The organism is Kitasatospora sp. NPDC001664 (assembly GCF_053596675.1).
Window position 1 is genome coordinate 225,943 of the sequence record NZ_JBSFGS010000008.1, and the last position, 56,055, is coordinate 281,997.

General features: G+C 73.0%; 50 protein-coding genes and 4 tRNA genes. 26 read left to right on the top strand and 28 right to left on the bottom strand.

Annotated elements, in window-relative coordinates; genetic code table 11:
• The coding region (locus ACWCYY_RS14200; protein ID WP_449796202.1) for a DEAD/DEAH box helicase at window positions 1–1,699 on the bottom strand (1,699 nt) is incomplete at its 3' end.
• 288 nt (window positions 1,700–1,987) lie between these two features.
• Between ACWCYY_RS14200 and ACWCYY_RS14205 the strand changes: the two genes are divergently transcribed.
• The gene (locus ACWCYY_RS14205) at window positions 1,988–2,329 is read left to right on the top strand and encodes a hypothetical protein (protein WP_345290669.1); all 342 of its coding nucleotides are present in this window, start codon (window positions 1,988–1,990) and stop codon (window positions 2,327–2,329) included.
• Window positions 2,330–2,767: 438 nt separating this feature from the next.
• Here the strand turns inward: ACWCYY_RS14205 and crcB (ACWCYY_RS14210) are convergent, their stop codons facing one another.
• Together crcB (ACWCYY_RS14210) and crcB (ACWCYY_RS14215) are read right to left on the bottom strand one after the other, a co-directional pair.
• Complete coding sequence (gene crcB, locus ACWCYY_RS14210; RefSeq protein ID WP_345290668.1) at window positions 2,768–3,121, bottom strand: fluoride efflux transporter CrcB; 354 nt, start codon at window positions 3,119–3,121, stop codon at window positions 2,768–2,770.
• Entirely contained in the window at window positions 3,118–3,597 is a 480-nt protein-coding gene (gene crcB, locus ACWCYY_RS14215; protein WP_449796163.1) for a fluoride efflux transporter CrcB, read from the bottom strand. The genes crcB (ACWCYY_RS14210) and crcB (ACWCYY_RS14215) overlap by 4 nt, the downstream gene beginning before the upstream one ends.
• 98 nt (window positions 3,598–3,695) lie before the next feature.
• Between crcB (ACWCYY_RS14215) and ACWCYY_RS14220 the strand changes: the two genes are divergently transcribed.
• From ACWCYY_RS14220 to ACWCYY_RS14235, 4 genes are all read left to right on the top strand, one after another.
• A complete protein-coding gene (locus ACWCYY_RS14220) occupies window positions 3,696–4,037 on the top strand; it encodes a metallopeptidase family protein (protein WP_345290676.1) in 342 nt (113 codons plus the stop codon).
• Window positions 4,038–4,143: 106 nt separating this feature from the next.
• Window positions 4,144–4,216 (top strand) — tRNA-Glu (locus tag ACWCYY_RS14225).
• A 52-nt stretch (window positions 4,217–4,268) separates the two neighbouring features.
• Window positions 4,269–4,342: transfer RNA gene (locus ACWCYY_RS14230), tRNA-Asp, on the top strand.
• Window positions 4,343–4,369: 27 nt separating this feature from the next.
• A tRNA-Phe gene (locus ACWCYY_RS14235) sits at window positions 4,370–4,443 on the top strand.
• A gap of 125 nt (window positions 4,444–4,568) precedes the next feature.
• Here the strand turns inward: ACWCYY_RS14235 and ACWCYY_RS14240 are convergent.
• The 3 genes from ACWCYY_RS14240 to ACWCYY_RS14250 form a co-directional block, all read right to left on the bottom strand.
• The gene (locus ACWCYY_RS14240) at window positions 4,569–5,630 is read right to left on the bottom strand and encodes an NlpC/P60 family protein (RefSeq protein ID WP_345290666.1); all 1,062 of its coding nucleotides are present in this window, start codon (window positions 5,628–5,630) and stop codon (window positions 4,569–4,571) included.
• A gap of 41 nt (window positions 5,631–5,671) precedes the next feature.
• The gene (locus tag ACWCYY_RS14245) at window positions 5,672–6,025 is read right to left on the bottom strand and encodes a WXG100 family type VII secretion target (protein ID WP_345290665.1); all 354 of its coding nucleotides are present in this window, start codon (window positions 6,023–6,025) and stop codon (window positions 5,672–5,674) included.
• A 115-nt stretch (window positions 6,026–6,140) separates the two neighbouring features.
• The gene (locus ACWCYY_RS14250; RefSeq protein ID WP_345290664.1) at window positions 6,141–6,950 is read right to left on the bottom strand and encodes a class I SAM-dependent methyltransferase; all 810 of its coding nucleotides are present in this window, start codon (window positions 6,948–6,950) and stop codon (window positions 6,141–6,143) included.
• A gap of 535 nt (window positions 6,951–7,485) precedes the next feature.
• Here ACWCYY_RS14250 and hrpA point away from each other — a divergent pair.
• Window positions 7,486–11,460, top strand: a complete 3,975-nt coding sequence (gene hrpA / locus ACWCYY_RS14255) for an ATP-dependent RNA helicase HrpA (RefSeq protein ID WP_380149503.1) — start codon at window positions 7,486–7,488, stop codon at window positions 11,458–11,460.
• Between the two features lie 94 nt (window positions 11,461–11,554).
• Window positions 11,555–11,628 (top strand) — tRNA-Asp (locus ACWCYY_RS14260).
• 343 nt (window positions 11,629–11,971) lie between these two features.
• Here ACWCYY_RS14260 and bldC read toward each other — a convergent pair.
• Together bldC and ACWCYY_RS14270 are read right to left on the bottom strand one after the other, a co-directional pair.
• A complete protein-coding gene (bldC, locus tag ACWCYY_RS14265; protein WP_014137253.1) occupies window positions 11,972–12,178 on the bottom strand; it encodes a developmental transcriptional regulator BldC in 207 nt (68 codons plus the stop codon).
• A 515-nt stretch (window positions 12,179–12,693) separates the two neighbouring features.
• A complete protein-coding gene (locus tag ACWCYY_RS14270) occupies window positions 12,694–13,581 on the bottom strand; it encodes a hypothetical protein (protein ID WP_345290662.1) in 888 nt (295 codons plus the stop codon).
• Between the two features lie 110 nt (window positions 13,582–13,691).
• Here ACWCYY_RS14270 and ACWCYY_RS14275 point away from each other — a divergent pair, with 110 nt between their 5' ends.
• Together ACWCYY_RS14275 and ACWCYY_RS14280 are read left to right on the top strand one after the other, a co-directional pair.
• Window positions 13,692–14,867 carry a Glu/Leu/Phe/Val dehydrogenase dimerization domain-containing protein gene (locus ACWCYY_RS14275; RefSeq protein ID WP_380149504.1) on the top strand — a complete coding sequence of 392 codons (1,176 nt, stop codon included), beginning with the start codon at window positions 13,692–13,694 and terminating at the stop codon, window positions 14,865–14,867.
• 345 nt (window positions 14,868–15,212) lie between these two features.
• Window positions 15,213–15,452: a DUF3073 domain-containing protein gene (locus tag ACWCYY_RS14280; RefSeq protein ID WP_345290661.1), complete on the top strand. Its 240-nt coding sequence runs from the start codon at window positions 15,213–15,215 to the stop codon at window positions 15,450–15,452.
• A 123-nt stretch (window positions 15,453–15,575) separates the two neighbouring features.
• Here ACWCYY_RS14280 and purM read toward each other — a convergent pair whose 3' ends face one another.
• From purM to ACWCYY_RS14295, 3 genes are all read right to left on the bottom strand, one after another.
• Complete coding sequence (gene purM, locus ACWCYY_RS14285; protein WP_345290660.1) at window positions 15,576–16,661, bottom strand: phosphoribosylformylglycinamidine cyclo-ligase; 1,086 nt, start codon at window positions 16,659–16,661, stop codon at window positions 15,576–15,578.
• 82 nt (window positions 16,662–16,743) lie between these two features.
• Entirely contained in the window at window positions 16,744–18,324 is a 1,581-nt protein-coding gene (gene purF, locus ACWCYY_RS14290) for an amidophosphoribosyltransferase (protein ID WP_345290659.1), read from the bottom strand.
• 219 nt (window positions 18,325–18,543) lie between these two features.
• Entirely contained in the window at window positions 18,544–19,368 is an 825-nt protein-coding gene (locus tag ACWCYY_RS14295) for a diacylglycerol kinase family protein (RefSeq protein WP_345290658.1), read from the bottom strand.
• A gap of 126 nt (window positions 19,369–19,494) precedes the next feature.
• Here ACWCYY_RS14295 and ACWCYY_RS14300 point away from each other — a divergent pair, with 126 nt between their 5' ends.
• Window positions 19,495–20,778, top strand: a complete 1,284-nt coding sequence (locus tag ACWCYY_RS14300; protein ID WP_449796164.1) for an adenylosuccinate synthase — start codon at window positions 19,495–19,497, stop codon at window positions 20,776–20,778.
• A gap of 106 nt (window positions 20,779–20,884) precedes the next feature.
• Window positions 20,885–21,478: a GNAT family N-acetyltransferase gene (locus ACWCYY_RS14305; protein WP_345290656.1), complete on the top strand. Its 594-nt coding sequence runs from the start codon at window positions 20,885–20,887 to the stop codon at window positions 21,476–21,478.
• A gap of 3 nt (window positions 21,479–21,481) precedes the next feature.
• Here the strand turns inward: ACWCYY_RS14305 and ACWCYY_RS14310 are convergent, their stop codons facing one another.
• From ACWCYY_RS14310 to ACWCYY_RS14335, 6 genes are all read right to left on the bottom strand, one after another.
• On the bottom strand, window positions 21,482–23,296 hold the full coding sequence (locus ACWCYY_RS14310) for an NHL domain-containing thioredoxin family protein (RefSeq protein WP_345290655.1): 1,815 nt from the start codon (window positions 23,294–23,296) through the stop codon (window positions 21,482–21,484).
• Window positions 23,297–23,348: 52 nt separating this feature from the next.
• Entirely contained in the window at window positions 23,349–24,170 is an 822-nt protein-coding gene (locus tag ACWCYY_RS14315; protein WP_449796165.1) for a hypothetical protein, read from the bottom strand.
• Window positions 24,171–24,265: 95 nt separating this feature from the next.
• Entirely contained in the window at window positions 24,266–25,066 is an 801-nt protein-coding gene (locus ACWCYY_RS14320) for a hypothetical protein (protein WP_449796166.1), read from the bottom strand.
• 32 nt (window positions 25,067–25,098) lie between these two features.
• Window positions 25,099–25,902 carry a hypothetical protein gene (locus tag ACWCYY_RS14325; protein ID WP_449796167.1) on the bottom strand — a complete coding sequence of 268 codons (804 nt, stop codon included), beginning with the start codon at window positions 25,900–25,902 and terminating at the stop codon, window positions 25,099–25,101.
• A gap of 80 nt (window positions 25,903–25,982) precedes the next feature.
• Window positions 25,983–27,203, bottom strand: a complete 1,221-nt coding sequence (locus ACWCYY_RS14330; protein ID WP_345290651.1) for a glutathionylspermidine synthase family protein — start codon at window positions 27,201–27,203, stop codon at window positions 25,983–25,985.
• A 7-nt stretch (window positions 27,204–27,210) separates the two neighbouring features.
• Window positions 27,211–27,516: a hypothetical protein gene (locus ACWCYY_RS14335; protein WP_345290650.1), complete on the bottom strand. Its 306-nt coding sequence runs from the start codon at window positions 27,514–27,516 to the stop codon at window positions 27,211–27,213.
• 106 nt (window positions 27,517–27,622) lie between these two features.
• Here ACWCYY_RS14335 and ACWCYY_RS14340 point away from each other — a divergent pair, with 106 nt between their 5' ends.
• On the top strand, window positions 27,623–28,045 hold the full coding sequence (locus tag ACWCYY_RS14340) for a DUF350 domain-containing protein (RefSeq protein WP_345290649.1): 423 nt from the start codon (window positions 27,623–27,625) through the stop codon (window positions 28,043–28,045).
• Between the two features lie 82 nt (window positions 28,046–28,127).
• On the opposite strand, the gene ACWCYY_RS14345 is transcribed toward ACWCYY_RS14340, so the two are convergent.
• A complete protein-coding gene (locus tag ACWCYY_RS14345) occupies window positions 28,128–29,429 on the bottom strand; it encodes a M18 family aminopeptidase (protein ID WP_345290648.1) in 1,302 nt (433 codons plus the stop codon).
• A 364-nt stretch (window positions 29,430–29,793) separates the two neighbouring features.
• Between ACWCYY_RS14345 and ACWCYY_RS14350 the strand changes: the two genes are divergently transcribed.
• The 3 genes from ACWCYY_RS14350 to ACWCYY_RS14360 are packed head-to-tail and all read left to right on the top strand — an operon-like array spanning window position 29,794 to window position 33,304.
• Window positions 29,794–31,275 (top strand): peptidoglycan-binding protein, encoded by a 1,482-nt coding sequence (locus ACWCYY_RS14350; RefSeq protein ID WP_449796168.1) that lies wholly within the window; start codon window positions 29,794–29,796, stop codon window positions 31,273–31,275.
• Window positions 31,272–32,051, top strand: coding sequence for an ABC transporter ATP-binding protein (locus tag ACWCYY_RS14355; RefSeq protein WP_449796169.1), 780 nt, complete (start codon window positions 31,272–31,274; stop codon window positions 32,049–32,051). Before ACWCYY_RS14350 ends, ACWCYY_RS14355 begins: the two co-directional genes overlap by 4 nt.
• A complete protein-coding gene (locus ACWCYY_RS14360; RefSeq protein WP_345290645.1) occupies window positions 32,051–33,304 on the top strand; it encodes an ABC transporter permease in 1,254 nt (417 codons plus the stop codon). Before ACWCYY_RS14355 ends, ACWCYY_RS14360 begins: the two co-directional genes overlap by 1 nt.
• A gap of 97 nt (window positions 33,305–33,401) precedes the next feature.
• Here ACWCYY_RS14360 and ACWCYY_RS14365 read toward each other — a convergent pair whose 3' ends face one another.
• Window positions 33,402–35,231, bottom strand: coding sequence for an acyl-CoA dehydrogenase (locus ACWCYY_RS14365; protein ID WP_345290644.1), 1,830 nt, complete (start codon window positions 35,229–35,231; stop codon window positions 33,402–33,404).
• A gap of 159 nt (window positions 35,232–35,390) precedes the next feature.
• Between ACWCYY_RS14365 and ACWCYY_RS14370 the strand changes: the two genes are divergently transcribed.
• Both ACWCYY_RS14370 and ACWCYY_RS14375 read left to right on the top strand, forming a co-directional pair.
• Window positions 35,391–35,912 carry an SseB family protein gene (locus ACWCYY_RS14370; protein WP_380149505.1) on the top strand — a complete coding sequence of 174 codons (522 nt, stop codon included), beginning with the start codon at window positions 35,391–35,393 and terminating at the stop codon, window positions 35,910–35,912.
• 124 nt (window positions 35,913–36,036) lie between these two features.
• Entirely contained in the window at window positions 36,037–36,987 is a 951-nt protein-coding gene (locus ACWCYY_RS14375) for a pirin family protein (protein WP_449796170.1), read from the top strand.
• Between the two features lie 68 nt (window positions 36,988–37,055).
• On the opposite strand, the gene ACWCYY_RS14380 is transcribed toward ACWCYY_RS14375, so the two are convergent.
• Complete coding sequence (locus ACWCYY_RS14380; protein ID WP_345290629.1) at window positions 37,056–37,877, bottom strand: integrase; 822 nt, start codon at window positions 37,875–37,877, stop codon at window positions 37,056–37,058.
• A gap of 298 nt (window positions 37,878–38,175) precedes the next feature.
• On the opposite strand from ACWCYY_RS14380, the gene ACWCYY_RS14385 reads away from it, so the two are divergent.
• On the top strand, window positions 38,176–38,388 hold the full coding sequence (locus tag ACWCYY_RS14385) for a DUF5302 domain-containing protein (protein WP_345290628.1): 213 nt from the start codon (window positions 38,176–38,178) through the stop codon (window positions 38,386–38,388).
• 57 nt (window positions 38,389–38,445) lie between these two features.
• Here ACWCYY_RS14385 and ACWCYY_RS14390 read toward each other — a convergent pair whose 3' ends face one another.
• From ACWCYY_RS14390 to ACWCYY_RS14405, 4 genes are all read right to left on the bottom strand, one after another.
• Window positions 38,446–39,315 (bottom strand): alpha/beta fold hydrolase, encoded by an 870-nt coding sequence (locus ACWCYY_RS14390; protein ID WP_449796171.1) that lies wholly within the window; start codon window positions 39,313–39,315, stop codon window positions 38,446–38,448.
• Between the two features lie 130 nt (window positions 39,316–39,445).
• On the bottom strand, window positions 39,446–40,063 hold the full coding sequence (locus tag ACWCYY_RS14395) for a TetR/AcrR family transcriptional regulator (RefSeq protein ID WP_449796172.1): 618 nt from the start codon (window positions 40,061–40,063) through the stop codon (window positions 39,446–39,448).
• Between the two features lie 232 nt (window positions 40,064–40,295).
• Window positions 40,296–41,534: an amidase gene (locus ACWCYY_RS14400; RefSeq protein WP_449796173.1), complete on the bottom strand. Its 1,239-nt coding sequence runs from the start codon at window positions 41,532–41,534 to the stop codon at window positions 40,296–40,298.
• 51 nt (window positions 41,535–41,585) lie between these two features.
• Window positions 41,586–41,831: a hypothetical protein gene (locus tag ACWCYY_RS14405; protein WP_345290624.1), complete on the bottom strand. Its 246-nt coding sequence runs from the start codon at window positions 41,829–41,831 to the stop codon at window positions 41,586–41,588.
• A gap of 138 nt (window positions 41,832–41,969) precedes the next feature.
• Between ACWCYY_RS14405 and ACWCYY_RS14410 the strand changes: the two genes are divergently transcribed.
• Window positions 41,970–42,752 carry a thioesterase II family protein gene (locus ACWCYY_RS14410; RefSeq protein WP_449796174.1) on the top strand — a complete coding sequence of 261 codons (783 nt, stop codon included), beginning with the start codon at window positions 41,970–41,972 and terminating at the stop codon, window positions 42,750–42,752.
• Window positions 42,753–42,756: 4 nt separating this feature from the next.
• On the opposite strand, the gene ACWCYY_RS14415 is transcribed toward ACWCYY_RS14410, so the two are convergent.
• The gene (locus tag ACWCYY_RS14415; protein ID WP_449796175.1) at window positions 42,757–43,608 is read right to left on the bottom strand and encodes a nucleotidyltransferase domain-containing protein; all 852 of its coding nucleotides are present in this window, start codon (window positions 43,606–43,608) and stop codon (window positions 42,757–42,759) included.
• 59 nt (window positions 43,609–43,667) lie between these two features.
• Window positions 43,668–44,318 carry an ATP-binding protein gene (locus ACWCYY_RS14420; protein ID WP_449796176.1) on the bottom strand — a complete coding sequence of 217 codons (651 nt, stop codon included), beginning with the start codon at window positions 44,316–44,318 and terminating at the stop codon, window positions 43,668–43,670.
• A gap of 230 nt (window positions 44,319–44,548) precedes the next feature.
• Here ACWCYY_RS14420 and ACWCYY_RS14425 point away from each other — a divergent pair, with 230 nt between their 5' ends.
• The 6 genes from ACWCYY_RS14425 (at window position 44,549) to efeB (ending at window position 50,823) form a co-directional block, all read left to right on the top strand.
• A complete protein-coding gene (locus ACWCYY_RS14425) occupies window positions 44,549–45,367 on the top strand; it encodes a hypothetical protein (RefSeq protein ID WP_345290620.1) in 819 nt (272 codons plus the stop codon).
• Window positions 45,368–45,507: 140 nt separating this feature from the next.
• Window positions 45,508–46,254 (top strand): YcnI family copper-binding membrane protein, encoded by a 747-nt coding sequence (locus tag ACWCYY_RS14430; protein WP_449796177.1) that lies wholly within the window; start codon window positions 45,508–45,510, stop codon window positions 46,252–46,254.
• Window positions 46,255–46,334: 80 nt separating this feature from the next.
• Window positions 46,335–47,015 (top strand): SCO family protein, encoded by a 681-nt coding sequence (locus tag ACWCYY_RS14435; protein ID WP_449796178.1) that lies wholly within the window; start codon window positions 46,335–46,337, stop codon window positions 47,013–47,015.
• Window positions 47,012–47,515 carry a copper chaperone PCu(A)C gene (locus ACWCYY_RS14440; protein WP_449796179.1) on the top strand — a complete coding sequence of 168 codons (504 nt, stop codon included), beginning with the start codon at window positions 47,012–47,014 and terminating at the stop codon, window positions 47,513–47,515. Before ACWCYY_RS14435 ends, ACWCYY_RS14440 begins: the two co-directional genes overlap by 4 nt.
• 6 nt (window positions 47,516–47,521) lie before the next feature.
• Window positions 47,522–49,603, top strand: a complete 2,082-nt coding sequence (locus ACWCYY_RS14445; protein WP_449796180.1) for a FixH family protein — start codon at window positions 47,522–47,524, stop codon at window positions 49,601–49,603.
• Between the two features lie 5 nt (window positions 49,604–49,608).
• Entirely contained in the window at window positions 49,609–50,823 is a 1,215-nt protein-coding gene (gene efeB, locus ACWCYY_RS14450; protein ID WP_345290615.1) for an iron uptake transporter deferrochelatase/peroxidase subunit, read from the top strand.
• Window positions 50,824–50,964: 141 nt separating this feature from the next.
• On the opposite strand, the gene ACWCYY_RS14455 is transcribed toward efeB, so the two are convergent.
• Together ACWCYY_RS14455 and ACWCYY_RS14460 are read right to left on the bottom strand one after the other, a co-directional pair.
• Window positions 50,965–53,418, bottom strand: a complete 2,454-nt coding sequence (locus ACWCYY_RS14455) for an FtsX-like permease family protein (protein ID WP_449796181.1) — start codon at window positions 53,416–53,418, stop codon at window positions 50,965–50,967.
• Complete coding sequence (locus ACWCYY_RS14460; RefSeq protein WP_449796182.1) at window positions 53,415–54,179, bottom strand: ABC transporter ATP-binding protein; 765 nt, start codon at window positions 54,177–54,179, stop codon at window positions 53,415–53,417. The genes ACWCYY_RS14455 and ACWCYY_RS14460 overlap by 4 nt, the downstream gene beginning before the upstream one ends.
• A gap of 323 nt (window positions 54,180–54,502) precedes the next feature.
• On the opposite strand from ACWCYY_RS14460, the gene pheA reads away from it, so the two are divergent.
• Complete coding sequence (gene pheA / locus ACWCYY_RS14465; RefSeq protein WP_345290613.1) at window positions 54,503–55,438, top strand: prephenate dehydratase; 936 nt, start codon at window positions 54,503–54,505, stop codon at window positions 55,436–55,438.
• Window positions 55,439–56,055 lie beyond the last annotated feature (617 nt).

The following is a 56,055-nucleotide window of genomic DNA, read 5'->3' on the forward strand; positions in this document are numbered from 1 at the left end:
AGCCACCCGAGCGGTTGTCACGGTCACCGAAGGAGCGGCCACCACGGTCGTCACGGTCGCGGTCCCGGCCGAAGCCACGGTCACGGTCACGGTCGCCGTAGGACGGACGCTCGTTGCGCGCCTCGCGGTACGACGGGGTCCGCTCGGCGGCCTCGGCGGCCACCGGGGCGGCGGTCTCGACGGCCGCGCCCTCGGACGCCTCGTCGGCGGCCTCGACGGCCGGCTCGTCCTCGATGCCCAGCTCGGCCCGCTCGCGCGCCGCACGGGCGGCCAGACGGTCGGCCTCCTCGCGCAGCTCGGTGGCGCGGCGCTGCGCGCGCTCCAGCTGACGGGTCATCTCGGCGACCTCGCGCTCGGCGGCACCGGCGATGCCGGAGGCCGACTCGGCCTGCACCTCGACGAGCGAGCGGGCGCCGGTGATCTTGGCGACCTCGGCGTCGAAGGCGTGGTCGAGGATGTGGCGCGAGGCGTCGACGCCCGCGTCCTCCATCAGGCGGAAGACGCCGCGGCGCTGGTGCGGGAGCACCAGGGTGACGACGGTGCCGGAGCGGCCGGCGCGGGCGGTGCGGCCGGAGCGGTGCAGGTAGTCCTTGTGGTCACCGGCCGGGTCCACGTTCAGCACCAGGTCGATGCCGTCGACGTGGATGCCGCGGGCGGCGACGTCGGTGGCGACGACCACGTTGACGTAGCCGTCCTTGAAGTCGCCGAGGACGCGGGTACGGGCGCCCTGGGTCATCCCGCCGTGCAGCGCGTCGGCCTTCACGCCGGCCTCGATGAGCTGCTCGGCCACGCGGTCGGCGCCCATCTGGGTGCGGACGAAGATGATCGTGCGGCCCTTGCGGGCGGCGATCGCGTTGGTGATCGGCGCCTTGTCCTTCGGCTTCACCACGAGGATGTGGTGGGTCATGGTGGTGACCGCACCGGCCGAGGGGTCGACCTCGTGGGTGACCGGGCTGTTCAGGTAGCGCTTGACCAGGGTGTCGATCTCGTTCTCCAGGGTGGCGGAGAACAGCAGGCGCTGGCCGCCGGCCGGCACCTGGTCGAGGATCTCGGTGACCTCGGGCAGGAAGCCCATGTCGGCCATCTGGTCGGCCTCGTCGAGCACCGCGACCTGGACGTCGTCGAGCTTGGCGGAGTTGCGGTTGATCAGGTCGCGCAGACGGCCGGGGGTGGCCACCAGCACGTCGACGCCGCGCTCCAGCGCGTAGATCTGGTTCGACATCGAGGTGCCGCCGCAGACGACCTTGAGCTTGAGGCCGAGCACCGAGCCGAAGGGCTCCAGGGCGTCGGCGACCTGCATGGCCAGCTCGCGGGTCGGGACCAGGATCAGGCCGCGCGGGTGCTTGGGCCGGGTGCGCTCGCCGCCCGCCAGGCGGGTCAGCAGCGGGAGGCCGAAGCTCAGGGTCTTGCCGGAGCCGGTGCGGCCGCGGCCGAGGACGTCCTTGCCGGCCAGCGCGTCCGGGATGGTCGCGGCCTGGATCGGGAACGGGGTGGTGACGTCGCGCTTGGCCAGCGCCCGGACGATCTCGTCCGGCAGGCCCAGGTCACCGAAGGTGATGGTGGGCTCGGCGGCCTCGGTCTCGTCGGCCTCGACGGAGGCGGACTCGACGGCGGCGTCGGTGGTGTCGATGGAGTCGGTGGCCTCGACCTCGGTCTCGAGGGAGGCGGTGTCGGCGGCGTCCGAACCGTTCGCGGGCATGCTGAAGCGGTCGTCGTCAACGAGAGACATGCAAAACCTTCCGGAAGTGGCACGCGCCAAAGTCCGGGGTTCTGTTCACAACCGCCTCTATGCGGTCAGCCACGGATCGCCGGAACGCGCCAAGGGCGCCAGATGGGAGTAGGGCGCCAATCAAATGGATCAAACTAACGATCTACCACCATACGGGAACCTCCGGATCAAAGGCAAACGTGCTGGCCAGGCCGGTATCAGCCAGCCGGACTGGCGCTCGGGGCAGTGGTTCCGGGGTCGGTCGGGGTGGGGTCCGGGGTGGGCGAGGCCGCCGGCGGCGGGCTGGAGCTGGGCTCGGCGGTCGGGGAGGAGGCCGCCGTGGGCGAGGAGCTGGGCAGCCCGTGCTCGCCGCCGGCACCCCTGGACGGCGAGGGGGAGGCCGAGGCCGCCGGGGCGCCGGGGCTGGGCGGGGCGCTCCCCACCATGGCCGGCACGGGCACCGGCTGGCCGGCACCGGGCGCCTCCGCGCCGGGCGTGGCCCCGGGCGCTCCGGCCTGCGCCGAGGCGCTCGCGCCCCCCGCGCGCTCCACTCGCTGGCCGCTCACCGCCTTCCCGGGGGCGTGCGTCCCGCTCCCGCCCTTCCCCGGCGCGCCGGTCTGACCCACCGGCCGGCCGCTCACCTGCGCGTCCGAGGAGGCCGATCCGCCGACCGACATGCAGCCGGCCATGCTCGCCCCGGCCAGCGCCAGCACCGCCCCCGCGCGGGCCACCCGGACGACCCGCGCCACTCGCGCCGCCCGCGCCACCCGCGCACCCTGGACCGCCATCTGATCCGCCGTCACCTGGGCACCTCCCCTGCTCGGCGGCACGCGCCGGCGCGGCACCCGCCGCGCCCGGTCCACCTGCGGTGACCAACGCGCGCCCGACGGCCAGGACACGGTCCTCCCCCGAACGTCCCACCAGGGCACCGGCATCCGACCGACCGTCAGAACACCCGTGCGCCAAGGGGGCCGCGCCGGCACACCGGGCGAACGCCCGTCCGCACCGGGCCCCGGGCACCCGCCCGGACCGGCCTCCGCGCGACCCCGCGACCGGGCCTCAGAACACCCCTGCCAGCGCCGCCCCGGCCCAGACCGCCGCCAGCCCGGCCACCAGCGTGCCGAGCACGTTCACCACCGCCGCCCGCCGGGGGCCGGCCTCGGCCAGCCGGAGCGTCTCCCAGGAGAAGGTCGAGTACGTGGTGAGCGCCCCGCAGAGCCCGGTGCCGAGCAGCAGCTGTCCGCGGCTCCCGCAGACCCCCGCCACCAGCCCGAGCAGCAGCGAGCCGGCCACGTTCACGGCGAAGGTGCCCCAGGGCAGCGCCGCCCCGTACCGGGCCCGCAGCGCACGGTCCGTCAGGTAGCGCAGCGGAGCGCCGGCCAGCGCACCCGCCGTCACCAGCAGCCAGTTCACGAGGCCTCCCCCCGTCCGGCCCCGCCCCGTCCGGACGCCCGCCGCCCGGACGTCCACCGCCCGGCCAGCCACCTGGTCGCCCCGGCCGCCGCCCACACCGCCGCCAGCGCCCCCAGCAGGGTGGCCGCCGCGTACGCCGCCGCGAGCGGCAGCCGGCCGGCGTCGGCCAGCCGGTGGACGTCCAGCGCGTAGGCGGAGAAGGTGGTGAAACCGCCGAGCACCCCGGTGCCGAGGAACGGCCGGATCAGCCGGTGCGGCTGCCGCACCTCGGTGACCAGCACCATCAGCACGCCCATCGCGGCGCAGCCCAGCACGTTGACGGTCCAGGTGATCCAGGGGAAGCCCCCCTCCGCCACCGGCCGGACCAGCCCCGCCCCGTACCGGGCGAGCGCCCCGAGCGCCCCGCCGAGCGCAACCACCAGGACGACCGGGCCCTCGCCCGACCACCGCTCCCGTCGCTCCGTCCCCGTCCGCACCGCCCCAGTCAACCACCGGCACGCCGGAGACCCGGTGAACTGCCGTCGCGGATGATCTGGCACACCGTCACCCCACGCCCGACAATGGACCGGTGGACATGACCCGGGACGAGTTCGAGACGCTGGTCGCCGATGCCCTGGACCAGATCCCGCCGCAGCTCGCGGCGATGATGGACAACGTGGCGGTCTTCGTCGAGGACGAGCCCGACCCCTCCGACCCCGACCTGCTCGGGCTCTACGAGGGGACGCCGCTGACCGAGCGCGGCGAGTGGTACGCCGGGGTGCTGCCCGACCGGATCCTCGTCTACATGGGCCCGACCCTCCGGATGTGCGACACCCGGGAGGAGATGGTCGCCGAGGTCCGCACCACCGTGATCCACGAGGTGGCCCACCACTTCGGCTTCGACGACCACGAGCTGCACGAACTCGGCTGGTCCTGAGCCCGCGACCCTCCCGCCCCGCCCGGAACCGTTTTGGCGTTCACGACCGGCATCCCATATGCTTCTCACGTCCCCGACCGGTGCGAGTCACCCGGACGGGCCGCAAGCCCTCATCGTCTAGTGGCCCAGGACGTCGCCCTTTCAAGGCGGTAGCACGGGTTCGAATCCCGTTGGGGGCACGCAGTACCCGTAGTACAGTCGGTGCAGCAAGACCGGACGTCAGTCCGACAAGGTCCTGTGGAGCAGTTGGTTAGCTCGCCACCCTGTCAAGGTGGAGGTCGCGGGTTCAAGTCCCGTCAGGATCGCTCGTCCCGCAAGGGACGGTGCAGTACGGCCAGGTAGCTCAGTTGGTACGAGCGTCCGCCTGAAAAGCGGAAGGTCGCCGGTTCGACCCCGGCCCTGGCCACAGCGTGAGCCCCGGAGCGGAAGCTTCGGGGCTCTTCTGTTTCCCCGCCCTGGCGCCCCGTCACCCCGCTCCGACCCGGGGCCCCGTGGGGCCCCGGCCGGGGTGCCGGGGGCGCTGAGGGTGCGTCAGAGGTCCTTGCGGCGGTAGAAGCCGTACTCGGTCCCCATGGTGGCCACCCGCGAGACGGTGCCGGAGCGGCTGGCGTTCTCGATCGCGATGTACTTGGTGTGGGACTCGTCCACCCAGCCCCCGAAGAGGATGGTGTGGCCGCTGTTGATCAGCGCGTCGCCCGGCTTGAGGTCGTTCTTGGAGATCTTCTCCGAGACGCTCGGGTCCATCAGGGCGGTGGTGTTGAGCCCGCCGTAGGAGCCCGGGTCGAGGCCCCAGGCGGCGCTGACGAAGCCGGAGCAGTCGACCCGGTACTTGTCGGTGATGGCGCCCTGGCTGTAGCCGAGCTTCATGTCGACGCGCTTCATGGCGCGCTCCAGGATGTCGTGCCGCTCGTCCGAGAGGCCGTCCAGCTTGGGGCGGACCAGGGCGCCCTTGCCCTCGCCGTTGTGCGGGTGCTTGCCGTAGGAGTCCTTGCCGCGGGCCCAGTCCTCCCAGCTGTCACCGTTGATGTAGCGGACGTTCTTGTCCCCGGTGGTGTGGTCCTTGTACTTGCTGTGGTCGCCGTTGCCGTCGGGGCGGGTGCTGCCGCCGCCACCGCCGTCACCGCCGCCGGTCCCGTGGCCCCCGCCACCACCGGTGCCGTGACCGCCGCCACCGCCGTTGCCCTTGCCGTCGCCCTTGCCGGCTATCTCGGTGGAGGCGGGGGGCTGCTTCTTCTCCTTGTCCTTCATCTCGTCGTGCACCTTCCGCTCCGCTTCGGTGTACTCCTTGATGACCGACTTGATCCGCTCGGCGTCCTGGGCGATGCCCTGGGTGAGCTTCTCCTTGGTCTCCATCAGGTGCCGAGCCCGCTTCTCCACCTCCTTCGCGTCACTCAGCACGTCGTACGCGACGGCGAAGCCGGCTATGCCGGCCAGCGGGCTGACCGACAGGTCGACGGCGACCGCCTTGGCCAGGGTGGACTGGATCTTCCCGAGCTTCGCCTGGAGCTCCGCCATCCTCCGACTGGTCTCCTGCCAGTCCTTCTGGATCTTGCCGAGCTCCTGCAACTGGACGCCGAACTGCTCACCGGCCATGGTCCCCGTACCCCTTGTCGTCCTGGTGAATGCGCTGTCGGTCAGAAGCTGGCGAGCCGCTTGACCGCCTGGCTGAGCCCCTCGAGCTCGTCGGCGACCCCGGAGATCTCGCGGACCCGGCCCTGGGCGTGGTTGACGAAGGCGTCGGCCGCCGGGCCGTGCCAGGTCAGGTGGCCGAGCGCGGTGTTGACGTCCTTGCCGAGCTTGTCGAACTCCTTGCCCAGTTCGGCCAGTTCGGCGGCGATCTGGTTCAGTTCGTCCTCGCCGCCGCCGAACATCTCGCCGAGCGCCCAGCGGGCGATCTCGGCCGGGGCCATCACGATGTCCTTGACCAGCTTGGCGCCCGAGGTCACCAGACCAACGGCGTCGTCCCATGCCGCACTGAAGAAGTTCAAAGCCGCTCCCCCGGAACCTCACGTCGAAAAGAAAAGGATGACAATCCGTCAAAAGGCTATCGGACCACCCTGCCACCGCGGAGCCCGCAGGGGTGCGCGGCGCCGCACGGCACTGCTACAACGAGCGGACCCCGGAGGCCAGCACGGCGACCGCCTCCAGCGCGAGCCGCCCGTCCGGCCCGGCCTGCGCCGCGGCCAGCCGGTCGTACTCCCGCTTGAGCCCGGCCACCCGCGGGGCCGGCAGCCCCGTCACCACCAGACCGACGTTGGCCACCCCGCCGGCCGGGCCGGCCCACCAGTCCTCCGGGTCCGCCCGGTGGGTCCAGGCCAGCTCCCGGCCGTGCGGCTCGGCCCAGCCCGCCTCCGCGAGCAGCCCGGCCAGACCCTCCGGGGTGCGCTCGAAGGCGACCGGGACGGGCGGGAAGGAGGGGCGCTCCACCCCCTCCTCGTCCAGCACCTGGTTGAACAGGTCCATCGCGCGGTTCCCGGCCGTGTGCCAGAGCGTGACCGCCACCCGGCCGCCGGGTCGCACGACCCGGCGCAGCTCGGTCAGCGCGGCCACCGGATCGGCCACGTGGTTGACCACGAAGTTGGCCACCACCGCGTCGAACCCACCGTCCGCGAAGGGGAGTTCCGGCAGCTGGGCGAGCGAGACCGGCACCTCGGGCAGTCGCTCGGCGGCCGCCTTCACCATCTGCGGCTCGGCGTCCACCGCCGTCACCTCGGCGCCCAGCGCCAGGGCGGCCGCCGCCGCGTTGCCCGTGCCGGTGCCGACGTCCAGCAGCCGCACCCCGGGGCCGGCCCCGGCCGCCGCCAGCAGCGCGGGCAGCGCTCCGGCACAGAGCCCGGCGAACCCCCGCGCGTACGCCTGCGCCACCCCGTCGCCGCCCCACATCCGCCGCTCGTGCACGTCGAAGTCCTGCACACCCGCTCCTGTCGTCGTTCGGTGCTCCACCGGAAGAGGACGCGGCCGGAGCCGGTTCGGCTCCACCGGCCCGGCCTGGGGTGCCCTGCGGGCGGCAGAGGGGGGAGGAGAAGGGGGGCCGGAAGAAGTCAGGACCGGAGCCGGTTCGGCTCCACCAGCCCCGGGCCCGGGTGCCCTGCGGGCGGCAGAGAGGGGAGGAGAAGGGGGGCCGGAAGAAGTCAGGACCGGAGCCGGTTCGGCTCCACCAGCCCCGGGCCCGGGTGCCCTGCGGGCAGCGGAGAGGGACGGCAGGGGAGGGGGACGGCGGAAGCGCACGCGGCCTCACCGGCGGGCCAGGTGCCCCGTGGGCGTCGGGGCGGGAACAGGAACCGCCCCGGCCGCGCTTCACCCGCGGTGGCCCCCGCCGGAGGCCCGTTCGGCTCCACCCCGGTGCCGCAGGCCCGTGCGCGCGGAGGGCGAGGGGGCCCGTCTGTGACACTGGAGGGGCTCGAAAACCGAGGTGCGCCCGCGCGCTCCTCCTTGCGAACCTAGAGGGATGTCCGCAGTGAGTTCTCCCGTAGCCCAGCCCGCCGAGGCCCCGAAGGCGCCCAGCATCGGGGAGCTGGCCGCCCGGCTGCCCGAGCTGACGCTGCGTGACCAGCAGCGGATCGGCCGCCGCCTGGACGGCGCCCGCCGGGTCCGCAAACCCGAGGCCCGGGAGGCCATCGCGGCCGAGCTGGTCACCGAGATCGACCGGGCCGAGCAGCGGATGGCCCAGCGCCGCGCCTCCGTCCCGGTCATCCGCTACCCCGCCGAACTGCCGGTCAGTCAGAAGAAGGACGACATCCTGGCGGCCGTCCGGGACCACCAGGTGGTGATCGTCGCGGGCGAGACCGGCTCCGGCAAGACCACCCAGATCCCGAAGATCTGCCTGGAGCTCGGCCGCGGCGTGAAGGGCCTGATCGGCCACACCCAGCCGCGCCGGATCGCCGCCCGCACGGTGGCCGAGCGAGTGGCCGAGGAGCTGGACACCCCGCTCGGCGAGGCGGTCGGCTGGAAGGTCAGGTTCACCGACCAGGCCGGTCCGAACACCCTGGTCAAGCTGATGACGGACGGCATCCTGCTGGCCGAGATCCAGACCGACCGGGACCTGCGCCAGTACGACACCCTGATCATCGACGAGGCCCACGAGCGCAGCCTCAACATCGACTTCCTGCTCGGCTACCTCAAGCAGCTGCTCCCCCGCCGCCCCGACCTCAAGGTCGTGATCACCTCCGCGACCATCGACCCGGAGCGCTTCGCCGAGCACTTCGACGACGCCCCGATCATCGAGGTCTCCGGCCGCACCTATCCGGTCGAGGTCCGCTACCAGCCGGTCCTGGAGGAGGACGAGGACGGTGAGGAGATCGACCGCGACCGGGACCAGGTCCAGGCGATCTGCGACGCGGCCCAGGAGCTCCAGGCCGAGGGCCCGGGCGACATCCTGGTCTTCCTCTCCGGCGAGCGCGAGATCCGCGACACCGCGGACGCCCTCAACAAGCTGAAACTCAAGTTCACCGAGGTCCTCCCGCTCTACGCCCGGCTGAGCTCCGCCGAGCAGCACCGGGTCTTCCAGCGCTCCAACTCCCGCCGGATCGTGCTGGCCACCAACGTCGCCGAGACCTCGCTGACCGTCCCCGGCATCAAGTACGTGATCGACCCGGGCACCGCCCGGATCTCCCGCTACAGCCACCGCACCAAGGTCCAGCGCCTCCCCATCGAGGCGATCAGCCAGGCCAGCGCCAACCAGCGCAAGGGCCGCTGCGGCCGCACCTCGGACGGCATCTGCATCCGGCTCTACTCGGAGGAGGACTTCCTCTCCCGCCCCGAGTTCACCGACGCCGAGATCCTGCGCACCAACCTCGCCTCGGTCATCCTCCAGATGACCGCCGCCGGCCTCGGCGACATCGCCGCCTTCCCCTTCCTCGACCCGCCGGACTCGCGCAACATCAAGGACGGCGTCAACCTGCTCCACGAGCTGGGCGCCCTCGACCCGGCCGAGAAGGACCACCGCAAGCGCCTCACCCCGCTCGGCCGCAAGCTGGCCCAGCTCCCGGTGGACCCGCGGATGGCCCGCATGGTGCTGGAGGCCGACCGCCTGGGCGTGGTCCGGGACGTCATGGTGATCGCCGCCGCGCTCTCCATCCAGGACCCGCGCGAACGCCCCGCCGAGAAGCGCCAGGCCGCCGACGACCGGCACCGCCGGTTCAACTCGGAGACCTCCGACTTCCTGGCCTACCTGGCGATGTGGCGCTACGTCAGGGAGCAGCAGAAGGAGCTCTCCTCCTCCGCCTTCCGCCGGATGTGCAAGACCGAGTTCCTCAACTACCTGCGGATACGGGAGTGGCAGGACCTCTACACCCAGCTGCGCACCGTCGCCAAGCAGCTCGGCGTCACCTTCGAGGAGCCGCACGAGGACGCGGAGCCGGACGCCGACCGGATCCACCAGGCACTGCTCACCGGCCTGCTCTCGCACCTCGGCCTGTACGACGTGGAGAAGCGCGAGTACGGCGGCGCCCGCGGCGCCCGGTTCGCGATCTTCCCGGGCTCGGGCCTGTTCAAGAAGCCCCCGCGCTGGGTGATGTCCGCCGAGCTGGTGGAGACCTCGCGCCTGTGGGCCCGGATGAACGCCAAGATCGAACCCGAGTGGGTCGAGCCGCTGGCCGAGCACCTGATCAAGCGCAGCTACAGCGAGCCGCACTGGGAGAAGAAGGCCGGCGCGGTGCTGGCGTACGAGAAGGTCACCCTCTACGGGATGCCGATCGTCGCCCAACGCAAGATCAACTACGGTCGGATCGACCCCGAGCTCTGCCGCGAACTGTTCATCCGCAACGCCCTGGTCGAGGGCGACTGGGAGACCCACCACCGCTTCTGGGGCGAGAACCGCAAGCTGCTCAGCGAGGTCGAGGAGCTGGAGAACCGGGCCCGCCGCCGCGACATCATGGTGGACGACCAGACCCTGTTCGACTTCTACGACGCCCGGCTGCCGGAGGAGATCGTCTCCACCCGGCACTTCGACGCCTGGTGGAAGAAGGCCCGGCACGACCAGCCGGACCTCCTCAACTTCGAGAAGTCGATGCTCATCAACGACTCGGCGGACGGCGTCACCGAGGCGGACTACCCGGACTACTGGCAGCAGGGGAAGCTGAAGTTCAAGCTGACCTACCAGTTCGAGCCGGGCAGCGACGCCGACGGCGTCACCGTCCACATCCCGCTCCCGGTGCTCAACCAGGTCACCGCCGAGGGCTTCGACTGGCAGATCCCGGGCCTGCGGGCCGAGCTGGTCACCGCGTACATCCGGGCCCTGCCCAAGGCGATCCGGCGCAACTTCGTGCCCGCCCCGGACTTCGCCGCCGCCGCGCTGCGGCAGGTGAAGGACCGTCAGGAGCCCCTGCTGCCCACCCTGGAGCGCATCCTCAAGCGGATGACCGCCATCACCGTCCCCCCGGAGGCCTGGGACGACGAGCGCGTCCCGGACCACCTGCGGATCACCTTCCGGGTGGTGGACGGCAAGAAGAAGCTGGCCGAGTCCAAGGACCTGGAGGACCTGCGCCTGCAGCTCAAGCCCAAGCTCAAGGAGACCCTCTCCTCGGCCGCCTCCGGCCAGGGCATCGAGCGCACCGGCCTCACCTCCTGGCCGGAGGGCCTGCCGGTGCTCCAGCGCACCTTCGAGCAGCGCTCCCGGGGCCACTCGCTGCGCGCCTACCCCGCGCTGGTGGACGAGAAGGACTCGGTGGCGATCCGGCTCTTCGACACGCCCGAGGCCCAGCGCCAGTCGATGTGGGCCGGCACCCGGCGGCTGCTCATGCTGACCGTCAACTCCCCCGCCAAGTCCATCCAGGGCCGCCTGGGCAACCAGGCCAAGCTGGCGCTCTCGCACAGCCCGCACGGCTCGATCCCGGCGCTGTTCGAGGACATCGTCTCGGCCGCCACCGACCGCCTGATGACCCTGCACGGCGGCCCGGCCTGGGACGAGGCGGCCTTCACCAAGCTCTACGACAAGGTCCGCGCCGACCTGTACGAGCTGTCCGCCGACACCACCCTGAAGACCGCCACCGCCCTGATCGCCTTCCACAAGGCCTCCACCCGGCTCAAGACGGTCTCCAGCCCGGTCCTGCTCACCGCCGTCAACGACGTCCGCCTGCACCTGGCCTCGCTGGTCCACCCCGGCTTCGTCACCGACACCGGCTGGCAGCGCCTTCCCGACCTCAAGCGCTACCTGCTGGCCGTCGAACGCCGCCTGGAGGCCCTGCCCAACCACCCCCAGCGCGACCTCCAGCACCTCGCCAAGGTGCAGCAGCTCCAGGACGCCTACGGCGAGCTGCTCGCCAAGGTCCCGGCCGGCCAGGAACCCTCGGCCGAACTGCGGGCGGTCCGTTGGATGATCGAGGAGCTCCGGGTCAGCTTCTTCGCCCAGGGCCTGGGCACCCCGACGCCCGTCTCGGAGAAGCGGATCCTCAAGGCGATGGAGGCCGCGGCGGCGACCCTCTGAGGCCGGTTTTACCTGGACCCCAGGCATGCAGTACGATCTGTCTTGTTCGCAAGCGGGAGCAGGCGAACAAGACAGATCGACCAAGCAACATCCTGGTCCTGTGGAGCAGTTGGTTAGCTCGCCACCCTGTCAAGGTGGAGGTCGCGGGTTCAAGTCCCGTCAGGATCGCAGTGCCGAAGAGGCCCGGAACCGTCAGGTTCCGGGCCTCTTCGCGTTGTCCCTGACCCGGCGTCATCCGCTACGTCAGGCAGGTCTAGACCACAAGGTAACGGTCCTGTGACCGTCGTCACTTATCTTTTCTTGAGACCGGACACTCGGACCCCCCTCCGAGGGACGTCTAATTTAATATGTAAAATTGCACATGTAATTACCCCCAATTCCCCCCACCCCCACACGCCCCAATAGGAACTCTGCATTCCGGACATGCCGAAGGGGCCGCATCCCTGACCCGGCGGAGTCAGGCACACGGCCCCTTGCGGTGAACGTCTTAAAAGGCCCCTGAGGGCCCCTCTCAGGCCTCGGTACGCTGCGCCGGAATACCGGCCAGCAGGGCACGCACCTCCGCCTCGCGGTACCGGCGGTGGCCGCCGAGGGTGCGGATGGACGTGAGCTTGCCCGCCTTGGCCCAGCGGGTGACCGTCTTCGGGTCCACGCGGAACATGGTGGCGACCTCTGCCGGCGTCAGCAGGGGCTCGGCGTCAGGGGTACGAGCGGTCATGAGCGGCCTCCTCGGGAGAACCGAACCAGGGCGGTTCTATCCTTCAAATTCTGCACCTTGGCCCGCGATGCCCGAAATGGCATAGACGGGCCGAGTCGGTAATAGGACGAACGGCTTGTCCTGGTGTCTACAACTACACCATTCGTCCAGCCCCATCGGCCAAACCGCCAAAATTGACCCCTCACGGGTTCAAGGGAGACGGATGGCCATGGACCACCCCATAACGGACAGTCACCAATCGGTGACAAGCGGTTATGGAGGACCAGACCCAACTGATTCCCCGCAAAGAGCGCACTGCCGTCAGATCCACCCAAAAGTGGACACACCCGAGTGAACTTGGGCTGGTTGTCCCATTTTTACACATAGGCGTAAGTAAGCGTCAACGGTGAGTAGTGTCACGTTCGAGGGGTATTGACCCGAACCGGGACCTTGGTCCCGACCATCGACACCAAAGGTCCCAACCATCATCACCCGTCCTGCTGACACCCCTGCCCACTCCGGGGCCTGACCTACCGTCAGCTGGCGTACCGAAGTGCGTGGACCCGCCGCCAGCGCTCCGTCACCGACTCGTACATCCGGGCCGCCTCGCGCCCGTCCCCGGCCCGCAGCGCGGCCACCCCGGCCTCGATCTCCCCCACCGAGTCCTCCTCGGCCAGCGCGGCCGCCCCGATCAGGTGCACCAGGCCGCCGTAGTCCAGCTCCACCAGCGAGCGCGGGTGGAACTCCTCCAGCCAGCGGCCCAGCTCCTCCACCCCGCCCGCCAGCGCCGCGCTCGGCACCCGCTCGCGCAGCGCCCGGTACCCCCGGGCCACCCGGCGCCGGGCCTGCGCCATCGGCGTCAGGTAGAAGAGGGCGGCCGGCGCCCCGCCCGGCTCGGCCGGCAGGTGGCAGCGGTCCTCGGTGCCGAACGGCAGGAACCAGCGCACCGGCACCTCCCACCGGCTGGTCAGGATCCACGGCCGGGCGTCCGGGTGGCCGGCCCGCCAGCGCTCCCGGTCGGCCTGGGCCGCGGCCCGCACGGCGGGCGGCAGCACGGTGTCCAGCAGCGAGGCCGGCAGCTGCTCGGTGAGCTCCTCCAGCGCCTGCCAGCTGCGCAGCCGGGTGGCCCACGGGCAGACGTACGTCACCCCGTCCACCACCCGGACGAAGGCCCGCTCGCTCTCCCGCTCCGGCAGCGGCCGGGGCGTCCGGGAGAGCAGCTCGGCCAGTGCCCCGCGCTGCTCGGCCAGCACCGCCGGGGCCACCGCCTGGCCCGGCTCCGCCGCGTCCGGCCCGTAGCGGGCCGCGTAGGACTGCCAGCGGGCCCGCTCCGGCCCCGCGTAGGCGGCCAGCGGCTCGTACACGCGCAGGTGCGCGGCGTAGGGCGGGAGCACTGATGTGCGCACGGCGGTCACGCCTCGCATCGTCGCACGGCGGACCGCTGCAGGGGGGCAGCTCGGGCACCTCGCCGGAGCTAGCATTCCGGCAGGCGCCCACACCACAGCAGTGGGCCACAGATACTGGAGTCACCACAGTGACCGACGTACAGATCGCGTCCGCCCCGCACCCCGCACCCGGCGTGCTGAGCAGGATCTTCCGCACCGAGCAGGACGGCGTCCCCGGCGACGGCCACGAGCAGGTCGTCCTCTGCCACGACCGCTCCTCCGGCCTGAAGGCCATCATCGCCATCCACTCCACCGCCCTGGGCCCGGCCCTCGGCGGCACCCGCTTCTACCCGTACGCCTCCGAGGAGGCGGCGCTCGAGGACGCGCTCAACCTCTCGCGCGGGATGAGCTACAAGAACGCGCTGGCCGGGCTCGACCTCGGCGGCGGCAAGGCCGTCATCATCGGCGACCCGAACAAGGTCAAGAACGAGGCGATGCTGCGCGCCTACGGCCGCTTCGTCGAGTCGCTGCGCGGCCGCTACGTCACCGCCTGCGACGTCGGCACCTACGTCCAGGACATGGACGTGATCGCCCGCGAGACCGAGTTCGTCACCGGCCGCTCGCCCGAGAACGGCGGCGCCGGCGACTCCTCCGTCCTCACCGCCTTCGGCGTCTTCCAGGGCATGCGCGCCTCCGCCCAGGCCCGCTGGGGCCAGCCGACCCTGCGCGGCCGCCGGGTCGGCGTCTCGGGCGTCGGCAAGGTCGGCCACCACCTGGTCGGCCACCTGGTCGCGGACGGCGCCACCGTGGTCGTCACGGACGTCTCCGAGGCCGCCGTGAACCGGGTCCGGGCCGCCCACCCGGACGTCGAGGTGGTCGCGGACACCGCGGCCCTGCTCGCCGCGCGGCTGGACGTCTACGCCCCCTGCGCGCTCGGCGGCGCGCTGGACGACCACACCGTCGCCGCCCTCGGCGAGGCCGGCACCTCGGTGGTCTGCGGCGCGGCCAACAACCAGCTCGCCCACCCCGGCGTGGAGAAGGACCTGGCCGGCCGCGGCATCCTCTACGCGCCCGACTACCTGGTGAACTCCGGCGGCGTGATCCAGGTGGCCGACGAGTTCGAGTCCGCGCACAAGGGCGGCTACAACTTCGAGCGCGCCAAGAACAAGGCCACGAAGATCTTCGACACCACCCTGGAGATCTTCACCCGGGCCGCCGCCGACGGCGTCCCGCCGGCCGTCGCGGCCGACCGCCTGGCCGAGAAGCGGATGCGCGAGATCAGCGCGCTCCGCTCGGTGCTGCTGCCCGGCGCGCGCCGGGGCTGAGCCCCCGCGGGCCCAGGGTCACGATGTGGAACCGGATTCTCGTTCGGTAGCCCGATCGGGCGATCCTGGGCCCCCCGCCGGGGGATAATCGGTCACGGAACAACGGACCTGGGCAGGCTCTGAACGGCCTGCGAAAGCCCGAAAACCCCCACGTGACCTGGAAGGACCTGGTTTCGGGGGGCGTCGGTGCGCGCCACGTCACACGGGCGACGTACCGTTCGGCGACGGAAACAGGTACCGTTAATGCTCCAAGGGACGGTTCTCCCACTTCGGGTAGGACCGCACCTGATCATGGATACGTGTCAGACTCGGGGCCGTGAGCCCCATCGTTGAGGGGGTCGACCCATGGGGCGCGGCCGGGCCAAGGCCAAGCAGACGAAGGTCGCCCGCGAGCTGAAGTACAACAGCGGCGGGTTCGACGCCAACCGTCTGTCCAGCGAGTTGGGCGTATCAACACCGCCTCCCGTTCCGGTCAAGCCGGAGCCCATCGAGGAGGACGACGACCCGTACGCTGCGTACGCGGATCGTTACAACGACTACGACGACGAGGAAGCGGACTCGGGCAGTCAGCCCGGTCGTCGCTGACCACGCCTTCGGAAGACCGGCTCGACCACCCCTCGGGGTGACGAGCCGGTCTTCGTCGTTCCCCGGGACGCACTGCGGCCGGACAGGCCGAAGGGCCCCCGGAGGGGCCCTTCGGACCTGCGGTCAGAGCAGCTCGAAGCCGTCGTAGGAGTTGTACAGCGCCGCGCCGTCCGCGTGCTCGTCGGTGCGGTCCACCACGTCGCCCAGCAGCCAGGCCTCGACGCCCCGGTCCTCCAGGATCGAGAGCACCACGTCGACCGACTCCGGCGGGACCACGGCCACCATGCCGACGCCCATGTTCAGGGTCTTCTCGATCTCCAGGGCGGCCATGTTGCCGACCTTCGCCACGGTCTGGAAGACCGGGAGCGGGGACCAGGTGCCGCGGTCCAGGCGGGCGTGCAGGCCGGCCGGGATCACCCGGGCCAGGTTGGCCGCCAGGCCCCCGCCGGTGACGTGCGAGAAGGCGTGGACCTCGGTCGCCCGGGTGAGCGCCAGGCAGTCCAGCGAGTAGATCCGGGTCGGCTCCAGCAGCTCCTCGCCGAGGGTGCGGCCGAACTCCTCGACCTGGCGGTCCAGCGACCACTTGGCCTGGTTCAGCAGCACGTGGCGGACCAGCGAGTAGCCGTTGGAGTGCAGGCCCGAGGCGGCCATCGCGATGACCACGTCACCGGCCCGGACGCGCTCGGCGCCGAGCAGCTTGTCGGCCTCCACCACACCGGTGCCGGCGCCCGCGACGTCGTAGTCGTCCGGCCCGAGCAGGCCCGGGTGCTCGGCGGTCTCGCCGCCGACCAGCGCGCAGCCGGCCAGCGTGCAGCCCTCGGCGATGCCCTTGACGATCGCCGCGACGCGCTCCGGGACGACCTTGCCCACGCAGATGTAGTCGGTCATGAAGAGCGGCTCGGCGCCGCAGACCACCAGGTCGTCGACGACCATGCCGACCAGGTCGTGGCCGATCGTGTCGTGCTTGTCCATCGCCTGGGCGATGGCCACCTTGGTCCCGACCCCGTCGGTCGCCGAGGCCAGCAGCGGGCGCTCGTAGCGCTTGAAGGCGGAGGCGTCGAAGAGCCCGGCGAAGCCGCCGAGACCGCCGACCACCTCGGGGCGGTCGGCCTTCTTCACCCACTGCTTCATCAGCTCGACCGCGCGGTCGCCGGCCTCGATGTCGACACCTGCGGCGGCGTAGGTGGCACCGCTCTGGTTGCTGGTCACGTGCTGTGGCCCTTTCGGGTCAGGGGTGGGGGTGTACGAGAACTGCACCGCCCCGGCCTGGGAGGACCGGGGCGGCGGTGGATCAGGGCCTGCGGAGCGCGTCGGCCGCGCCGTGCCCGCCCAGCAGCGACTGGACGCCGTCCAGGTCGGAGCCGGTGGACTTGCCCCGGACGGCCGGCTGCTGCTTGCTGCCGGCGATCTCGGCCTCCAGCAGCAGCTTGCCGAGCAGCGCCGGATCCGGCAGCTCCATCGGGTACTCGCCGTCGAAGCAGGCCCGGCAGAGCTTGTCCTTGGGCTGGGTGGTGGCCTCGATCATGGCGTCGATCGAGATGTAGGCGAGCGAGTCCGCACCGAGGGTGCGGCCGATCTCCTCCACCGTCATGCCGTTGGCGATCAGCTCCGCGCGGGTGGCGAAGTCGATGCCGAAGAAGCACGGCCACTTGACCGGAGGCGAGGAGATCCGGATGTGGACCTCGGCCGCGCCGGCCTCGCGGAGCATCCGGACCAGCGCGCGCTGGGTGTTGCCGCGGACGATCGAGTCGTCCACGACCACCAGGCGCTTGCCCTGGATGACCTCGCGCAGCGGGTTGAGCTTGAGGCGGATGCCGAGCTGGCGGATGGTCTGGCTGGGCTGGATGAAGGTGCGGCCCACGTAGGCGTTCTTCACCAGGCCGGAGCCGTACGGGATGCCGCTGGCCTCCGCGTACCCGATCGCGGCGGGGGTGCCGGACTCGGGGGTGGCTATCACCAGGTCGGCCTCGACGGGCGCCTCCTTGGCCAGCCGACGGCCCATCTCCACGCGGGAGAGGTGCACGTTGCGGCCGGCGATGGTGGTGTCCGGGCGGGCCAGGTAGACGTACTCGAAGACGCAGCCCTTGGGCTTGGCCTCGGCGAAGCGGGAGGTCCGCATGCCGTTCTCGTCGATGGCGATCAGCTCGCCGGGCTCCACCTCGCGGATGAAGGAGGCGCCGCAGATGTCGAGCGCCGCCGTCTCGGAGGCGACCACCCAGCCGCGCTCCAGGCGCCCGAGCACCAGCGGGCGGATGCCCTGCGGGTCGCGCGCCGCGTAGAGGGTGTGCTCGTCCATGAAGACCAGCGAGAAGGCGCCCTTGACCTTGGGCAGCACCTGCTTGGCGGTCTCCTCGATGGAGAGGTCCGGGTAGCCCGCGAGCAGCGCCGTCACCAGGTCGGTGTCGTTGGTCGCGGCGGACCGGCCGGAGCGCGAGACGTGCTCCTCACCGGGCAGCTCGGCGACCATCGCGGCGAGCTCCGCGGTGTTGACCAGGTTCCCGTTGTGACCGAGCGCGAGCGAGCCGTGCACGGTCGCCCGGAAGGTCGGCTGGGCGTTCTCCCAGACCGAGGACCCGGTGGTCGAGTAGCGGGCATGTCCGACGGCGATATGCCCGTGCAACGACCCCAGGGAGGTCTCGTCGAAGACCTGGGAGACGAGCCCCATGTCCTTGAAGACGAGAATCTGGGAGCCGTTGCTCACTGCGATGCCCGCGGATTCCTGACCGCGGTGCTGCAGGGCATAGAGGCCGAAGTACGTGAGCTTGGCGACCTCCTCGCCGGGAGCCCAGACCCCGAAGACGCCGCAAGCGTCCTGGGGGCCTTTCTCGCCGGGAAGAAGATCGTGGTTGAGTCTTCCGTCACCACGTGGCACGTCAACGAGTCTAGGGCAGTTCCGTACGCCTTCCCGAACGGGGGACGGCGCGGTTATTGGGCGATCGGATAGCAACGCGCGTAGACAAAACCCCTTACCGGGGTGGGGCTTTTCCCGGACACAATTCGTTGAATGCGCGGCTCGCCTTGGCGTACGCGGACTCCGGCCTTTCCCGATCATCCGCGCGGCCCCCGGCGGGGGGCGCGGACGTGACGCTGCTCACGCGGCCGGGACGAGGAGCTGCCAGACGCCCGGATGGAGGGTCCAGACCCGGGTGCGGACCGGACCGACCCGGCAGCCGTCGGCCTCGTAGCCGAAGCCGCGGCCGGCCACCGCGAGGCGGGCGGCGCGCAGGGTGCGGGGGCCCTCGGGGGTGTGCAGGCGCAGCTCCATCTCGCCGGCCCCGGCAGGCAGGCTGACCTGGAGGCGGTGCACGGCGTGCGGGAGGTCGGCGAGCAGGCGGCCGTCGGCCTCGATCCGCAGGCGGTGGGCGTCCGGGACGGGGGAGGTCCCCTGCTCGGCCGCAGCCAGTTTCGCCCATAGCGAACGCAGTGCCCCCGGGCGGCCGGTCCAGTCGCCGTGCACCCGGACCTCGCCGAGCACCACCCCGCCGCCGTCGTCCACCAGCAGGTCGAGCTTGCGGGCGCTGCCGCAGAGCACCGCCCGGGCGGCCGCCACCGGCTGGGCGGGGACGCCGAGCGCGCGGGCCGAGGCCACCGCCTCGGGGCGGCCGACCGGGACCACGCCCAGCGGGTCGGAGCCCAGGTCGCGCTGGCGGTGCAGGGCCTGGAGCACCCGTTGCAGAGCCAGATCGGAACCGATCACCACCGGTCGCCGTCGGCCCCGGTGCGCCAGCATCCGGTCGAGTTCGGACGGGCTCTCGGGCAGCGCCAGCTTCACGTCGGCTCCGCCGGCGAGCACGTCCCGGGCGATCCGGACCGACTCGCCGTCGGCCCGCCGGGCGGCCGGGTCGAGGAGGAGCAGCAGCTGGCCCGGCGCGCCCGGGTCGGCGGCACGGCCCTCGGGCGTGGACACAGACGACACGACCCGTCCTTCCTCAGGTAATCTCTCGGTGCAAGAGCCCCTTGCGCTATTGCGCCAGGGGCTTCGTCTATCTCGGGGCAGACTGCGGCCTACGCAGGATGCCCCAACCCGAAGGGGTGTACGCCTGTGCCGGCACTCGTGATCGTTGGTGCCCAGTGGGGAGACGAGGGCAAGGGGAAGGCGACGGACCTGCTCGGCGGCTCCGTCGACTACGTCGTCCGCTACCAGGGCGGTAACAACGCCGGTCACACGGTGATCATCGGCGATCAGAAGTACGCCCTGCACCTGCTGCCCTCCGGCATCCTCAGCCCGAACGTCGTCCCGGTGATCGGCAACGGCGTCGTGATCGACCCCGGCGTGCTGCTCTCCGAGCTCAACGGCCTGAACGAGCGCGGCATCGACACCTCGAAGCTGCTGATCTCGGGCAACGCGCACCTGATCACGCCGTACCACCGGACCCTGGACAAGGTCACCGAGCGCTTCCTCGGCAAGCGCCGGATCGGCACCACCGGCCGCGGCATCGGCCCGACCTACGCGGACAAGATCAACCGCGTCGGCATCCGGGTCCAGGACCTCTTCGACGAGTCGATCCTGATCCAGAAGGTCGAAGCGGCGCTGCACGACAAGAACCAGCTGCTGGTCAAGCTCTACAACCGCCGTGCCATCCCGGCCGACCTGGTGGTGCAGGAGTACCTGGGCTACGCCGACAAGCTCAAGCCCTTCCTGGCCGACACCACGCTGGTGCTCGACGAGGCGCTGAAGGCGAACAAGGTGGTCCTGCTGGAGGGCGGCCAGGGCACCCTGCTCGACGTCGACCACGGCACGTACCCCTTCGTCACCTCCTCGAACCCGACCGCCGGCGGCGCCTGCACCGGGTCCGGCATCGGCCCGACCAAGATCGACCGGGTCATCGGCATCCTGAAGGCGTACACCACCCGGGTCGGCTCCGGCCCGTTCCCGACCGAGCTGCTGGACGCGGACGGCGAGGCGCTGCGCCGGATCGGCGGCGAGCGTGGTGTCACCACCGGCCGTGACCGCCGCTGCGGCTGGTTCGACGCGGTGATCGCGCGCTACGCGACCCGGGTGAACGGCATGACCGACTTCTTCCTCACCAAGCTGGACGTGCTGACCGGCTGGGAGCAGATCCCGGTCTGCGTCGCGTACGAGATCGACGGCAAGCGCGTCGAGGAACTCCCGTACAACCAGAGCGACTTCCACCACGCCAAGCCGATCTACGAGAACTTCCCCGGCTGGACCGAGGACATCTCGAAGGCGAAGACCTTCGCCGACCTGCCGAAGAACGCGCAGGCCTACGTGAAGGCGCTGGAGGAGATGTCGGGCGCCCCGATCTCCGCGATCGGCGTCGGCCCCGGCCGGACCGAGACGATCCAGATCAACTCCTTCATCTGATCCGGTAGTTGAGCGCAGGGCCCCACCTTCGGGTGGGGCCCTTTGCTTTTGCACTAGTGCATAGTGCCCTTGCTGCTAGTGCAAAGCGCGGCTAACGTACCGGGACATGACCGCGAAGCTGCCCTCCCCCACCGTCCTGACCGGCCGTCACGTCCGGCTGGAGCCGCTCACCACCGCGCACGCGGCCGACCTGTTCGAGGCGGCCGGGGGCGACGAGGAGGTGTTCCGCTGGATCCTGGGGCCGGTGCCGGGCACGCCCGGGGAGATGGTGGCGGCGGTCGAGGCGCGCACCGGGGACGCGGACTGCGTCCCGTTCGCGGTGGTCCCGGTGGAGACCGGGCGGGCGATCGGCATGACCTGCTACTTCGACGCCTCGGCCGAGCACGAGCAGCTGGAGATCGGCGGCACCTGGTACGCCCGGTCGGCCTGGCGGACGGCGGTGAACACCGAGTCCAAGCTGCTGCTGCTCACCCACGCCTTCGAGGAGCTCGGCATGGGCCGGGTCTTCTGGAAGACCGACCACCTCAACCAGCGCTCGCAGGACGCCATCCGGCGCCTGGGCGCGCAGTACGAGGGGACCCTGCGCCGGTCCCGCCAGCGCCGGGACGGCAGCTGGCGGGACAGCGTGTACTTCTCGATGCTCGCGGACGAGTGGCCGCTCGCGAAGAACGTCCTGACGGGCCGTCTGGCCCGGGGCTGATCCCTACTCCATGCCCGCCAGCACCAGCGGCAGGCGGTCGGCCCCGCCCGCGACCAGCTTCACCGGGACGCCCCAGTCCTGCTGGTGCACGTGGCAGGCCGGGTACTCGATCTCCGGGTCGTCGTCGCAGGAGGCGGCCATCGCGGAGACGTGCAGCACGCCCTCGGTGAGCTCGCCGTTGAGCACCAGCTCGCGGGTGAGGTCGCTCTCCGCGCCGGCGCCGGAGAGCAGCAGCTCGGGCGGGGTGGAGGAGACCAGCAGCCGGGTGGACGGGCCGTAGCGCTCGTCCAGCTTCTGGCCGGTGGGGGCCTGGAAGACCACGTCCAGCCGGAGCGGGCCCGGGGCCACCTCGGTGGCGGCGCGCTGGGTGCGGTGGGCCACCGCCTCGACCCGGACGGCCTCCTCGGGGAGCCGGAGCCGGGTGAGCCGGTGCCGGGCCGACTCGACCACCACGATGTCGCCGCCGACCAGCACCGCGCCGGAGGGCTCGCGCAGGTCGGTGGCGAGGGTGGTGACCTCGCCCGTGGAGGGGTCGAAGCGGCGCAGCGCGTGGTTGTAGGTGTCGGCGATCGCCACCGAGCCGTCCGGGAGGACGGTCACCCCGAGCGGGTGCTGGAGCAGGGCCTGGCCGGCCTCGCCGTCGCGGTGGCCGAAGTCGAACAGGCCGGTGCCGACGGCCGTGTGCACGGTCTGGGTTTCACGTGAAACCCAACGGACCGCCGAGGTCTCGGAGTCGGCGACCCAGAGCTTCTCGCCGTCCGCGGAGACCGCCAGACCGGAGGGCTGGGCGAACCAGGCCTCCGCCACCGGGCCGTCCACCAGGCCCTCGTTGGTGGTGCCCGCCGCCACCGCGACCTCACCGGACGCCGGGTCGTAGGCCCAGAGCTGGTGCACGCCGGCCATCGCGATCCAGACCCGGCCGTCGAAGAAGGCCACGTCCCAGGGCGAGGAGAGGTCGACCTCGCGGCCGGGGCCCGAGGTGGGCGAGCCCTGCCACCACTGCTTGCCGGTGCCGGCCAGCGTGGTCACCGAGCCGTCGGCCAGACTCACCCCGCGCAGCGCGTGGTTGACCGTGTCGGCCACCACCACGTCGTAGCCGAGGCCCTCCGGGGCCAGCGCCAGGCCCGAGGGCTCGCTGAACCGGGGCGCGGTGCCGTCGGTGAAGCCGCGCTCGCCGTCGCCGATCCGGCGCACCACCGTCTCGCCGTCCTCGGCCAGCTCGACCAGCGAGTGGTGGCCCGAGTCGGCGACCAGGTAGTGCCCGTTCGGCAGCAGGACCGCCTTGCCCGGGAACTTCAGGTCCCCGGCGACCGGCTCCGGCGCGACGTACGGGCCGTCGCCGCGGCGCAGGGTGCCCTTGGCGGCGTGCTCCTGCTCCAGCTCCTCGACCAGCTTGGCGATCGCGTGCGCGTGCCCCTCGCCGGCGTGCTGGGCGACCACGTACCCCTCCGGGTCGATCACCACCAGCGTCGGCCAGGCCCGGACGGCGTACTGCTTCCAGGTGACCAGCTCCGGGTCGTCCAGCACCGGGTGGTGCACCTCGTACCGGGCCACCGCGTCCACCACGGCCTGGTGCTCGGCCTCGTGGACGAACTTGGGCGAGTGCACGCCGACGATCACCAGGGTGTCGCGGTGCTTCTCCTCCAACTCCCGGAGTTCGTCCAGGACGTGGAGGCAGTTGATGCAGCAGAAGGTCCAGAAGTCCAGGACCAGGATCTTGCCGCGGAAGTCAGCCAGCGACAGGTCCTTGCCGCCGGTGTTCAGCCAGCCGCCCTTCCCCACGAGTTCGGGGGCGCGGACACGAGCACGAGTAGCCATGCCCCCATCCAACCGCATGGGGGCACGGCCGCATTCCTCGTGCGGGCGGTGGCTACCAGTTGCCCCAGGTGCCGGTGGACCAGAGCGGCTGGCCGGTCTGGGAGTAGAGGACGAAGTTGCCGTCGTCCTGGACCTTGGCGTAGGCGTTGGGCTGGTTCCTGGTCGGCAGGGTCCAGCTGATGTTGTGGGTGTTCATGTCCCGCAGGTACAGGTTGCCGTGGATGTTGTTCACCGTGAGGCCCTGGCCCGGCCGGTTCCAGGTCCCGGTGGACCAGAGCGCGGCGCCGTCCCGCTTGCGGTAGAGCACCACGTTGCCGTCCTGCTGGTTGAGCAGCCAGACCGAGTTCGACCGGACCCACTGCCCGGGCTCCAGGACCCGGCTCTGGTTGACGACGCCCTCCCGGGGCGTGCCGTTGCCCTGGACCGCCGCGCCGAGACCCGTCCCGGGGTTCCAGTAGGTGGAGTTGTCGCCGACCCGCAGCCAGCCGCCGAGCATGGTCAGGGTGGCCCCCGGGTGGCCCCAGCTGCGGGTGCTCCAGAGCGCGCCGGCGCCGTTCTGGCGGTAGACCACGAAGTTGCCGTCCTCCTGCATGACGGCGTACGCGGACCGGTTGCCGTAGGTGCCGCTGGCCCAGACCGCCGGGCCGAGGTCGCCCTGGTCGTTGACCAGCCGGAGCACCAGGTTGCCGTCCTCCTGCATCACCAGCGCGGCCTCGCCGCTGACCAGGGCCTCGCCCGGCTCCAGCCGCTCGCCGGACCCGAGGGTGGCGAACTCGGCCTCGGCCGCCGAGGCGGTCACGGCCGGAGCCGCGACGGCCAGCAGGACGGCGCTGAGCAGGGCGGCCGCGGCGCGGCCGAGAGTGTTCGTCCGCATGGTGCGGAGCCCCCAAGGAGATCGTGGGTCCACGGAACCTCCGTGGACCCACGATTTCTACACTGCGGCCCGGACGGGCCGTCAGGCGGGGGTGATCACCAGTTGCCGTAGGTGCCGCTGGCCCAGATGGGCCGGCCCTGGCCGTTGTACAGCACGAAGTTGCCGTCGTCCTGGACCTTGGGGGTCGCGCCGCTCGGGTCGGTGACGTGGTTGGACCAGAGCGTCCCCGCCGGTCCCTGCATGCGCCACACCGAGAGCTCGCCGGTGTTGTAGCTGACCGTCGTCACCGCGCCCGGGTACCTCCACGTGCCGGTGGACCAGAGGCCCGCGCCGTCCCGCTTGCGGTAGAGCACCAGGTTCCCGTCCAGCTGCATCACCAGCCAGACCGAGTTGGAGGCCACGTACTGGCCGGAGGCCAGCCCGCCCATGCGGTCGAACACGGCCCGGTGGCCGGTCCCGCTCTCCCACCGCCGGGGCGACCCGTTGACGTAGAACGAGCCGTCCAGCAGCTGGACGTACGCGCCCTGCGATCCCCAGGTGCCGCTGGACCAGAGCGCGTCGCCCGGGCCGCTGCCGTTCTGACGGTAGATCACGAAATTGCCGTCCGCCTGCATGACGGCGTACGCACCCCAGTTGTTGTACGTCCCGCTCGCCCACAGCGGGACGGCGTTCTGGCCGTACGAACCGACCAGGTACAGCACCAGGTTCCCGTCCCCCTGCATCACCAGGCGGGACTCCCCGCTGCTGATGCTCGCGCCGGGATCCAGCCGCTGGCCGGCCCGCAGGTAGGCGGAGTCCGCGGCCGCGGCCGGGGTGGCCGACAGCGCGGGCACCGCGGCGGCGAACACGGCCGCGCCGATCAGGGCGGCGGCCCTTCTGAGCATGGTCTTGCGCATTTCCTCGGACTCCCCGATGTCGGTCTGACGGTCTACCAGTTGCCCCAGGTCCCGGTGGACCAGAGGGCCCGGCCCGCGGCGTCGTAGACCACGAAGTTGCCGTCGTCCTGGAGCTTGGCCCTGGCCTGGGTCCGGACGTCGACGCCGTTGGACCAGATCCGGCCCTGCCGGGGGTCGCTGACCAGGAACTCGCCGGTGCCGTAGGGCAGGCCCGCCGTGGCACCCGGGTGGTTCCAGGTACCGGTGGCCCACAGCGCCTGGCCGTCCCGCTTGCGGTAGAGCACCAGGTTCCCGTCCGACTGCATCACCAGCCAGACGGACTTCGAGTCGGTGCGGGAGCCGGAGCCGAGGCCGGTCACGTTGTCGGGCGTGCCGTAGCGGCTGGTACCGCTCTGCCAGCTCCGGTGGCCGATGGTGGCGCTGGTGACGTAGACCGTCCCGTCCAGCAGTTGGAGGCGTGCCCCCGGGCTGTTCCAGGTGCCGCTGGACCAGAGCGCGTCGCCCGGGCCGCTGCCGTTCTGACGGTAGATCACGAAATTGCCGTCCGCCTGCATGACGGCGTACGCACCCCAGTTGTTGTACGTCCCGCTCGCCCACAGCGGGACGGCGTTCTGCCCGGACGGACCGACCAGGTACAGCACCAGGTTCCCGTCCCCCTGCATCACCAGACGGGACTCGCCGTCGGCCAGGCTCTCCCCCGGGCCCAGCCGCTTGCCGGCCTCCAGGTACACCGGGCCGGCCGCGGCGGCCGGGGTCGTGGTCAGGGCCGGGACGGCCGTGGCCAGCAGGGCGGCTCCGAGCAGCGCGGCCGCCCGTCCGCGCAGCGTCTTCCTCATGGTCGTGATCCCCCTCGTGTGTCGGCCCCTTTCCTACACCGGGCACGGACGGACGCCGACACCGGGGGGCCGACGACGCGTCAGCGGATCAGGTGGGGGAGGAAGCGGGCGCCCTGGTGGGTGATGGGGGAGTCGTCGGTCTCGCGGATGCCGAGGCCGGCGGCCTCGCCGTCGACGACCCAGGTCCCGAGGACCGGGCGGTTGCCGTCGAAGTCGGGGAGGGGGCAGAGCTGCTGGTAGCAGAAGCCCTCCTTGCCGTAGCGGTCCGGGTCGCCGGCCCACTCGGCCAGCCTGGTCTCGTGGCCGTCGGGTTCGACGATCCGCACGCCCGCGCCCTCCCGGCCGAGCAGCGGCTTCATCGCGTAGCCGGTGGCGGCGAGTTCGCGGGGGCCGTCCAGGTAGGCGGGGAGCAGGTTGGGGTGGCCGGGGTTGAGCTCCCAGAGGACCGCGAGCAGCGCCTTGTTGGAGAGCAGCATCTTCCACGGCGGTTCGATCCACAGGGTGTTGCCGGTGGAACCGCCCAGGTCGACGCCGGAGAGCAGGGCGGGGGTGAACTCCTCCTCGGTGAGCCACTCCCAGGGGTAGAGCTTGAAGAGCGAGCGGATGTAGCGCTGCTCCAGGTCGACGAAGCGGCCGGTCAGGCCGTCCAGGCCGATGTCCTCGACGGCGATGCCGATGGTCTCCAGGCCGGCCTGCTCCGCGGTCTCCTGGAGGTAGAGGGTGGTCATCCAGTCCTCGCCCTCGGTGTCGCCGCGGGAGTGGGCGAAGTGCACGGGGCCGGGCGGCAGCAGGTGCTTCTGCCGCTCCCAGGAGGCGACCAGGCGCTCGTGCAGCGAGTTCCACTGGTCGGCGCCGGGGAAGAGCTGCTCCATCCAGAACCACTGCGGACCGGCCGCCTCGATCAGCGAGGTCGGGGTGTCCGCGTTGTACTCGAACAGCTTGGCCGGGCCGGTGCCGTCGTAGGCCAGGTCGAACCGGCCGTAGACGGAGGGCTGCTCGTCGCGGCGCCGCCAGGACTCGGCGATCATCGCCGTCACCCGGGGATCGGTCAGGCCGTAGTCGGCGTACCGCTCCGTCCGCACCACGTGGTCGGCGGCCTCCAGGCAGAGCTCGTGCAGCTCCTCGACCACCTCCTCCAGTGCCTCCACCTCGGGCAGCGAGAACTCGTAGTAGGCGCTCTCGTCCCAGTAGGCGTGCGGGCCGCCCTGGTTGCAGGGGTCCTGGCAGACGGCGTAGATCAGGCCCTGGGACTCGACGGTGGGCTGCCAGTCGGGGCGCGGGGTGATGGTGTGACGGCGCATCGGCTGCTCAGCCCCCGCCGGAGCCGGAGGAGCCGGACGGGCAGCCGAAGCCGCCGCGCTTGGTGTCGGCCTTGACGAAGGTGCCGCCGGTGGCGCTGAGCGAGCCGGAGCCGCAGTAGTACCAGCGGCCGGCCGAGGTCTTGCTGTCGGTGCAGGAGTGGTTGTCCAGCACCTTGAGGCTGCCCGGGTCGACGCAGCGGCGCGGGGCGCTGCTGTTCGAGGAGCAGCTCGTCAGTGCGAGGGCCAGCGTGCCGACCATGCCCAGCGCGACGAAGCCCGATCTGCGGCGGTCGGGGACGGGAGTGGAGGTCATGGCGGGAGATGCTACTGGGAAGGGTCCCAAAGGGAACCCGATGGGATATCTTTTGCCGATCCTTGAGCCAGGGATTCCGACTCTTTCCACTCCGGGGGGCCACCCAGTGAACGACATCGTCAACGGCCTCGGCGCCGCCGCCGTCTTCGGGGCGGTGGGCGTGGTCCTGCTGCTGCTCGGCGTCGGCCTGGTGGACCTGCTGACCCCCGGGAAGCTGAGCCACCAGATCTGGGTGGACCGCAACCGCAACGCCGCCCTGGTGCTCAGCTCCGCACTGCTCGGGATCGGCGGGATCGTCTTCACCGCGATCATGTACACCTACGACGACTTCGGCAAGGGCCTGGCCACCACCGCGGCCTTCGGCGTGCTCGGCCTGGTGCTGATGGCGGTGGCCTTCTGGCTGCTGGACGTGCTGACGCCGGGCAAGCTGGGCGCCATCCTGGTCGACCCGGAGCCGCACCCGGCGGTCTGGGTGACCGCCAGCATGAACCTCGCGGTGGCCGCGATCATCGCCGCCTCGATCGCCTGACATCGCCTGACGTCGCATCGCGCACAGGACCCCCTGGAGCCTCTGCTCCAGGGGGTCCTGTCGTTCCGTCGGCGCCGCGGCGTCAGCCCTCCAGGAAGGCCTTGAGGGCGGCGGCCAGCAGGTACGGGTCCTCGGCGCCGCAGAGCTCGCGGGCGGAGTGCATGGAGAGCGCGGCGATGCCGCAGTCCACCGTGGTGATGCCGAGGCGGGCCGCGGTGATCGGGCCGATGGTGGTGCCGCAGGGCATCGAGTTGTTGGAGACGAAGGTCTGCCACGGCACGCCGGCCTTCTCGCAGGCGGCGGTGAAGACGGCGCGGCCGAGCGCGTCGGTGGCGTACCGGTTGTTGACGTTGACCTTGAGGATCGGGCCGCCGTTGGGCAGCGGCTGGTGGCCGGGCTCGTGGCGCTCGGTGTAGTTCGGGTGGACGGCGTGGCCCATGTCGGACGAGAGGCAGATGGTCCCGGCCAGCGCGCGGGCGCGGTCCTCCGGAGTGCCTCCCCGCGCGTAGACACTGCGCTCCAGCACGTTCCCAAGCAGCGGGCCCTGGGCGCCGGTGTCGGACTCGCTGCCGGTCTCCTCGTGGTCGAAGGCGGCCAGCACCGGGATGCAGCCGGGCTCGCCGCCGGCCGTGGCCACCGCGGCCAGCGCGGCGGTGCCGGCGTGCACCGAGAGCAGGTTGTCCAGCCGCGGAGCGGCGAGCAGCTCGCGGTCCTTGCCCAGGTACGCGGGCGGCTGGACGTCGTGGGTCATCAAGTCCCAGCCGATCACGTCGGAGGCGGCCAGACCGGCCCGCTCGGCGACGTACTCGATCAGGGAGCCCTCGGTGACCTTGCCCAGGCCCCAGATCGGCGTGAGGTGGCGCTGCTTGTCGAGCTTCATGCCGTCGTTCACCTGGCGGTCCAGGTGGATGGCGAGCTGCGGCACGCGCAGCAGCGGCTCGTCCAGCTGAACCAGCGTCACGCTGCCGTCGCGCAGGGCGAGTCGGCCGGAGAGGCCGAGGTCGCGGTCCAGCCAGGTGTTCAGCGGGACGCCGCCGTAGATCTCCACCGCGACCTGCCGCCAGCCGGCCGAGCCGGTGTCCGGCACCGGCTTGACCCGCAGGTTCGGCGAGTCGGTGTGGGTGCCCACCACCCGGAACGGGGTCTCGGGGCCCGCGCCCTCCGGCACGTACCAGGCGATCAGCGCGCCGCCCCGGACCACGTACCGGCCGCCGGCCGCGGCGTCCCAGGCATCGGTCTCGGCCACCCGGCGGAAGCCGGCCTTCTCGAGCCGCTCGGCCGCGCTGGCCACCGCGTGGAACGGCGACGGCGATGCGCTGAGGAAGGCGATCAGGTCGTCGGTGTGCGTTCGGTCGAAGGAGGCCGGGCGGACGGCGGTCGACATGCTGCTCCTGGGTCGAGGGAGGGCTGAAGCCCGATGGGGGACCGGTCTTCGCACCCGAGCATATGCCCGTACACGGACATGACGCTGTGAACTCAACAACGGTGACACAACGGTGAAGCGCTCGTTGCCTTTCCCCCAGTCCGCTCCCCGGAATCCGTCGTTCCGGCCCTCGAAGCCGTGCCCCGATCCGTTCTCCTCCCGGCCCCAGGGGGCCCTCCGCCCGCGCGAGGCGGTGCGCCGTCTCCGCCCCCCGACCTCCGATTGTGCCGGTTCCGGCCCCAACTGACTGAGCATCCACAACAATTCACCCGGAACGGCCCGCCCACTCGACCGCGGGCCGCCTGGGGGGACGAGGGTGTCCGTGATGCGCAGGAAGAGCCCGTGGCCGGACGCCGGCGGGCCGCCGGAGGGCCACCCGCCCGGACGGTCCGCGGCGGCCCGGCGGCAGCGGGTGGTGCTGGTGGTCGCGGTGGTCTCGGCCGTGCTGTCCACCGGCGGGCTGGCGGCCACCACCCTGGTGAAGTCCCCGGCGGAGCGCGCGGCCCGGACGGCCCCGCCGCCCCGCACCCTGCTCACCGTCCCGGCCGTCAGCCGGGTGCTCAACCCCTCGGTGACGGCGCGGGCCTCGGTGTACCCGCCCACGCGGTACGACGTGGTGCCGACCGCCGCGTCGACCGAGGTCATCCAGCTCTTCCTGTCCAAGGCGGGCGCCAGGGCCGGCGACACGGTGACCGGCGGCCGGCTGCTCGCCGAGGTGTCCGGCCAGCCGGTGTACGTCCTGAGGGGCGCCGTGCCCGCGTACCGCGACCTGAAGCCCGGGTCCAGCGGTCCGGACGTGGTCGAACTACAAGAGGCCCTGGGCGAGTTGGGGCACTCGACCGGTTCGGACGAGAAGGGGACCTTCGGCCCCGGCACGAAGACGGCGGTCACGGGGTTCTACCGCCGCCTCGGGTATCCGGTCCCGGTCACCGGCCCCGCCACCCAGCAGGCGGTGGACGCCGCGCAGAAGGCGGTGGACACCGGTCGGCAGACGGTGGACGCCCTGGTCGCGCAGCGGAACTCCGGCCGGCCGGCCGGGACGCCGTCCGAGCAGCCGTCCGTCGGAGCCGGCCTCGACCAGCAGATCGCCGCCGCCAGGAAGCAGGTGACGGCCGACCAGGCGGCGCTGGCCCGGGCCGTGGCGGTGAACGGCCCGATGGTGCCGGCCGCCCACGTGGTCTTCCTGCCCGCCCTGCCGGCCACCGTCACGGCCGTGAACGGCTCGGTCGGGGCCCCGGTCGCGGGTGCCCTGCTCTCGCTCACCAGCGGCGGACTGACCGTCACGGGCCAGCTGCCCCCGGCCCAGGCGGCCGCGGTCAAGGCCGGCATGGCGGTCGAGGTCCTGGACGAGGAGACCGGCACCAAGCTCACCGGCAGGGTCGCCGAGCTGGGCGCGCCGACCACCACCCCGCCGGCCGGCAAGGTGATCGCGCTCGGCGGGGCCGCCGCCGGTCAGAACGCCGGTGGCGCCGCCCCCGCGCCGGCCCAGGGGGGCGGGGCCCCGGCCGGCCCCTCGTACATCCCGGTCACCGTGACCCCCGACAGCCCGCTGCCGGCCGCGCTGAGCGGCAGGAACGTCCGGATCACCATCCTCAAGGACACCGTCGGCCGGCCGGTCACCGCCGTCCCGGTGGCGGCGGTCTTCACCGACACGGCCGGACGGACCGCCGTCAGCACCGTGGGGGCCGGCGGTCTGCGGGCCGACGTGCCGGTCACCACCGGCGTCAGCGCCGACGGCCTGGTCGGCGTCGTCCCCGACATCGAGGGTGCCCTGAAGCCCGGCGACCAGGTGGTGGTCGGCTCATGAGCCCGGCCACCGGGGCGCCCGCCCCGACCGCCGGTACGCCGACCGAGGCGGCCGGTCCGCCCGCCCGGACCACCGGCGCGCCCGCGGACGGGCCTCCCGTCATCCGGCTGGCCGGCGTCGGCCGCAGCTTCGCCGGGCAGCCGCCCGTGGTCGCGCTGCGGCCCGCCGACCTGACGGTCCGCCAGGGCGAGTACGTCTCCGTCACCGGGCCGTCGGGCTCGGGGAAGTCCACCCTGCTGCACCTGCTCGGCCTGCTCGACACCCCCACCGAGGGGCGGTACGAGCTCGACGGCATCGACACCGGCGCGCTGCGCGACCGCGACCGGTCCACGCTGCGCGGGCGCCGGATCGGCTTCGTCTTCCAGTCCTTCCACCTGCTGCCGCACCGCACCGCCGAGGAGAACGTGGTGCTGGCCCAGGTCTACAACCGGGTGCCCCGGGCCCAACGGGCCGGGGCGGCCCGGGAGGCGCTGCGGCTGGTCGGGCTGGGCCACCGGCTGGGCGCGCTGCCGACCACCATGTCGGGCGGCGAGCGCCAGCGGGTCGCCATCGCCCGGGCCCTGGTGAACCGGCCGAGCCTGCTGCTGTGCGACGAACCGACCGGGAACCTGGACTCCGCCAACGCCGAGGCGGTGCTCGCGCAGTTCGACGGGCTGCACGGCCAGGGCTACACCCTGGTGGTCATCACCCACGACCCGGCGGTGGCGGCCCGGGCCGGCCGGCAGGTGGCGATCCGGGACGGCGTGCTCTCCGAGACCTCGGAGGTGGTCCGCTGATGGCCCGTCACCCGCTGCCGGAGCCCGGCTCCCGGCTCGGCCCGCGGGACCTGTGCGCCGAGGCCCTGGCCGGCATCCTCCAGCGCCCCGGCCGGTCGGTCCTCACCGTGCTGGGGACGGTGCTCGGCATCGGCGCCTTCGTGGCGGTGCTGGGCCTCACCGCGACCGCCTCCGGACGGATCGGCGAGCAGTTCGACCTGACCAGGGCCACCACCGTGAACGTCGCCGACCGCCCGCGGACCGACGGCGTCCGCCCCGGCACCAACCCGCCACCGAGCTTCCCCGAGGACGCGGACGCCCGTCTCGCCGGGATCGACGGCGTCACCGCGGCCGGCGTCTGGTGGCCGCTCCCCGCCAACCCGGTGCTCTCGGCCCGCCCCACCGAGGCGCAGAGCGCCGGCACCGGCCTCACCGTCTTCGCGGCCACCCCGGGCGCGGTCGCCGCGATGGCCCCCACGCTGGTGGGCGGCGTGACCGTGGACGCCTTCGCGCAGCGGACGGCGCAGCCGGTGGTGATGCTCAGTCAGGCCGCCGCCAAGCGGCTCGGGGTGAGCCGGCTGGAGGTGCAGCCGGCCGTCTTCCTGGACGGGCTGCCGTACACGGTGATCGGGATCTACTCGGACGTCCAGCGGCTGCCCGCCACCCTGCTCGGGGTGATCGTCCCGGCGAGCACGGCGCTGGAGCGCTACGGCAACCCCGGCACCGAGCCCGACCGCAGCGCCCAGGGGCTGATCGCCACCCGCACCGGCGCGGCCGCGGTGGTGGCCGAGCAGGTCGCGACCGCCCTGCGCCCGGACTCCCCCGGCTCCTTCGCCGTCACCCCGCCGCCCGATCCGCACGGCCTGCGCGACCGGGTCACCTCGGACCTGACCGGGCTCTTCCTGGCGCTGGCCGCGATCTGCCTGCTGGTCGGCGCGGTGGGCATCGCCAACACCACCCTGGTGGCCGTGCTGGAGCGCACCGAGGAGATCGGCCTGCGCCGCGCGCTCGGCGCCAGGACCAGGCACATCGCGGGCCAGTTCCTCACCGAGTCGACCGTGCTGGGCACCCTCGGCGGCCTGGTCGGCACCAGCCTCGGCGTGCTGACGGTGCTGGTGGTGGCGGCCGCCCGGGACTGGACGGCGGTCATGCACCCGGCCACCACCCTGCCCGCTCCGCTGATCGGCTCGGTGACCGGCCTGCTGGCCGGCCTCTACCCGTCGCTGCGGGCGGCCCGCACCGACCCGCTGAAGGCGCTGCGCGGCGGCGGCTGACCCCGGGCGCGATCCGCGGGAACGCACCGCGGGGCCCGGTCCAGTCGGACCGGGCCCCGGGTGCTGAGGGTGTGTCAGGCAGTCTTCCGGGCGAGGCCTAGAAGGCCTCCTCCGCCAGCTCCATGAGCTCGTTGTCGATGCCCTCGGCGATCAGGCGCTGCGGGGTGACCGTCGGCAGGACGTTGCGGGCGAAGAACTTCGCGGCCGCGACCTTGCCCTGGTAGAACGGCACGTCCTTGGCGGTGGCACCGGCCTCCAGCTTGGCCAGCGCCACGGAGGCCTGACGGAGCAGCAGCCAGCCGACCACCACGTCGCCCGAGGCCATCAGCAGGCGGGTGGTGTTCTGGCCCACCTTGTACATGTTCTTGACGTCCTGCTCGACCGAGGAGAGGTCGGCCAGCAGCTTGCCGACGATCGCCTCCAGGTCGCCGGCCGCCTTGCCGAGCAGCTCGCGCTCGGCCGCCAGGGCCTCGCCGCCCTCGCCGGTGGCCAGGAACTTCTTGATCTGCTCGGAGACCACGGTGAGCGCCTGGCCGCCGTCCTTGACGATCTTCCGGAAGAAGAAGTCCAGGCCCTGGATCGCGGTGGTGCCCTCGTACAGGGTGTCGATCTTGGCGTCGCGGATGTACTGCTCGATCGGGTACTCCTGCAGGAAGCCGGAGCCGCCGAAGGTCTGCAGGGACTGGGCGAGCTGCTCGTAGGACTTCTCCGAGCCGTAGCCCTTGACGATCGGGAGCAGCAGGTCGTTCAGGCGCTCGGCCGCGTCGTCGTGCTCGCCGCGCAGGCGGGCGGCCATCACGTCGTCCTGGACGGAGGCGGTGTAGAGCACCAGGGCGCGCATGCCCTCGGCGTACGCCTTCTGGGTCAGCAGCGAGCGGCGCACGTCCGGGTGGTGGGTGATGGTGACGCGCGGCGCGGTCTTGTCCAGGAACTGCGAGATGTCGGCGCCCTGCACGCGCTCCTTGGCGTACTCCAGCGCGTTCAGGTAGCCGGTGGAGAGGGTGGCGATGGCCTTCGTGCCGACCATCATCCGGGCGAACTCGATGATCTTGAACATCTGGCGGATGCCGTCGACGGTCTCGCCGACCAGCCAGCCCTTGGCGGGGTGCTTGGCGCCGAAGGTCATCTCGCAGGTGTTGGAGGCCTTGAGGCCCATCTTGTGCTCGACGTTGGTGGCGTAGGCGCCGTTGCGCTCGCCCAGCTCGCCGGTCTCCCAGTCGAAGTCGAACTTGGGGACGATGTACAGGCCCAGGCCCTTGGTGCCCGGCTTGCCGCCCTCGGGGCGGGCCAGCACCAGGTGGATGATGTTCTCGGACATGTCGTGCTCGCCCGAGGTGATGAAGCGCTTGACGCCCTCGATGTGCCAGGAGCCGTCCTCCTGCTTGATCGCCTTGGTGCGGCCGGCGCCCACGTCAGAACCGGCGTCCGGCTCGGTCAGCACCATGGTGGCGCCCCACTGGCGGTCGACCATGTGCTTGGCGACCTTGTGCTGCTCCTCGGTGCCCTCGTCGTAGACGACGCCGGCGAAGGCCGGACCGGAGGAGTACATCCAGATGGCGGGGTTGGAGCCCAGGATCTGCTCGGCGTAGGCCCAGATCAGCGAGGACGGGGTGACCTGGCCGCCGATCGCCTCCGGGATGCCCAGACGCCACCACTCGGCGTCCATGTACGCCTGGTAGCTCTTCTTGAAGGTCTCCGGGATCGGAGCGGTGTTGGTCTCCGGGTCGAAGACCGGCGGGTTGCGGTCGGTGTCGGCGAAGGAGGCGGCGAGGTCGTTCTCGGCCAGCCGGGAGATCTCGCTGAGGATGTTCTTCGCGGTCTCGACGTCCATGTCGGCGTACGGACCGGTGCCGTAGACCTGGTCACGACCGAACACCTCGAAGAGGTTGAACTCCACGTCGCGCAGGTTGGACTTGTAGTGACCCATGACCGTTTCTCCGGTTCGTCGCTTCCGCGGGTCCGCCACCTTCGAGCGCCCCACTTACCCACCAGTAGGCACCATGATGCTACCCGTAAGTAACATGCACAAGCCCCTGGAGCCGAAGGGGCTATGAAGAGGGTCACGTCCGCCGATAACCTTGACCCCGTGTACGGCTACGAGCAGACCGGGTACCAGGGCGACCCCTACCAGCAGCAGGCGCAGCAGCAGCACGCCCAGCAGCAGGGGATGAACGGCATGCCGGGCCCCGGCCAGTACGGCGAACAGCCTCCGCAGGCCGCCCCCCAGCAGTCTCTCTACCCGGAACCCTCGCCGCCATCCCTCGCGGACGCGGTCCGGGCCTTCACCACCGGCGCCATGCCGGTCGAGGACTTCCAGGCGATCTTCATCACCTCCAAGGTCCACTGCCCGCGCGGCGACCGCCCCGGCTTCCTGGCGCTGCACAACACGCCGACCCCGGTGATCCCGATGTTCAGCTCGCTCAAGGAGCTGCGCCGCTACGCCGGCAAGGACTCCAAGCACTTCAGCGTCACCGGCGCCGAGGTCCTCGACCTGCTGCCGACCGGCTACGGCTTCGCCCTCGACATGGAGGGCGAGCACCGGATGGTGTTCGACGCCAAGGCGGTGGAGCAGATGGTCGACTTCACCATGCGGCGGATGTACGGCTGAGCCCCCTCGGGGATCCCCCAGGGGAGACCCATGACCCAATGGTTCAACTTTCAACTTGATTGTTGTTGAGGATTGAACTACATTGGCCGACGTAGGCCAGAGAACCCCGAAGAAGGAGGCCGACATGCCCGCCGTGACCGTCGAGAACCCGCTGACCCTTCCGCGCGTCGCCACCCCGGACGCCGCGACCAACACCCCTCGACCGGTGCTCGCGGTGGTCACCGCCCCGGAGGGCTTCGAGGGCGAGGGCTTCCCGGTCCGCCGGGCCTTCGCCAAGATCAACACCAAGTACCTCGACCCGTTCATCATGATGGACCAGATGGGCGAGGTGGAGTACGCCGCCGGAGAGCCCAAGGGCACCCCGTGGCACCCGCACCGCGGCTTCGAGACCGTCACCTACCTGATCGACGGCGAGTTCATCCACAAGGACTCGCACGGCGGCGGCGGCCACCTCGGCGGCGGCGACACCCAGTGGATGACGGCCGGCTCGGGCATCCTGCACATCGAGACCCCGCCGGAGTCGCTGGTGCTGACCGGCGGCCTGTTCCACGGCATCCAGCTCTGGGTGAACCTGCCGGCCGCGGACAAGATGACCCAGCCCCGGTACCAGGACATCCACGGCGGCCACGTCAAGCTGCTCACCACGCCGGACGGCGGCGCGGTCCTCCGCCTGATCGCGGGTCAGCTGGACGGCCACGAGGGCCCGGGCATCACCCACACCCCGATCACCCTGCTGCACGCCACCGTCACGCCCGGCGCGGAGCTCACCCTGCCCTGGCGGCAGGACTACAACGCGCTGGCCTACGTGCTCAACGGCGACGGGACGATCGGCGCCGAGCGCCGGCCGATCCGCACCGGCCAGTCGGCGGTCTTCGGCGAGGGCGACACCCTCACCATCGCGGCCGACGCCAAGCAGGACTCCCGGCACCCCAACCTGGACGTGATCATCCTGGGCGGGCAGCCGATCCGGGAGCCGGTCGCGCACTACGGGCCGTTCGTGATGAACAGCCACCGCGAGCTGGAGCAGGCCATGCGGGACTTCCAGTCGGGCGCCTTCGGGCAGCCGACGGACTGACCCGCCGTCGGGCCGGAGGCCGGGTCCCCGTGCGGGGGCCCGGCCTCCGGCGTTCCGTCGGCGTTCCGTCAGATCCGGGCGTAGAGGGCGGAGGCGTCGTCGTGGGCCTTGCCGCGGGGCCAGCGGCGGCAGTGCGCGTCGGTCCGCTCGGTGGCGCGGACCTGGGCGATCAGTTCGGCCGGGCCCTGTTCGGCGAGCAGGTGGACGGCGTCGGACCAGCTGCCGAGGCCGAAGCGCTCCGTCCAGCGGGAGGCCCCGTCACTGAGGGCGGCGACGGCCCGCAGGGCGGTCAGCCGGACGAAGCCGGTCTCGGCGTGGCCGGCCGCGCGCGGGGAGGCGGCGGCGATCCACGGGCCGTGCCCGGTGTTGCGGGCCGCCCGGACGGCGAGGGCGTAGCGCAGGTGGAGGTCCGCCCGTTCGGCCGAACCGGGGACGGTGGACCAGATCTGACGCCGCAGCAGCTCACCGGCGGGGAAGCGCTGGTTGTCCCCGATCACCCGGGGCGGGCCGTCCTTGAGGTCCAGCACCAGCATCGAGTCGCCGAGCACCAGGTACTCCAGCGAACTGCCGTGCAGCCGGGCCGCCACCACCATGGCGGCCGGGGTGTTGGGGTGGGCCAGGTCGCAGCGGCCGCCGTGCAGCGCGGCCGTCTCGACGATGGCGTCGGCCAGGCACTCGGCGATCGAGCGGTCGGCCCGGTCGGTGAGTCTGGCCAGGAGGTGGACGCCGAGGCGCCGGACGTACCAAGGGGTGCCGTGCCGGCAGCCGGACTCGAAGTCCTCCGGACTGCTCGACCCGTCCAGCAGTACCAGTGCCTCCGGGCTGGCGGCGGCGAAGTCCTCGCTCTCCCGGCCCGGCTTCTGCGGTTCGCCCGCGAGCTCTACCTGCATCCCGACAGTGTGGCGGCGGAGCGCGCGAGCGGACAGGGTGCCGACGGGATAGCGTCGTGAATGTCCTGTTCTGTCACCTTTTCAGGAGCCTCACGTGATGGTGCTGCAGTTCTTCGTCCTGCTGATCGCCGCGATCGGCTTCCCGACACTCGCCCTGCTCTACCTGATCGGCGGCCCGGAGTACCGGGACCGGCCGCACTGAACCGCCACCGGGCCCGGCGGGGAAATGGCCAGCCGGACGGCCCCGGGCGTGACAGGGTGACCCCGTAACACCGGTACCGGTTCCTGGAGGTCACACATGAGCGCCACCCCCGATCCCGTCGAGCCGACGGCGAGCGAGGAGCCCGTCGCCGAGCCCGACGACCAGAAGGCGAAGTTCCTCGCCGCGCTCGCCCGCAAGCAGGGCGCCAAGGGCGGCAACGGTGGCGGCCAGGGCGGGGAGTCGAAGATCCACGGCACCCACGCGGCGGCCGGCGGCAAGCGGAACTTCCGTCGCAAGAGCGGCGGCTGACGGCCCCTCGGCGCCGTCCGGGCGGTCCTCCCCCAGGGGAGGGCCGCCCTTCGCGTCTCAGCGGGCGGGGGTGGGGACGGGGAACGGTTCGGCGAGGAAGCCGAGCACGTTGTCGAGCACGGCCGGCTCGGTGAGCACCCGCTTGTGGCCGAGCCCACGGGTGGTCAGCAGGCGTGCGCCGTACGGCTCGTACGCCGCGTGGAGCGGGCCGGACTCGGCGTACGGGATCACGCGGTCGTCCTCGTCGTGCACCAGGAGGACGGGCAGGGCGAGCTCCTCCGGGCGGTGCACCGGGCTGAGGCCCGGATACTCCAGGCCGGGCGGGAGCACAGCGGCGATCCGGCGGCGCAGTTCGGGGACCGCCCAGCCGCCGAGACCGAGGCCGGCGGCGAAGGCGCGCGGGAAGAAGTCGAAGTCCCCCGGGCCGGCGATCGCCACCAGGCGCCCGGCCTTGGCGGTGTCGCGCAGCGCCAGCACGGCGGCCGGGACCGCGAGGGAGTGGGCGACCACCGCCTCGAACGGGCCGTGGCGGTCGTGCAGCTGACGGATCGCCTCGCGGTAGTCGAGGATCGTCACCGTCCGGCCGGCCGACTCGCCGTGGCCGGGGGCGTCGAAGGAGACCACGGTGAGGCCGAGTGCGCGCAGCCGGGGTATCAGGGCGGCGTAGCGGGAGGCGCGGGACTGCCAGCCGTGCAGCAGCAGCACCGGGCGCGCACCGTCGCCCCAGCGGTAGGTGGTGACGGCGGTGCCGTGCACCTCGATGCGCTCGACCGCGGCGGCGGCGTGCAGCTCGCGCTCCTCGGGGCGCAGACGGCTGCGGTGCACCGGGCGGAGGAAGAGGGCGAAGGCGGCGTGGCCGGCCAGGCGGGGCGCGAGGGCCGCCGTGGCGTTGAGGGTGGTGCGGATCAGGGCGACGGACAGGTCCATGGGCGCTCCCCGGTCGGGCCGCGGCATGGGTGTGCGGCCTCTCTGGGGAAATATATTAGCACGACCGTTCGTGCAGTTTTTGGAGAGTGGACGGCGGACGGTGAACGGTGCGGGTGGGGACGGGCGGGGGTCAGGAGGCGAAGGCGGTGAGGGTCCGGTCGATGACGGTCGCGGCGCGGTCGAAGCGGGCCGGTTCGTCGAGGAGCAGGCTCTGCGCGTTGGCGGTCTCCATCGCGGCGACCAGGAGGAAGGCGAGCTGCTCGGGCTCGGCGGCCGGGGTCAGTTCGCCGGCGGCGCGGGCGGCGCGGACGAGGTCGATCAGGAGGCCCTCCCAGTCGCGGGCGGCCTCGGCCAGGGCGTCCCGGATCGGGCCGGGCTGGGTGTTGAACTCCGCCGAGACCGACTGGAAGAAGCAGCCGCCCGGGAAGACCCGGTCGCGGGCGTAGCCGACCCAGCTCGCGCACAGGGCACGCAGCTTCGACAGACCCGGGGCCTCCTGCTCGTGCGGGGCGATCACGACGTCGTAGAAGATCCGGCGGGCGGCCCGGACGGTGGAGAGCTGGAGCTCCTCCTTCGACCCGAAGGCGGCGAACACCCCGCTCTTGCTCAGCCCCAGGTCAGTGGCCAGGCGCCCGATCGACAGCGCCCCCAGCCCCTCGACCGAGGCCACCTCGACGGCCCGGCCGAGCACCGCGCGACGGGTCTCGTTGCCCCGCTGCACCCGTCCGTCGGTGGCTGTTCCGGCCACTGCTCCCACCTCACTCCGCATCCGGCCCTCCAGGGTAGGGCCTGCGCGGCGCACGCAGGTGGTGATGCCGGGGGCGCAGGGAAACGGCAGCACGTGCAACTGGCTCGCCTGCCCCGACCTCACGCTGGGCCGCCTTCCGACTCGCGCAGTTCCCCGCGCCCCCGGGGTGACCACCTACGTTCCTCGCGCCCCGGAGTGACCACCTATGTTCCTCGCGCCCCGGGGTGACCACCTACGTTGCCCAGTCGCCGGCCCAGGTGAGGAGGCGTTCGTCGTGGTGGGCCGGGGCGATGAGTTGGAGGCCCAGGGGGAGGGCGTCGGGCGGGGTGGTGGGGAGGGTGAGGGCGGGCCAGCCCAGGGCGCTCCAGGGGGTGGACATGACGGGGTCGCCGGTGGACTCCAGACCGGACGGGGCCGGGCCGGTGGCGGCGGGGGTCGCCCAGAGGTCGATGCCCTCGGTCGCGGTGAGCGCGGTGAGGTCGCGGCGGTGGCGGGTGAGGTCGCGCTGGGCGGCGGCGTACTCCGCGGTGGTGATCTCCTGCCCGTGCCGGATGGCCGCCGCCGTCTCGGGGCGGTAGAGGCGGCCGAAGCGGGGGAACAACTCCTCGTGCACCCGCGCCAGTTCGTACCGGGTGACCACCTCCACGGCCTCGACCACGGCCTCCAGGCCACCCGCCGGGGTCAGCCGACGGACCGTCAGCCCCAGCTCCCCGAGGACCGTTTCGAAGACCGCCAGCGCGGCCGGATCGACCGGGGCCAGGTAGGGCTCGGGGACGCCGAGCACCGGCGCGGGCAGCTCGCCGGCCACCGGCGTCCAGCCGTCGCAGAGCAGCGCCGCCGCGCGTGCCGCGCCCGCGACGCCGGAGACCAGGACGCCGATGGTGTCGAGGCTCGGGGCGCAGGCGATCATCCCGTCCGGGGGGATCCGGCCGTACGTGGGGCGGAAGCCGACGACGCCGCAGTAGGCGGCCGGGCGGATCACCGAGCCGAGGGTCTGGGTGCCGAGGGCGAGCGGCACCAGCCCGGCCGCGACCGCCGCCGCCGAGCCGCTGCTGGAGCCGCCCGGGGTGCGCGTCGGGTCGTGCGGGTTGCGGGTCGGGCCGGGGGCGCCGAGGGCGAACTCGGCGGTGACGGTTTTACCGGCCACCAGGGCTCCCGCCCGCCGCAGCCGCCGTACCGCCGTCGCCTCCGGCCCGGCGAGCACACCCGGCGGCAGGGCGGAGCCGGCGTGGGTCGGGAGTCCGTCCACGTGCAGGACGTCCTTCACCCCGACCGGCACCCCGTACAGCGGCGGGCGGTCGGGGCGGTCGGGGCGGTGCGCCAGGGTGCGGGCCTCGGCGGCGAGCCGGGCGTAGCGACCGGGCTCCGGGGTGAAGGTCCGCAGCAGCGGGTCGAGCCGGTCGATCCGGGCGCACAGCTCCTCGACCACGCCCTCCGGGTCCGCCCCTTCGCCCTCGGGGCCCACGTCCATCGGGTCCACGCCTGCCGGGTGCACGCCTGCCGGGTCCACGGGCGCGGCGGGCTAGGGCTGCTCGGTGTAGGTGTGTTCGCTGGGCAGGTACGGCACCTCGCGGAGGAAGAGGGCTCCGCAGGTGTGGCAGTTGAGGTCGGGCTGTTCCGACCACCGGGTCGGCTCCCGGGTCTCCGCCGCGCTCTCCAGCTCGTGGCCGCACATCGCGGTGGAGGCGCCCACCGTGGTGATGTGCCAGCTCTTCACGCCACCGGACTGACCGTCAGGGCCGTACTCGGCCCGCATCTGGTGCTCCATGCCCCAAGGCTGCGCCGCCCGCCCGCGACCGGCAATTCCTGAGCGCCCGTCAGGACGGCCGACCCGGTGCCCGGCCGCCGGGCGCCCCGGCCCCAGACTGGTACCCGTCACCGGACGACCGACCACGGAGGATCCCGCATGAGCGCCACGCTCCGCACCGACCGCACCGCGATCCGGCTCCGGCCGGTCGAGGCGCCCGCCGTGCGGCTCTTCCTCTTCCACCACGCCGGTGGCTCGCACCTGTTCTTCCGGGAGTGGTGCGAGCTCTTCCCGGCCGACTGGGACGTCGTGCTGACGGAGGCGCCCGGGCGCGGCTTCGGCGGCAGCGAGGCGCCGTTGACCGAGCTGGGTGCGCTGGCCGAGCGCTTCCGGGCGGACCTGCGCGGCCTGCTGACCGGGCCGTACGCCTTCTTCGGGCACAGCATGGGCGGACTGGTCGCCACCGAACTCGCCCGGCGGATACGGACCGCCGGGGAGCCGGGGCCGCGCTGGCTCGGCCTCTCGGCCTGGGCGGCCGACCGGGCCCGGCCCGCCGATGCGGCGGAGCCTCGCTACCTGCGCTCCGACGACGCGCTGCGGGAGCTGCTGGTCGGGATGGGCGGCACCCCCGCCGAGGTGCTGGCCGTGCCGGAGCTGTGGAAGATGTTCTCCCCCGCGATCCGGAGCGACTTCCAGCTGGTGGACACCGCGCCGGCGGAGCTGCGCGCGCCGCTGACCGAGCTGCCGCAGTCGCTCTTCGCCGGGCAGGAGGACCCCGTGACGCCCGCCCCCGCCGTGGCGGAGCTGGCCGGGCGGCTGCCGCACCTCACCGGCCTGTACCTCCACCCCGGGGGCCACTTCTACCTGCGCGAGCACCGTGAGGTGATCGCCCGTCAGATCGTGGCCGACCTCGGCGGTGTGCTCCGGCAGGACGCCTCCTGACGCCTCACGGCCGCAGGCCCGCCAGCTCCTCGTGCAGCCCGCGCACCGCGTCCACGGCGGACCGCAGCGTCGACGGGTCGACCGAGAACCCGGTCAGGGCCGCCTCCGTGCGGGGCCGGTAGTCGGCGGGGGTGCGGGGCATCCCCGCCGCCTCCGCGAGGGCGCCCTTCTCGTTCAGCAGGAAGCGGCCGTTGAGGGCGAAGACCACCTGGTTGAGGCAGGCCACCGCGCGGTGCAGCAGGCCGGTGACCTGGTGCAGGTCGCCCCGGCGGGCCGGGGAGAGTGCCCCGTCCAGGGAGAAGCCCGCCTCCCAGCCGAACCGGGCCACCACGGCCTCGGCCAGCGCCGGCGGGTACGGGTCGACCAGGGCGCGCAGGGCGGCCAGCCGGCCCTCGGGGTCGCGCAGCGGCAGGTTGTGCCGCACCTCGCCGGCGTAGACGGTCGAGACGAAGCCGTGCGGGTGGCCCGGCTGGTAGTCGACGGTGAAGCGTCCGGCCGCCGCCTCCCGGACCACCCGCTCCACCCGGGCGTGGTCGCGCAGCAGGACGTCGGTCTTCAGCCCGTCCGCGGTGAGCCAGACGCCGCCGTTGATCCACGGCCCCCACTCGCCGTACCCGCCGTGCCCGGCCGGTGCGCCCCCGTCGTCCAGCTCCGCGGCCGCCGCCAGCACCTGCCCGAACTCCGGCGCGGCGTCCGGGTCGTAGTACAGCCCGATGTCCAGGTCCGAGTCCGGCCGGGCCGCGCCCCGGGCCCGCGAGCCGCCCAGCACCACCCCCGTCACCCCGGGCAGCCGGGCCAGCCGCTCCCCGATCCGGGCGAGCGTGGCGGCGGGTTCGGGCAGCTGCGGGTTGGTCATCCGGCGAGCCTACGGCCGGGCTGACGGCAGGTCAGCCGGGTTTCCTTCCGGGACGGTGCTCAGGAGGCGGCGCGGAGGAGGGCGTCGTCCTGCCACTTGAGGACCTTGTCGAAGCTGACGATGGCGCCGCGGAGGGGGTGGTTGCGGAGCTGGACGTGGTCGGTGAGGGCGTGGATGAGGAAGAGGCCGCGGCCGCTCTCGGCGGAGAGGTCGGGGAGGGCCTCGAGGTCGACCGGGCGGGCGGAGGTGGGGCGGCCGGCCGGGAGGACGTGGGTGTCGTAGGGGGCGGGGCGGCCGTCGCCGCGGGGGCGGTGGGTGGTGAGGGCGGGGGCCGGGAGGGTGGCGCGGCCGCGGCGGGTGCGACAGCGGGTGCGGGGGCGCGCCGGGGAGGGGGCGGCGGCGCGGCGGACGGCGGGCAGCGGCGGGGTGCGGATGGGGACGGTGGCCGGGGGCAGGCCGGGGCCGGAGTCGGTGACCTCGATGCGCAGGGTGTCGCCGGAGATGGAGGCCGTCACCTGGAAGCCCTCGTCGGGGCGGGCGGTGGTGGCGTGCTCGACGGCGTTGGCGCAGGCCTCGGTGAGGGCGATGCCCAGGTCGAAGGCGATCTGGGGGTCGACCCCGGCGGAGTCCATGGCGCCCAGCAGGATGCGGCGGGCGAGCGGCACGCTGGCCGGGTCGCGCTTGAGGTGCAGAGTCCACCAGATGTCCACGGGAGGTCCCTCCTGGCTGCGGCTCCACATACAACTAGGTATCTCCGGCACATTCGCGGGTGAACCGTGCACGGGCCCCGGGACCGCCCGTTCGGCGGATGGACTGGTGCAGCGGGGTGTGCCGGGCAGCGCGTTGCACGGCGCGCACGCCGGGGCCGAACGGGGCAATGTGATGTATTTTCCGCCCCTCCCCGGGGGCCGCTTGTAGGCGGTGAGAGGATGGCTCAGCCATGACCAGCCATCAGCCCGCCCCGCCGCCGGGAGCCGCCACCGGGAGCCGCCGTGCTCCGCAGGCCGCTCCCGTCGCCGCGTGGGACCTGCGGCTGGCCCGGGCCGTGCCGTTCGCGCTGGTCTGCACCGTGATCGCGGCCGCCGGGCACACCCTGGTCGGCAGCGGCGAGGTGGCGCTGCCCGCGCTGGTGCTCGGCTTCGTGCTGGTCTGCGCGGTGGCCGCCGCGCTCGGCGGCCGGGAGCGTTCGCTCGGCTCGATCGCCGGGGCGCTGGGCGCCGGGCAGTTGGGGCTGCACCTGCTCTTCCACTCGGCCTGCGGCGGGTTCGCCGGGGTGGCGATGACCGGCATGGCCGGGATGCACCACGGCGGGCTGACGCTGCCTCAGGTGGCGGGGCGGCTGGTCTGCAACGAGACCGGGCTCCCGCTGGCCGGGGACCCGGCGCAGCTGGTCCGGGCCGCCGGGCTGGACCCGACGGCCTACCCGCTGACCACCGCCGCTCCGGACCAGGGCTTCCTCGGGATGACCGTCCCGATGCTGCTGGGCCACCTGGCCGCCGCCGTGGTGGCCGGCTGGTGGCTGCGCCGGGGGGAGGCCGCGCTCTGGCGGCTGCTCCGGCTGACCGCGCGGGCGGCACAGGAGTGCGCCGCCCCGCTCCGCACGGTGCTGGCCCTGGTGCTGGCGCTGCTGCTCGGCCCGCTGCCCGCGCCGCGCGCCCTGCGCGCGCCCCGGGCGGGCGACTGGCGGCTGCCCGCCGCCGTCTCGCTGCGGCACAGCCTGCTGAGGCGCGGGCCTCCCGGGTACGGGTTCGCGCGCTGACCCAGGGCCTCCGGGCCCCGTACGGCGTGCGAAGAGTACTGACCCCTGGTCAGATCCCACGTCCCGTACCCCTGCGGGCCCGCGCGCCGCCGACCACGGCCGGCGCGGCAGCCCGCCGTCTCCGTCTGGAGCCCACACCCATGCGCATCTCTCCTGCCCGTCGTCTCACCGCTGCCGCCGCCGTCGCCGCCGCCTCCGTGCTGGCCCTGGCCGCCCCGGCGTTCGCGCACGTCACCGTCCAGCCGGGCTCGGCCCAGCAGGGCGGCTACACCGCCGTCGACTTCCGGGTGCCGAACGAGAGCGACTCCGCCTCGACCGTGAAGCTCGAGGTCAACCTTCCGCTGGACCACCCGATGGCCTCGGTCCGTGTGCTGCCGGTGCCGGGCTGGACCGCCGTGCTGGAGAAGTCCAAGCTCGACAAGCCGCTGAAGGCGCACGGCCAGGACATCACCGAGGCGGTCTCCAAGATCACCTGGACCGCCGAGGGCGGCGCGAAGATCGCCCCGGGCCAGTTCCAGGAGTTCAAGGTCTCGCTCGGCGCGCTGCCGACCAACACCGAGAAGCTCACCTTCAAGGCGCTGCAGACCTACGACGACGGCAACGTGGTCCGCTGGATCGACGAGGCCAAGGAGGGCCAGCCCGAGCCGGCCAAGCCCGCCCCGGTGCTGACCCTCACCAAGGCCCCGGCCGCCGCTGCCGGCGCCGACCACCACGCGGCCGGTTCGGCCGACGCCGCGAAGGACAAGGCGGCCGACAAGGGCGGCCAAGCCGTGGCCAAGGCCGACGACTCCACCGCCCGCACCCTCGGCGTGGTCGGCATCGTGGTCGGCGTGATCGGCGCCGGGCTCGGCGTCCTGGGCCTGCGCCGCAAGAGCAGCGCCTCCTGAGTCAGGGCCGGTCCGGGCCGCCGCACGCCAGGCGGCGGCCCGGACCAGGCCGCAGTCGCACGCCCCACGAACGGATCACCATGGCACCCCGCACCACCCGACGGACCTCCCCCCGACTGCTCGGCGCCGCCGCCCTCGCGCTGACCGCCGCCCTCGCCCTGACCGCCTGCGGCTCCTCCGGCTCCGGCGCCGGCGGCCCCGCCAAGGTCTCGAAGGAGAGCAGCACGTCGCCGTACCAGGCGACCGTGCTGACCAAGCACTTCGACAAGCCCGACCTGGTGCTGAACGACACCTCCGGCCAGCCCTACGACCTGCGCGCCAAGACCGCCGGCCGGGCCACCCTGCTGTTCTTCGGCTACACCAGCTGCCCGGACGTCTGCCCGACCACCATGGGCGACATCGGCGTGGCGATGTCCAAGCTCTCCCCGGAGGAGCAGCAGAAGATCGACGTGGTCTTCGTCTCCACCGACCCGGAGCGGGACACCCCGAAGGTGCTGCGCACCTGGCTGGACTCGATGGGCAAGAGCTTCACCGGCCTGACCGGTGACCTGGAGAAGGTGAAGGCCGCCGCCAAGACCCTCGGCGTGCTGGTCGAGGACCCGATCGTGAACAAGGACGGCACCGTCACCTCCTCGCACGGCGCCCAGGTGCTGGGCTTCCTGCCCTCCGACGACAAGGCCCACCTGCTCTACCTGAGCAGCACCTCCACCCAGACCTTCGCGCACGACCTCCCGCTGCTGGCCAAGGGGGTGGCCGCGTGACCGGCTTCCGCCGCAGTGCCCTGATCGGGGCGGGCCTGGCAGCCGTGCTGGCCGCCGGGACGATACTCGTCGGCTGCGGGTCCGGCTCCGGGGCCGACGCGCCGTCGGCCGGTGCCGCGGTGGCCGGGGCCGCCCCGAGGCTCAGCGTGGTCGACTCCTACATCCCGCTGCCCGCCAGCCCGAACGGGATGGGCGCCGGGTACCTGACGGTGCGCAACGAGGGCGGCGCCGACGAACTGGTGAAGGTCTCCAGCCCCGCGGCCAAGTCGGTCACCATGCACCGCTCCACCGACCAGACCATGGAGCAGGTGGAGTCCTTCCCGGTGCCGTCCGGCGGCGAGCTGCAGCTGGCCCGGGGCGGGAACCACCTGATGATCATGGGTTGGGAGAAGGCGCCCGCCGTCGGCGACCAGCTCGAACTGGACCTCACCTTCAAGAAGGGCGGGACGGTGGCCGTCAAGGTCCCGGTCCAGCCGCTCACCTACCGACCGGGAAGCTGACGACCCATGAGAAGGCTCGGTGCTCTGCTCGCCGTGGCGGGCGCGGTTCTGGTGCTGTTGATCGGCGGGGCCGGGACGGCCTCCGCGCACGCCGCGCTGGTCTCCACCGACCCGGCGGCCAACACGGTGCTGCCCGCCGCCCCGGCGGCCGTCACGCTGACCTTCAGCGAGGGCGTCTCGCTCTCGCCGGACTCGGTCCGGGTGCTCGGCCCCGACGGTGCGTCGGTGGACAGCGGGGCCCCCGGCCACGTGGACGGCAAGGCCGCCACCGCCCGGGTCGGCCTCAAGGGCGGCCTGGCGAACGGCACCTACACCGTCGCCTGGCGGGCCGTCTCCGAGGACTCGCACCCGATCGGCGGCGCCTTCGTCTTCTCGATCGGCGCCCCCTCCGCCACCACCGTCTCCGCCACCGCACTGCAGAACGCCGAGGCCGACTCCACGGTCGCGTTCTTCTACGGCACCGGCCGGGCCGTCGCGTACGGCGCCTTCGCCCTGCTGGCCGGGGCGGCCGCGTTCGTGCTGGTCTGCTGGCCCGCCGGGGTCGCGGTGCGGGCGGTGCAGCGGCTGCTGATGACCGGTTGGGTCGCGCTGCTGGTCTCGACCGTCGGGGTGCTGCTGCTGCGCGGCCCGTACGAGCGGGGCACCGGGATCGGGCAGGCGCTGGACCTCTCGCTGGTGCGCGCCACGCTGGACGAGCGGATCGGCACCGCGCTCTCGGTGCGGTTGCTGCTGCTCGCCGCCGCCGGGGTCTTCCTCTCGCTGCTGGTGGGGCAGTTGGGCCAGGCCCGGCCGGCCGTGCCGACGGCGGGGGCGGCCGACGGCTCCGGACCGACGGGGGACGCGGAGGAGGACGAGCTGCGGCGGCTGGAGCGCAAGGCCGCCGAACGTCCGCTCCGGGACGCCCGCTTGGGCCTCGGGGTGGCCGGGCTGGTGCTCGCGGTGGCGCTCTCCGCCACCTGGGCCGGGGCGGACCACGCCTCGGTCGGCGAGCAGGTCTGGCTGGCGCTGCCCAGCGCGATGGTGCACCTGCTGGCGATGGCGCTCTGGCTGGGCGGGCTGGTGGCGCTGCTGATCGGCCTGCGGGTCGGGGTCGGGACGCGCGCGGTCGAGCTCTTCTCCCGGCTGGCCTTCTGGTCGGTCACGGCGCTGGTGGCCACCGGGCTGTACCAGTCCTGGCGCGGGCTGGGCGGCTGGGCGGCGCTGGTGGACACCGAGTACGGGCGACTGCTGCTGGTGAAGACCGGCGTGGTGGTCGCGATGGTCGGAGTGGCCTGGTTCTCCCGAGGGTGGGTGGCGCGGCTGCGGGCCGAGCCGGACGCCGCGGAGGGCACGGAGGTCACGGAGCGGGACGGGGTCAAGGCGGAGGTCGAGGCCGGGCGGGTCGAGGTGCGCGAGGGCGTGGGCCCCAAGGGGGGCCGGGCTGCGGGCGGCGCCGGGGGTTCCGGTGCGGACCCGGGCGAGGAGGACCCGGTGCGGGCCGCGCAGTTGGCGCTGCAGCGGGCCGCGCGGGCCGAGGCGACGGAGCGTCAGGAGCGGGACGGCTCCCCCGCCCGGGCCGGGCTGCGGCGCTCGGTGCTGGTGGAGGCCGTCGTGGCGGTCGCCGTGCTGGTGGTCACCACCATGCTGACCAACACCCCGCCCGGCAAGGTCGCCGAGGCGGTGGCCGCATCCCCCGGTGGCGGCAGCTCCGCCGCACCGGGCACGGGCGACCGCAACCCGGTCCGGGACGGCACGGTGCCGGGCAGGACCGTGGAGCTCAAGCTCCCGTACGACACCGGCGGCCGCACCCCCAACGCCAAGGGCACCGCCACCGTCACGCTCAACCCCGCCGGGGTCGGGCTCAACGCGACCACGCTGACCCTGACCGACACCGCCGGGCAGCCGGTCGAGGTGCCCGAGGTCCAGCTGGCCGTCACCCTGCCGGACCGTGACCTCGGCCCGCTGCCGGTGGCCCTGCAGTCCGGCGGCCCCGGCAAGTGGACCGGGCAGGCCCAACTCCCGCTGGCGGGCAACTGGGTGGTGTCGGTGACCGTGCGGTCCTCCGACATCGACCAGGTGACCGAGGTGAAACCCCTGAAGATCGGCTGAGCACCATGAGCGCGTCCCCTCTCTCCCGCCGCGCCGTCCTGGGCGGAGTCGGAGCCGCCGGGCTGACCGTCGGCGTGGCCGGCGGTGCCCTGGGCCGGCAGGCGCTGGCCGACTCCCCCGCCGGGGCTCCGGCGGCCCTGGGCCGGGCCGCCGTCCCGTTCTTCGGGCCGAGGCAGGCCGGGATCACCGAACCGGGCCAGGCCCGGGTGCAGTTGGCCGCCTTCGACCTGGCCCCGGGCACGGGCCGGGACGGGCTGCGGCAGCTGCTGCGGCAGTGGTCGGCGACCGCCGCGCGGTTGGCCCGGGGGGAGACGGCCGAGTCGGCGGAGAACCAGATCGCGCTGGACGCCGGGCCGTGCGGGCTGACCTTCACCTTCGGGTTCGGGGCCGCGCTCTTCGAGAAGGCCGGTCTGACGGACCGTCGGCCGGCTGCACTGGCCCCGCTGCCGGCCTTCCCCGAGGACGCGATCGACCCGGCGCGGAGCGAGGGCGACCTCTGGGTGCAGATCGGGGCGGACGACGCGCTGGTGGTCTTCCACGCGTTCCGGGTGCTGCAGCGGCAGGCGACGGGGGCGGCGGCCCTCCGATGGCAGATGGCGGGCTTCAGCCGGACGCCCGGGGCCACCGAGCGGCCGATGACGCCGCGGAACCTGATGGGCCAGATCGACGGCACCGGGAACCCCAAGGCGGGTGAGGCCGGGTTCGAGGAGAAGGTGTTCGCGGGCGGGTCGGACTGGATGCGGGGCGGGACGTACGCGGTGGTGCGGCGGATCCGGATGCTGCTGGACAACTGGGAGAGCCTGCCGACGGACCGTCAGGAGCGGGTGATCGGACGGCGGAAGTCGGACGGCGGCCCGCTCTCGGGCGGGGGCGAGCACACGCCGGTGGACCTCACCGCCACCGGGCCGGACGGGGGGTTGCTGATCCCCGCCGACGCGCACGTGCGGGTGGCGGCGCCCTCCGCGAACGGCGGTGCCGCCATGCTGCGGCGGGGGTTCTCCTACGCGGACGGGGTCACGGCGGACGGGTCGCCGGACGCGGGGCTGCTCTTCGTCGCGTACCAGGCCGATCCGTTGCGGGGGTTCGTCCCGGTGCAGCGGAAGTTGGCCCGGGGGGACGGGCTCTCGCGGTTCCTGCGGCACGAGAGTTCGGGGCTGTACGCGGTGCCGCCCGGCGCACCCGAGGGCGGGTACGTCGGGCAGCAACTCCTGGAGGGCTGAGCGGGGTTGGTGATGCCGGGGGCGCGAGGAACTGCGCGCGGGGGAACGGCAGCGCGTGCAACTGGCTCGCCTGCCCCGATCTAGCGCTGGGCCGCCTTCCGACTCGCGCAGTTCCTCGCGCCCCCGGGGTGACCGATTTCCTCAGCGCCGCGAAATGATCGCCCGACCTGGGAGAGCGGTGGAGGCGAGGGCGAGGAGGACGACCGCTCCGGCGAGGGGGAGGGCGAGGGTCGGGGGGACGTAGGGGGTGCCGCCGGTGAGGCCGCGGGCGATGGGGGTGAGGGTGGCCCAGGCGATGGCGGTGCCGATCAGGAGGCCGGCCGAGGCGACCAGGAGGCCCTCCCAGCGGAGCATGCCGCGGATCTGGCGGCGGGTGGAGCCGGCCAGCCTGAGGAGGGTGAGCTCGCGGCGGCGGTCCAGGACGGTCATCACCAGGGTGTTGGCCGCGGCGACGGCCGCGAAGCCGCCGAGCACCGCCGCCATCACGGAGTTGGCCCAGCCGCTGGCCTCGCGGTCGCGGTCGGCCTGGGCGCCGTGCTCGGCCGCGTCGGTCACGGTGACCGCGCCGAGGCCGGCCAACTCCCGTGCCACGGCGGCGCGGTCGGCACCGTCGGCGGCCCGGACCAGCAGCCGGCCGTCGTAGCCGGTGGTGACGTGGGCGGCCAGGTCGGCGCGGGGCAGGACGGCCTCGCCGAGGCCGAGGCCGCGGTCGTAGGTGGCCACCACGAGCGGCTCCACCGGGGTGCCGTCGCCGAGCCAGAGGGCGGCGTGCTGACCGACCGTCACGCCGAGGTCCTCGGCCAGACCGGCGGCCAGCGCGACCGTGCCGGGGCGGGCCAGGCCGGACAGGTCGCCGTCGCGCACGCCGAGGTCGAGCACCCGGGCGTAGGCCGCCGGGTCGCAGGAGATGCCCAGGGCGGTGGCGGTGGCCGGGGTGTCGCCGGAGCGGTGGGCGACCGCGGTGTCGAGGATGCCGACCGCCGCACCGACGCCGGGCAGGCGGGCCGCCCTGGCCACGGTGTCCGGGGACAGCCCCGGGCCGGCGGAGGTGACCACGTGGTCGGCGACCAGGCCGCGGCGGGCCTGCTCGCCCGCGGCGTGGGTGAGGGTGCTCTGCAGGAAGAGCAGGGTGCCGCAGAAGGCGGTGACCATCACGATCGGGGTGATCGCCGAGGCCAGCCGGCGGGCGTTGGCCCGGGTGTTGTCGGCGGCCAGCGAGGCGGCCGCGCCGCGCAGGCGCAGCGGCCAGCCGAGGACGGCGGCGGCGGCCCGGGCCAGCAGGGGGCCGAGCAGGCCGACCGCCAGCAGCAGGCACATCACCACGCCCAGCGCGGTGTTGGCGGCGTCGGAGCCGCCGAGGTTCGCCGCGACGCCCGCCAGTGCGAGGCCGCCGGCCAGGGCCAGCGCGCCGAACAGGGTGCGGACCTTGCCGAGCCCGGGGCGCTCGGCCGCCGACTCGCTGAGCGCCAGTCCGGGCCGCAGCTTGGCCGGGCGGCGGGCCGCCAGCCAGCCGCCCAGCAGGGCGGAGAGCAGTCCGGTGCCGACCGCGGCCAGCACCGGGATCGGGCCGGTGTTCAGCGCCACGCCCTCGGCCACCATGCCGCGCTCCGTCATCTGCCCGAACCACCAGCGGGCCAGGCCCAGTCCGGGCAGCACGGCCAGGGCTCCGGCGACCGGTGCCAGCAGCGCGGCCTCGGTCGCCACCGTGCGGCGGATCTGGCCCGGGGTGGCGCCGACCGCGCGCAGCAGGGCGAACTCGCGGGACCGCTGGTTGGTGGCCAGGGCGACGGTGCCGAGCACCACGAAGACCGCCGTCAGGGCGGTGATGCCGCCGAAGGAGCCGCCGAGGGCGGTGAGCATCTCCCGGGTGTTGGCGAGCTGCGGCTGCTCGGCGGTGGCGCGGTCGTCCCCGGTCAGCACCTGGGCGCCGGCGGCCACCGTCCGTACCTGGTCGGCGAGTTCGGCGGTGCTGACGCCGGGCTTCGGCTGCACCGCGATGACGTCCACCCGGCCCGGATGGCCGGCGGCGCGGGCCGCCTCGGCCGGGTCGAGCCAGAGGCCGGTACGGCCCGGCAGGGTGCCGGTGACCAGGTAACTCCGGGGACCGGAGGGGGTGTTGAGGGTGACCCGGTCGCCGGTGCGGTACGGGGTGTCCGCACCGGCCGCGAGCTCGGCGGCGGCGGGGGCGCGGCCCTGCAGGCCGTCGGTACCGGTCAGGGCGGTGGCGGTGGACGGGCCGGCCGTGGTGGTGACCGGGAAGGAGAGCTCGGGGACGGCCGAGGCCACGCCCGGAAGGGCGGCGATCCGGCCGGCCAACTCCAGCTCCACCCTTGCCCTTTCGGGCAGCGTGATGCGGGTGGTCTCGGGCTTCTCGCCGGGGACCGGGGCCACGGTGACCTCGGCCGAGGCCCGGTTCGCCACCACGACCGGGGCCCCGGCGTACTTCACCGGCGGGAGGGACGCGGTCAGGCCGGTCTGGAGCAGGACGCCGCAGGCGATGGTGACGACGGCGCCGAACAGCAGCGCGACGAAGCTGCCGACGAAGGCCGCCGGGCGGGCCCGCACCGAGGCGGCGGCCAGGCCGAGGGCGCTCATGCCGCCACCGCCGAACCGGCGTGGGTGGCACGGGCGGTGAGGCGCAGCAGGTGGTCGGAGACGGTCTGCGGGTCGGGGCGCTCCAGGGCGGAGACCAGCAGGCCGTCGGCGAGGAAGAGCACCCGGTCCGCGTGCGAGGCCGCGACCGGGTCGTGGGTGACCATCACCACGGTGGCGCCCAGTTCGTCCACCGCCCGGCGGAGCAGGCCCAGCACCTCGTGCGCGGTCCGGGCGTCCAGGGCGCCGGTCGGCTCGTCCGCGAAGACCACCTCCGGGTCGGTGACCAGCGCGCGGGCGATGGCCACCCGCTGCTGCTGGCCGCCGGAGAGCTCGTGCGGTCGGCGGCCGCCGTGCTCCGGCAGGCCGACCCGGGCGAGGAGTTCGTCGGCCCGGCGGCGGTCCTGGCGGGCGCCGGCCAGGCGCTGCGGGAGCAGGACGTTCTGACGGACGGTCAGGGAGGGGAGCAGGTTGAAGGACTGGAAGACGAAGCCGATGCGGCTGCGGCGCAGCCGGGTCAGCTTGTTCTCGCCGAGGGTGGCCAGGTCGGTGCCGCCGAGGAGCACCTGGCCGGCGTCCGGGCGGTCGAGGCCGGCGGCGCACTGCAGGAAGGTGCTCTTGCCCGAGCCGGACGGGCCCATCACCGCGGTGAAGCCGCCCCGGGGCAGCACCAGGTCGATGCCGCGCAGGGCCTGCACGGAGCCGTAACGGCGCTGTACGCCGCGCAGTTCGACGGCGGCGGAGTGGGCTTGCTGGACGGCCATCGGGGTCCTTCCGGGGCGGGATCTTCGGCATCTCCCAACCTAGGAACGACGGGCTCCGGGAACCATGGAGTCCCCTGGCGTCCCCGGGGTGGGGATAACCCCCGGTGGGAATCGGCCACGCCGCCGGGGGCGCGAGGAACTGCGCGGGCCGGAAGGCGGCGCACCGGCAACTGAACCGCCGTCAGCCGGTTGCCGGTGCTGCCGTTCCCCCTCGCGCAGTTCCTCGCGCCCCCGGTGTGACCACTCGGCGGACGGGTCGGTGGGGGTGCGTGGGACTGGCTAAGGTGGATCGGTCTGGCTGTTGCGATGCGTTCGGAGGCGGTATGTCGGCGACCCGGTACACCTACCTGGGCCCCGAGGGGACGTTCACCGAGGCGGCGCTGCGGACGCTGCCGGAGGCGGCGACCCGGGAGCTGGTGCCGTTGGCCTCGGTGCCGGCGGTGCTGGACGCGGTGCGGGCCGGGGAGGCGAGCGGGGCGTTCGTGCCGGTGGAGAACTCGGTGGAGGGCGCCGTCACGGCGACCAGCGACGAACTCGCCAACGGCGGGCCGCTGATGATCTACCGCGAGGTGCTGCTGCCGATCTCCTTCGCCCTGTTGGTGCGCCCCGGCACGGTGCTGGAGGACATCAAGACGGTGACCAGCCACCCGGTGGCCCAGCCGCAGGTGCGCAAGTGGCTGGCGGCGAACCTGCCGGACGCCCGCTGGGAGTCGGCGGCCTCGAACGCGGACGGCGCGCGGCTGGTCCAGGAGGGCCGGTTCGACGGGGCGTTCGCCGGTGAGTTCGCGGCGCCGATCTACCAGTTGGAGCCGTTGGTCACCGACATCCACGACGCGGCCAACGCGACCACCCGGTTCGTGCTGGTGGGCCGGCCCGGACGGGTCTCCTCGCCGACCGGGGCGGACAAGACCTCGATGGTGGTCTGGCTGCCGGACGACCACCCGGGCGCGCTGCTGGAGCTGCTCCAGGAGTTCGCCGTGCGCGGGATCAACCTGATGCGGATCGAGTCCCGGCCGACCGGTGAGGGGCTCGGGCAGTACTGCTTCCTGATCGACTGCGAGGGGCACCTGAGCGAGCGCCGGGTGAGCGAGGCACTGATGGGCCTGCGGCGGATCTGTCCGCAGGTGCGCTTCCTCGGCTCCTATCCGCGGGCGGACCACGGGGCGCCGACCGCGCTCCGGCCGGGCACCTCGGACCAGGATTTCAGCGCCGCCGCCGACTGGCTCTCGCGCTGCCTGGACGGACGCGGCGAACTCTGAGTCCGTTCTCCGGAGCCTTTGCCCGGAACTGATCCGAGCCGACCGCTTTCGACCGTTCAGGTCCCATTTCCGACACGCGGAGCCCTTCACCCGCGCGGTGCAGTGCGGGCTCCCGACCGTCGCCCGCCCCGCCGGGGCGGGCGGCATGCTTCGTCCACAGGCCCCCGGGGGCCGTCCACAGGCGGCCCTCCACCGAGTTATCCACAGCCCTGGGGACGAGTCGACAAACCGGCATATCCACTGCGGGAGCTGGTCAGATCATCTGCTTCTCGGTCGGAGCCGACTAATCGGATCAGAGTCACCCCCGATCCCGCAAATCACCCGGCCGAGTGGGTAAATTCCCTTACCCGTGTGGGCGTATCGAGGTTTCAAACCTCAATTCCTTGGCGGATCGCCACCACAACCGTCACTTCCGACTCGTCCACAGGCCCGCCGCCGGACCTGTGGACAGCGGGCCCGGGAGCGGTTCTCCACAGTGGTTATCCACAGGCTCGGCGGAGTTATCCCCAGCCACTCGACACAGTCCACAGCCCGACCTGACACGTGCGCGGGGGCACAGTGCCACAAAAGCGGACATAAATCCATGGACCGGACAGTGTCCGACACCGGCGAAACCC

Coding starts and splice junctions, on each gene's coding strand:
- ACWCYY_RS14220 (WP_345290676.1), top strand. CDS start 3,696: ATGACCCGGGACGAGTTCGAGACGCTGGTCGCCGATGCCCTGGACCAG.
- ACWCYY_RS14240 (WP_345290666.1), bottom strand. CDS start 5,630: ATGGCCGGTGAGCAGTTCGGCGTCCAGTTGCAGGAGCTCGGCAAGATC.
- hrpA (WP_380149503.1), top strand. CDS start 7,486: ATGTCCGCAGTGAGTTCTCCCGTAGCCCAGCCCGCCGAGGCCCCGAAG.
- bldC (WP_014137253.1), bottom strand. CDS start 12,178: ATGACCGCTCGTACCCCTGACGCCGAGCCCCTGCTGACGCCGGCAGAG.
- ACWCYY_RS14270 (WP_345290662.1), bottom strand. CDS start 13,581: ATGCGAGGCGTGACCGCCGTGCGCACATCAGTGCTCCCGCCCTACGCC.
- ACWCYY_RS14280 (WP_345290661.1), top strand. CDS start 15,213: ATGGGGCGCGGCCGGGCCAAGGCCAAGCAGACGAAGGTCGCCCGCGAG.
- ACWCYY_RS14305 (WP_345290656.1), top strand. CDS start 20,885: ATGACCGCGAAGCTGCCCTCCCCCACCGTCCTGACCGGCCGTCACGTC.
- ACWCYY_RS14310 (WP_345290655.1), bottom strand. CDS start 23,296: ATGGCTACTCGTGCTCGTGTCCGCGCCCCCGAACTCGTGGGGAAGGGC.
- ACWCYY_RS14315 (WP_449796165.1), bottom strand. CDS start 24,170: ATGCGGACGAACACTCTCGGCCGCGCCGCGGCCGCCCTGCTCAGCGCC.
- ACWCYY_RS14320 (WP_449796166.1), bottom strand. CDS start 25,066: ATGCGCAAGACCATGCTCAGAAGGGCCGCCGCCCTGATCGGCGCGGCC.
- ACWCYY_RS14325 (WP_449796167.1), bottom strand. CDS start 25,902: ATGAGGAAGACGCTGCGCGGACGGGCGGCCGCGCTGCTCGGAGCCGCC.
- ACWCYY_RS14330 (WP_345290651.1), bottom strand. CDS start 27,203: ATGCGCCGTCACACCATCACCCCGCGCCCCGACTGGCAGCCCACCGTC.
- ACWCYY_RS14335 (WP_345290650.1), bottom strand. CDS start 27,516: ATGACCTCCACTCCCGTCCCCGACCGCCGCAGATCGGGCTTCGTCGCG.
- ACWCYY_RS14345 (WP_345290648.1), bottom strand. CDS start 29,429: ATGTCGACCGCCGTCCGCCCGGCCTCCTTCGACCGAACGCACACCGAC.
- ACWCYY_RS14350 (WP_449796168.1), top strand. CDS start 29,794: ATGCGCAGGAAGAGCCCGTGGCCGGACGCCGGCGGGCCGCCGGAGGGC.
- ACWCYY_RS14355 (WP_449796169.1), top strand. CDS start 31,272: ATGAGCCCGGCCACCGGGGCGCCCGCCCCGACCGCCGGTACGCCGACC.
- ACWCYY_RS14360 (WP_345290645.1), top strand. CDS start 32,051: ATGGCCCGTCACCCGCTGCCGGAGCCCGGCTCCCGGCTCGGCCCGCGG.
- ACWCYY_RS14365 (WP_345290644.1), bottom strand. CDS start 35,231: ATGGGTCACTACAAGTCCAACCTGCGCGACGTGGAGTTCAACCTCTTC.
- ACWCYY_RS14375 (WP_449796170.1), top strand. CDS start 36,037: ATGCCCGCCGTGACCGTCGAGAACCCGCTGACCCTTCCGCGCGTCGCC.
- ACWCYY_RS14380 (WP_345290629.1), bottom strand. CDS start 37,877: ATGCAGGTAGAGCTCGCGGGCGAACCGCAGAAGCCGGGCCGGGAGAGC.
- ACWCYY_RS14385 (WP_345290628.1), top strand. CDS start 38,176: ATGAGCGCCACCCCCGATCCCGTCGAGCCGACGGCGAGCGAGGAGCCC.
- ACWCYY_RS14390 (WP_449796171.1), bottom strand. CDS start 39,315: ATGGACCTGTCCGTCGCCCTGATCCGCACCACCCTCAACGCCACGGCG.
- ACWCYY_RS14400 (WP_449796173.1), bottom strand. CDS start 41,534: ATGGACGTGGGCCCCGAGGGCGAAGGGGCGGACCCGGAGGGCGTGGTC.
- ACWCYY_RS14405 (WP_345290624.1), bottom strand. CDS start 41,831: ATGGAGCACCAGATGCGGGCCGAGTACGGCCCTGACGGTCAGTCCGGT.
- ACWCYY_RS14410 (WP_449796174.1), top strand. CDS start 41,970: ATGAGCGCCACGCTCCGCACCGACCGCACCGCGATCCGGCTCCGGCCG.
- ACWCYY_RS14415 (WP_449796175.1), bottom strand. CDS start 43,608: ATGACCAACCCGCAGCTGCCCGAACCCGCCGCCACGCTCGCCCGGATC.
- ACWCYY_RS14425 (WP_345290620.1), top strand. CDS start 44,549: ATGACCAGCCATCAGCCCGCCCCGCCGCCGGGAGCCGCCACCGGGAGC.
- ACWCYY_RS14430 (WP_449796177.1), top strand. CDS start 45,508: ATGCGCATCTCTCCTGCCCGTCGTCTCACCGCTGCCGCCGCCGTCGCC.
- ACWCYY_RS14435 (WP_449796178.1), top strand. CDS start 46,335: ATGGCACCCCGCACCACCCGACGGACCTCCCCCCGACTGCTCGGCGCC.
- ACWCYY_RS14445 (WP_449796180.1), top strand. CDS start 47,522: ATGAGAAGGCTCGGTGCTCTGCTCGCCGTGGCGGGCGCGGTTCTGGTG.
- efeB (WP_345290615.1), top strand. CDS start 49,609: ATGAGCGCGTCCCCTCTCTCCCGCCGCGCCGTCCTGGGCGGAGTCGGA.
- ACWCYY_RS14455 (WP_449796181.1), bottom strand. CDS start 53,418: ATGAGCGCCCTCGGCCTGGCCGCCGCCTCGGTGCGGGCCCGCCCGGCG.
- ACWCYY_RS14460 (WP_449796182.1), bottom strand. CDS start 54,179: ATGGCCGTCCAGCAAGCCCACTCCGCCGCCGTCGAACTGCGCGGCGTA.
- pheA (WP_345290613.1), top strand. CDS start 54,503: ATGTCGGCGACCCGGTACACCTACCTGGGCCCCGAGGGGACGTTCACC.